Source organism: Kitasatospora sp. NPDC048722 (assembly GCF_040650235.1).
GTDB lineage: Bacteria > Actinomycetota > Actinomycetes > Streptomycetales > Streptomycetaceae > Kitasatospora.
In genome coordinates this window covers 36,113-92,165 of record NZ_JBEZGX010000011.1, presented here as the reverse complement: position 1 = coordinate 92,165, position 56,053 = coordinate 36,113, and the positions used below count along the sequence as shown (strand labels likewise).

The window sequence follows — 56,053 nt, the reverse complement described above, 5'->3', positions numbered from 1 at the left end:
GCTCGGCGGCCGCGGCGGCGGGGGCGGCGGCGAAGGCGGTGCCACCGGCCAGGGCGGCACCGGCGGCGGTGGCGGCGGACCGGGTGACGAAGTCACGGCGGTTCAGGGACATCGACGACTCTCCCGAGTGGGGGGACTTGCTGGCGAATGGACCGTCAACCGGGCCCGGTGTGGCGTGAAACCCCCGTGCAACTCCGTACAACCCCGTTTGACGCGCGTAGAAGGACGCGCGTAGAAGTGTGCCGTGCGCGGGGGCGGTTGGGTAGCCCTCCGACGTTTCCAACAGGTGAGATCTTGGCGACTCGTTCGTGACGTGGGGGCACGGGGCCCGCGAGTGGTAAAGACGGAAATCAGCCGAGTTGCGCGGCCATCAGGTCCACCTCGCGCGCGAGTTCGATCTCCGGATCCGGACCGTCCGCGCCCGCCCACGGCTGCCACGTGCGGGCCCGCAGGTAGCCGGCCACGGCGAGCGGCAGGCCGTCCCGCACGATCCGCCGCCCGGCCGCCGGGCCCGGCCCGGCGGCGCGCAGCGCTTCCAGCAGGCCGTCCACCCGGACGGCGGACGGCAGCGGGACGGTCCGCAGGTAGGCGACCAGGGCGTCCAGTTCGGGGTCGGGCGGCTCCACCGGCTGCTTCGGGGGAGCCAGCAGCGCGCCCGCCGCGTACAGGGCCGCCACCACCCCCGGCCACCACGCCCCGCCCAGGCCCGCGAAGTGCAGACCCAGCCCGATCGCGCCGCCCGCGCAGCCGACCAGGTTCCGGCCCGACTCCAGGTACTTCAGCGCCTGCCGGCCGGGCCCGTCACTGGTAGCCACGGATCTCCTCGAACACGCCGTCCAGCGAGCTCGTCCCGTCGAAGAGCTTGCCGCCGCTCTCGTCCGCGATCCCCTGCAGCTGGCTCACCGCCGCCTCGCCGAACTTGATCGGGAAGACCGGGATCGCCTTCGGCCCGGCCGCCAGCGCGTCGTGGAACTTCTTGAAGTCCCCGTCCGTGGCGCCCTCGTTGCTCTCCCCGTCCGTCATCAGCACGATCGAGGTGAACCGGTCGTCCCCGGCCGCCTTCTGCTGCCGGTCGATCACCCGGTACGCCTCCTCCAGCGCGTCGTACAGCGCCGTGCCGCCGTCGGCCGACAGCGACTGCACGTCCGCGTTGATCGACGCCAGCTCCGCCTCGGGCCCCGGCCGGCTGCCGGAGGCCGGCACCGCGTGCGTCTTCGTCCACTTCACCTTGGACGCGAAGGAGATCAGCGTCACCTCCTCGCGGTCCCGGAAGCGGCTCACCCCGCGGGTGTCGTCGGTGCCGGTCAGCCGGCCGAGCGCGGACTTCAGCGACGTGATCCGCGAGCCCTCCATCGAGCCGGAGGTGTCCAGCACGTACACCGTCCGGGACGGGCGGCGCAGCTCGTTCTGGTACGAGGACAGCAGCCCGTCCGCGACGGCCCGGGTGCCCGGGAACGGCAGCTCCCGGCGGCGGTCGGACGGCAGCGACGGCGCGGCCGCGGCCCCCGGGGTCACCGGGCGGCGCAGCGTCACCTCGGAGATGCGCTTCTGCACGTCCGGCGTGAGCAGGTACTGCGTGAGCCGCTGGAACGAGTCGCGCTCGCTCTGGGCGCCGGCGGACAGCAGCGACAGCGGGTAGTCCGCCGACACCACGCCGTCCACCGGGCGCACGACCGTCAGCTGCCGGTCCGCGGGCAGCGTCTTGTTCATCGACAGCAGCACCGACTCGTAGTTGACCAGCGCCCCCACCTTGCCCGGCTCCGCCCGGCTGTACGCCTGCGCCAGCCAGCCCGACGAGCCCGAGGTCAGCCTCTGGCCGGTGAAGAACTTCTTCAGCGACGGCGTCGCCTTCTGCACGTCCTCGTCGGTCAGCGCCGCCCCCGCCCCCGAGAACGCCGACGCCACCGCGACCAGCGTCGAGAAGCCCGAGTTCGACCGGGACGGATCGGACATCCCGTACGACAGCTTCCCGGCCGCCGCCGCGTCCCCGATCTGCGCCCAGGTGACCTTCGAACCGTCCCCCCAGCCCAGGTCGCCCAGGACGGACGAGCGCACGCCGACCGCCACCGGGGAGACCATGACCGGGGTCTCGGACAGGAGCTTCGAGCGTCCGTCGCCGTCCAGCCGCAGGTACTGGTTCGACGGGAACCACACCGCGTCGTACTTGCCGTCCGCCTTGCCCGAGGACACGGCGTCCGCGCCGTCGAGCGAGCCCGTCCACGCGAACTGGACCGTCACCCCGGTGGCCTTCTTCGCCTCCTCCAGGATCGGCGCCATGTCCTGCAGCTCGCTGCCCGCCAGGATGCGCAGGACGCCCGGGCGCGCGGTGGGCGCGGGCGCGTCCGTGGCGTTGGGGGACGGGTCGGGCTTCGGGGCCGAGGACGTGCAGGCCGTCGCCACGAGGAGCGCGACGGCGGAGGCGGCGAGGCGCCACGTCGTACGGACGGTACGGCTGTTCACTGAGCGTTCCCCTTCGCCGCGGCGACCAGTTTCTGCAGGACGTCCTGGGTCGGCACCTGCCACTGCTTCAACTTCGCCGACGAGAGGTCCGGCGCGAACGTCGGCTTCCGGCCGCTCACCTCCTTGGCGAACACGTCCTTGTCGGCCTGCGGTCGGAAGCCGAACTTCGCCTCCAGCCGCCGCAGTTCGGGATCGTCCTGGAGCAGGCCGGCCAGCTTCGCGCCCTTGTCGCCGCGGGCGACCACCGTGTGGTCCGAGTAGATCGTCGAGTCCGGGTACATCACCACCATGTCGCCGGTCGGCACGCCGCTCAGCACCAGCTGCGCGGCCTGCGACTCGTAGGCGAACACCAGCGGGTTGCCGACGCCCGCCAGGAAGTCCTTGAACGGCTCGTCGCTGCTGCTCTTCTGGCCGCCCTGCACGGAGGTCGCGGTGCGCAGGACGTCCTTCGAGGCGTCGATCCCCGCCTGGTCGGCCACCGGCTGGTGGTTGTTCAGGAGGTACGACAGCAGGGCGACGTACATCGCGCCCGACGACGAGCTCTGCGGGTCCGTCGTGGTCACGAAGATCCGGCCGGACAGCTCGGGGTGGGCGGCCGCGCCGTTGAGGTCCTGCCACTTCTTGCCGGACCTCAACGCCTCCAGGTACGCGTCCATCCGGAACGTCACGATGCCCTTGTCCTCGTCCGCGAGGCCGTTCGCCTCCAGCACGGCCGCGACGGCCTGGTGCGTCACGATCACCAGCGGCGAGTAGAACGGCACCAGCGGCGAGTCCTGGAGACCCCAGATCTTCTGGATGTCCTTCACCGGCGACGTGCTGGCCGGGAAGGCGAAGTCGATGCCCGCCTGCTTCGCCTGGTCGACCATCGTCCACGAACCGGTCGAGTCCGCGTGCACCTCCAGTCCCTGCTTCGCCAACTCGTCCTTGACCTCCTGGTTCTCGAAGAAGGCGCGCTTCTCCGAACCGATCAGGCCGTTCACCTTGACGAGCGGCCCGGGCCCCGGATGCGGATCCGGATCCGGGATCAGCGCGTACGTCACCCCGCCGAGCAGCACCAAGGCCGCCAGCACCCCCAACGCGCGTCTCATGCCGAACGCTTCCCCCTCGCCCGTTACGTCCGTTACGTCAACCGGGTGGTCCCCGGGTGACGAGCGTCCCGCCGGGCCGGGAGCGGCGGCCGAAGCGGCGGTGAACCGGGGGTGAACTCCCCTTCACGGAATCGCATCGGCCGGTCGGGCGGAGAGCAGCGCGACCGGGCCCGTCGCACACCGGTCCGAGGATGTGTCAGATTGTTCAACTCGCCTTCCGGCAAAGGTCATCCCGAGGTCCGGACCCACGTCGAGGTTACGCGCCGGTAATGCCTACGCTCAGCAGTATGCGCCGAGCAAAAATCGTCTGTACCCTCGGGCCCGCCACCGACTCGTACGACCAGATCAAGGCCCTGGTCGACGCCGGGATGGACATCGCCCGCTTCAACCTCAGCCACGGCTCCCACATCGAACACGAGGAGCGCTACCGCCGCGTCCGCAAGGCCGCCGACGAGACCGGCCGCAGCGTCGGCGTCCTCGTCGACCTCCAAGGTCCGAAGATCCGCCTCGACACCTTCGCCCACGGGCCCGTACTCCTCGAACGCGGCGACGAGTTCACGATCTCCACCGACGACGGCGTCGTGGGGGACAAGGACATCTGCGGCACCACCTACAAGGGCCTCGTCGGCGACGTCTCGCGCGGCGAGCGCATCCTCGTCGACGACGGCCGGGTCACCCTGGAGGTCGCCGAGGTCGACGGGCCGCACGTGCGGTGCACCGTCATCGAGGGCGGCCTCGTCTCCGACCACAAGGGCCTCAACCTCCCCGGCGTCGCCGTCTCCGTCCCCGCACTCAGCGACAAGGACGTCGCCGACCTGCGGTGGGGCCTGCGGACCGGCGCCGACCTCGTCGCGCTCTCCTTCGTCCGCAGCGGGCGCGACGTCCTCGACGTCCACCGGATCATGGCCGAGGAGGGGCGGTCCGTCCCGGTCATCGCCAAGATCGAGAAGCCGCAGGCGGTCGAGAACCTGGAGGACATCGTCGACGCCTTCGACGGCGTCATGGTGGCCCGCGGCGACCTGGGCGTGGAGATGCCCCTCGAACAGGTCCCGCTCGTCCAGAAGCGCGCCGTCAAGCTCGCCAAGCGCAACGCCAAGCCGGTCATCGTCGCCACCCAGATGCTCGACTCGATGATCAACGCCTCCCGGCCCACCCGCGCCGAGGCCTCCGACGTCGCCAACGCCGTCCTCGACGGGGCGGACGCGGTGATGCTCTCCGGCGAGACCTCGGTGGGCAAGTACCCCGTCGAGACCGTCAAGACCATGGGCCGCATCATCGAGGCCGCCGAGAACGACATCCTCGCCGCCGGCCTGCCCCCGCTCACCGCGGGCAGCAAGCCTCGCACCCAGGGCGGCGCCGTCGCCCGCGCGGCCGCCGAGATCGGCGACTTCCTGCACGCCAAGTACCTCATCGCCTTCACCCAGTCCGGTGACACCGCACGTCGGTTGACCCGCTACCGCTCGCCCATCCCCGTCCTCGCCTTCACCTACGAACCCGCCGTCCGCAGCCAACTCGCCCTCACCTGGGGCGTCGAGACCTTCCTCGGCCCCTTCGCCCCGACCACCGACCAGATGGTCGAACAGGTCGACGCCGCGCTGCTGTCCCTGGGCCGCTGCCAGAAGGGCGACATCGTCATCATCACCGCCGGCTCACCCCCCGGCCTCGCCGGCTCCACCAACCTCGTCCGCGTCCACCACGTGGGCACCCTGGACGTCTGAGCCCCACTTCGGTGCGGCCCTTCGTGCGGAAGGGCCGCGCCGTCGTCAGTACTTGGGGCCGATGTGGGCGTCCATGAGGGCGACGGACTCCTTGCGCGCGATGGAGACATCGGTCGCGCGTACTCGTAGCGCTTCTGGATGCCGCCCACGGTCCGGGTCGTCCAGTTGGTGATGCGGCAGCCGTCGGAGTGGATGAGGCCGCGCAGGAACTCCCAGGGGTGGTCGTCGACGATCTCCTGCTGCCAGGGCTCCAGGGATATGGTGCGCTCGTGCTTCTTGCCAGGGCCGTGCTGGGGGAAGTAGCAGGTCAGGTGCGTGGAGTGGAGCTTGACGTTGTGGCAGCCTGGGCGTTGCAGCCGGTAGGTGTCGTTCTTCGGAAACACCCTGCGGATGGCTTGCTCGACAGCATCCATGACCCCTGGCCACTTGTCGTCACACGTGACGAACAAGCTCTGCGTCCGGGACAACTTCGAGTGCGTGATGTGGCCGTCGCCCAGGTAGGCACCGAGCAGGTAGGCATAGGCCTGGCGGTTGAGCTCGTCGGAGTGGCAGCGGAAGCATGTGGCGCGCTCAGGGGCTGGGAAGTCACCATGCTTGGCGCGATCCTGCAGCTTCCACCACGAAACGGTGCCGGACGGAACTCCGAGTCGGCGCGAGACATCGCAGTTGCGGGCGCCCTGACGTAGCAGCAGGACGGCTTCTTCGCGGAGGGATCGAACTGCCATACGGGCGATCCTGCGACCCTGGCGTCGAACGCGCGGGCGAACTGAATTGTTACTACTCGAACGAATGAAGATCGCCAACCATTAGGTGGCCCTAAGTGGCTTTAGAATCGAAGGAAAAGTACCCCGGGTGGGATTCGAACCCACGCTGGCGGCGTTTTGAGTGCCGTGTCTCTTCCGCTGGACTACCGGGGCATCCACAGATTCGAAGGTTGCCCCCCGACCCTGTTGAACTCAAACATACCGTGTCTAGGTACCCTCGTGCATGCAGTACCCCGCCGGAACGAGGAGCCACGTGAGCGCCGCCGACGAGCAGGCACAGCCGCTTGAGACCGATATGCCCCAGATCACTCGGATTGTGATCGCCGAGGACGAGGCGTTGATCCGTCTTGATCTCAAGGAGATGCTCGAAGAGGAGGGTTACACCGTCGTCGGCGAGGCCGGGGACGGGGCCACGGCGGTGCGGCTGGTGGAGGAGCTGAAGCCGGATCTGGCGATCTTCGACGTGAAGATGCCGGTCCTGGACGGGCTCTCCGCCGCGGAGCAGATCCATGAGAAGCACCTGGCTCCCGTGCTGATGCTGACCGCGTTCTCGCAGCGGGAGCTGGTGGACCGGGCCCGCGATGCCGGGGCGATGGCGTACATCGTGAAGCCGTTCTCCAAGGCGGACCTGGTGCCGGCGATCGAGATGGCCGTTTCTCGGTACGCGGAGATGCGCACGCTGGAGCAGGAGATCGCGGACCTCTCGCAGCGCCTGGAGACCCGGAAGCTGGTGGACCGGGCGAAGAGCGTGCTGCAGACGAAGTTCGGGCTGAACGAGCCGGCTGCCTTCCGGTGGATCCAGAAGACGTCGATGGACCGGCGCATGACGATGGCCGCCGTCGCCGAGGCGGTCATCGAGGAGGGCGAGGCCCAGGACCGCAAGAAGGCGGACGAGGGCAAGCCCACCGAGTAGGACGGCATGGCGAAGGGCCCGGCAGATCGTTCTGCCGGGCCCTTCGGCGTGTGCGGGATCAGTCCTCGCCGAGGTACGCCTTCCGCACGGACTCGTCGTGCAGGAGGTCGGCCCCGGTGCCGCTGAGGACGATGCGGCCGGTCTCCATGACGTAGCCGCGGTCGGACAGCGAGAGCGCCGCCTGGGCGTTCTGTTCGACGAGGAGGATCGTCGTGCCGCTCGACTTCAGCTCGACGATCGTCGCCATGATCTTCTGCATCATCAGGGGCGACAGGCCCATCGACGGCTCGTCGAGCATCAGCAGCTTGGGCTGGGACATCAGCGCCCGGCCCATCGCGAGCATCTGCTGTTCGCCGCCGGACAGGGTGCCGGCGGCCTGCTTGCGGCGCTCGCCGAGGATGGGGAACAGGGTGTAGGCCCGTTCCACGTCGGCCTGGATGCCGGCGGTGTCGCTGCGCAGGAAGGCGCCGAGGAGGAGGTTCTCCTCGATGGTCATGCGCGGGAAGATGTGCCGTCCCTCGGGGGAGTGGGCGAGACCGAGGGCGACGATCTTGTGGGCGGGGACGGTCGCGAGGTCCCCGCCCTCGAAGGTGATCCGGCCGGCGGTGGGTCTGAGCAGGCCGGAGAGGGTGCGCAGGGTGGTGGTCTTGCCGGCGCCGTTGGTGCCGATGAGGGTGGTGACCTCGCCCTGGTTGACGGTGAAGCTGATGCCCTTGACGGCTTCGATCTTGCCGTAGGAGACGCGGAGGTCCTCGACCTCCAGGAGCGCGGTCACTTGGTGTCCTCCGGTGTTGCGGTGGTGCTGTCCTCCAGCGGGGCGCCGAGGTAGGCGGTGATGACGCGCTCGTCGTTCTGGACGGTCTCGCGGTCGCCCTCGACGATCTTCTGGCCCTGGACGAGCACGGCGGTGCGGTCGCAGAGGTTGAAGATGAACCGCATGTCGTGCTCGATGACGAGGATGGAGATGCCCTTGTCGCGGATGGCGAAGACGAGTTCCTCGGCGGCGCGGGTCTCCTGGGGGTTCATGCCGGCGGTGGGTTCGTCGAGCAGGAGGAGGCCGGGGTCGGAGGCGAGGGCGCGGGCGATCTCCAGCTTGCGCTGCTCGCCGTAGGGGAGGTTGCGCGCGAGGTGGTCGGCCTTCTCGGCGAGTCCGGTGAACGCGAGGAGTTCCATGGCCCGCTCGCGGCTCTCGGCTTCGGCGCGGTGGTAGCCGGGGCCGCGGAGGATGGCGGAGAAGATGCCTTCCTTGGTGCGGGTGTGGCGGCCGACGAGCACGTTCTCCAGGACGGTCATGTTGGCGAAGAGCCGGATGTTCTGGAAGGTGCGGGCGATGCCGGCCTGGGTGACGAGGTGGGGCTTGGGCGGCAGGACGGTGCCCCGGTAGCGGACCTGGCCCTCGGTGGGGACGTAGAGGCCCGTGAGGCAGTTGAAGAAGGTGGTCTTGCCGGCGCCGTTGGGGCCGATGAGGCCGATGATCTCGCCCTCGCCGACGGTGAGGGAGACGTTGTTGACGGCGGTGAGGCCGCCGAAGCGCATGGTGACGCCGGTGACGTCGAGGATGGGCTCGGTGGACCTGGGCGTGTCGGCGGGGGGCGTCTCGGTGGTGGTCATCGGGTCGGTCACGCCCCTGCCTTGGTGAGTGCGGTCGGCTCGCCGGTGGGCTGGGCCGGGATGGCGGCCTCGTGGAATTCGAGCTGCTGCCGCCGGTTGGGGATGAGGCCTTCGGGGCGGACGCGCATGAGGACGATGAGGGCGGCGCCGAAGGCGAGGAGCTGGTAGTCGGAGAGGAATTCGAGTTTCTTCGGGATGAGGAAGAGGAGGGTGGCGCCGGCGAGGGGCCCGCTGATGGTGCCCATGCCGCCGAGGATGACGGCGGCGAGGAGGAAGGCGGAGTTGGGCGGGAGGGCCTCGGCGAAGGTGTACTGGTCGGGGGTGACGGTGTAGCTGACGTGGGCCTGGACGGTGCCGGCGAGGCCGGCGAGGCAGGCGCCGAGGGCGAAGGCGAGGAGCTTGAGGCGGAAGCCGTTGATGCCCATGGCCTCGGCGGCGGTCTCGTCCTCGCGGATGGCGACCCACGCGCGCCCGATGCGGGAGTTGCCGACGCGCGCGAAGACGAGCACGACGAAGGCGGTGACGAGCAGCATCAGCAGGTAGTAGTTGGAGAACCGGCCGAGTTCGATGGCGCCGACGCTGTGGGACTCGCCGAGGTTGAAGCCGAAGATCTCCAGGTCGGGGATCCGCGGGATGCCGTTGGCACCGTTGGTGACCTTGGGGCCGGTGGTGCCGTTCAGGTTCTGCATGGTGATGCGGAAGATCTCGCCGAAGCCGAGGGTGACGATGGCGAGGTAGTCGCCGCGCAGCCGCAGGGTGGGGGCGCCGATGAGGACGCCGAAGATCATCGAGACGGCGGCGCCGGTGAGCATCGCGGCCCAGAACGGGAACTGGACGTGGATGGGCGAGGCGGGGGAGCCGGAGACGAGCGCGGCGGCGTAGGCGCCGACGCCGAGGAAGGCGACGTAGCCGAGGTCGAGCAGGCCGGCGAGGCCCACGACGATGTTGAGGCCGAGCGCGACGGTCGCGAAGATCAGGATGTTGGTGGCGACCGAGGTGTACTGGTCGCTGCTCTGGGTGAACGGGAAGCTGGCGGCGGCGGCGAAGGCGGCGCCGGTGGTGACGGGCCGGTGCTTGACGGTCAGCGCGCGCAGGCGGGCGACGAGTCCGGACCGGGTGAGGGCGGCGGCGACGAAGACGGTGAGGAGCAGGTAGCCGGTGAAGAGCTCGCCGTAGTCGGTGTCGACGCCGAAGGTGATGACGAACAGGCCGGCGCCGAAGGCCGCGACGATGATCAGGACCTCGACCCAGGAGGGGAGTTGGCGCGGCGCGGGCAGCGGCCGGTCGATCTTCCCCAGGCGCAGCCAGGTGTTGGCGAGGTGGCCGAGCTGGACGAGGAGGACGGCACCCGTGGCGATGGCGAGGCCGCCGGCGAGGGCGGTCATGACGGGGGCGACGGGCTTGTCGGCGGGGATGGCGTGGGCGCCGATCCAGGCGACGGGGGCGACGGGGACGAGGATGAAGAGCCGTCGGTCGAGGATCTTCAGCGGGACGGCGGTGCGGCGGTCGAGGGGGAGGCCGAGGGCGCCGGCGAGGCCGAGGATGCCGCCGGCGGCGAGGACCCAGCCGCCGGGTTCGAGGTTGGCGAGGCCGCCGAGGTCGACGGAGATGGCGGTGACGGAGAAGACGGCGACGGCGAGGGCGCCGGTGGCGGCGTACAGGACGGCGTTGTGGGTGCGGCCGGGGGCGGCCCAGCGGAGGCCGGGGGTGCCGTGGGTGGCGAGGAGGAGGACGAGGGTGAGGAGTCCGGCGACGAGGGCGAGCCACTGGAGGCCGGCGGGGGAGCCGTAGTAGGTGAGGTCGCCGGGGAAGTCGGAGGTCCACGTCCAGGACATGGCGGCGGAAGCGGCGGTGGCGAGGGCGCCGAGGCCGGTGAGGGCTGCGGCGGCGCGGGCCGGGAGGGGGATGACCGGGCTGGTTTCGGTTCTGGTGGTCATGGTGGTCACGCCCTGTCCGCGACGCGCTCGCCGAGCAGGCCCTGGGGCCGGACGAGGAGCACGAGGATGAGGAGTACGAAGGCCCAGACGTCCTTCCAGGCTCCGCCCCCGAAGAGGCTCATGCCGGGCAGGTGCTGGATGTAGCCGGTGGCGAGGCTTTCGGCGAGGCCGAGGGCGACGCCGCCGAGCATGGCGCCGTAGATGTTGCCGATGCCGCCGAGGACGGCGGCGGTGAAGGCCTTGAGGCCGAGGATGAAGCCCATGCGGAAGTCGACCTGGCCGCTGCGCAGTCCGTAGGCGACGGCGGCGACGGCGGCGAACGCGGCGCCGATGGCGAAGGCCATGACGATGATGCGGTCGGTGTCGATGCCCATGAGCTTGGCGGTGTCGGGGTCCTGGCTGGTGGCCTGCATGGCGCGGCCGGAGCGGGTGCGGGTGACGAACCAGCCGAGGGCGAGCATGCAGAGCGGGGCCGCGGCGATGAGGAAGAGGTCGCTGGGCTGGATGGTGACGGAGCCGAGGCTCAGGGGGTCGCCGGGGATCTTGGGGAAGACGCGGGCCTTCTTGGCGTCGGGGTAGAAGGAGAAGACGAGCTGCTGGAGGAGGATGGACAGCCCGATGGCGGTGATGAGGGGCGCGAGGCGGGGTGCGCTCCGCAGGGGCCGGTAGGCGAAGCGTTCGGCGGCGACGGCGGTGAGGGTGGAGACCAGGATGCCGGCGATCAGCATCAGCGGTAGGGCCAGCCACATGGTGGTGCCGCCGGGGAGGGCGAGGTAGGCGGTCAGGGCGCCGAAGCCGCCGACCATGACGATCTCGCCGTGGGCGAAGTTGATGAGCTGGACGATGCCGTAGACCATCGTGTAGCCGATCGCGACGAGCCCGTAGAGGGCTCCGAGGATCAGGCCGTTGGCCAGCTGCTGCGGTAGGTCGTGCACCGCTGGGCCTCCGTTGTGCGTTCGGGTGTCCGCGTGGGGTGGGTGGATGTGGGCGCGCGCGGGGGCACTCGTGGCGCCCCCGCGCGGTTGGTGCTGGTGAGGAAGGTGGCTCGGCTCCGGGGCCGTGGCTCGGCTCCGGGGCCGTGGCTCGGCCGTGGGGCCGTGGCTCGGGCGTCGGGCCGCTGGCTCAGCGGCTCGGTCGCCGGCTCAGCCGTTGAAGGTGCCGGACTTCTCCACGTCCCACTTGCCGTCCTTGACGGTGTAGACGGTGAGCTGCTTGTTGGTGGTGTCGCCGAACTCGTCGAAGGAGACCTTGCCGGTGACGCCGTCGAAGGAGATCTTCTGGACGGCGTCGACGACGGCGGCGCGGGCGTTCGAGGGGACCTTGCCGCCGTTGGCGTTCACGACGTTCTTGACGGCCTCGATGATGGCCCAGGCGCTGTCGTAGGAGTAGCCGCCGTAGGTCTCGAACGGGTCCTTGTAGCCGGCGGCCTGGTAGTCCTTGATGAAGGTGGCGGCGGTGGGGAGCTTCGCGACGTCGCCGCCGACGGCGGTGGCGAAGTCGCCGGTGCTCTTGGGGTTGAGCTTGATGTAGTCGGCGCTCTGCATGCCGTCGCCGCCCATGAGCGGGATGTTGAGGCCGGCCTCCTTCAGCTGGAGGGAGAGCGGGCCGGCGGCGGGGTACTCGCCGCCGTAGTAGACGGCTTCGGCGCCGGAGCTCTTGACCTTGGTGACGATGGCGGAGAAGTCGCGGTCGTCGGGGTTGACGTGCTCCTCGCCGGCGACGGTGCCGCCGAGCTTGGTGAACTCGCCCTTGAAGGTGGCGGCGAGGCCGGCGCCGTAGGTCTTCTGGTCGTCGATGATGAAGACCTTGGTCTTCTTCGAGTCGGTGTAGAGGAACTGGGCGGCGAACGGGCCCTGGACGGCGTCGGTGGTGGCGGTGCGGAAGTAGCTCTTGAAGGGGCGCTTCTTCTCGCCGGTGGCCCACTTCTCGCCCTGGGAGAGGGCGACGCCGGTGTTGGCGGGGGAGATCTCGACGAGGTTGGCGTCGTTGAAGATCTGCTGCATCGACTGCGCGACGCTGGAGTTGAGGGGGCCGACGACGCCGAGGACGGTGTTGTCGGCGACCAGCTGGGTGGCGTTCTGCTGGCCCGGGGCGGGCTTGGCGGTGTCGTCGAGGGCCTTGATCGCGAACTTGACGCCGGGGACCTCGTTCGTCTCGTTGGCCTTCTTGACCGCGAGATCGACCGAGTTCTTGATGCCGATGCCGATGGCGGAGAGGTCGCCGGTGAGCGGGGCGTCGACGCCGATGGTGACGGTGGTGCCGGAGCCGCCGGCGCCGCCGTCGGCGGACTTCTTGTCGCCGCGGGAGCCGCACGCGCTGAGGCTGAGGGCGGCGATCACGGAGATGCTCACGACAACTGCGGAACGATGACGCACGGGGGTCCCCTTCGGTACAGGAAGGCGCCGCGCCGTAGTGGCGGGAGCCGGGATGCGCGGTGGCCTGGCCCAATCAGGGTGGCGCGGTGACTGGCCGTGACTCTAGGCGCCATGGGGCGGCTCGGGCAGTGGTGCAGCGAGGCTGTGATTCTCTTGTTATGAGCACACGTAGCATTTGTCTCAGCATGTGGTCGTTCTGATTCGACCGACCCGGCGGCGGCGGGCGTTTACTTGCTGGTGGAGCGATGTAAGGGCCAGAAATGGGGGTTGCTGCTGGCTGTACCGATAATCGAACAACGCCGTCCGGTGTGCATGTTCCGGGCGTACTCGTCCGGATTTCGGACAAACGATGGCATGCGAAGGCGCTCCGGCTCCCTGTCGGGCTTCGGAGTGGCCGAATGCTCGGATTTCCTAGCTGTTACGCAGCGTTACGGATGGGGGATTTCCTGACGCGCGTCCGGATATGCCACCGCCCCCTTGTCTGGACCAACGCCTGCCCACGATGGCAGAAGGTCAAACAAGGGGGCGGACAAGGGATTTGACGAGGCATCTGCCCTGGCCGGACGCCGTCAAGGGCGCCCGACGGGCCGTCAGAGGTCGCGCAGCATGCAGGTCAGCCGGCAGCTGGTGACCCGGCGGCCGGTGTCGTCGGTGATCGCGATCTCGTACGTGGCGGCGGTGCGCCCCTTGAAGACGGCCGTCGCGACGCCGGTGACCAGCCCGGACGTCGCCGAGCGGTGGTGGGTGGCGTTGAGGTCGACGCCCACCGCGTACCGGCCGGGGCCCGCGTGCAGCATCGCGCCGATCGAGCCCAGCGTCTCCGCCAGCGCCGCCGACGCGCCGCCGTGCAGCAGTCCGTACGGCTGCTGGTTCCCCTCGACCGGCATCGTGCCGACCACCCGGTCGCCCGAGGCCTCGACGATCCGGATGCCGAGCTTCTCGCCGAGGTGGCCGCCGGAGAACGTCTCCGGGCTGACGCCGAGCTTGGCGAAGTGGTCCAGTACGTCCTGCGGGACCTTCAGGACGGGGGCGGTGCCGGGGGCCGCGTCGGTCATGGGGGAACTCCTGCCGCTCGGGGGTCACGGGTCGTGCTGGTGGTGCTGGCCGTGCTGACCGTGATCGTACGACCGTCCTACTCGACGGTAGTGACCGCGGCCCGCCGCTCCGCCCCGCGCGCCGCACCCGCGTCCGTGCGCGCCGCCTCCCACGGCCCGCGCGCGTCGTACTCCCGTCCGGCGCGCCCCGTTTTGTCGGCGCCGGGCCATAGGATCGGTGGCCGGTAGTGGAATCGGCAGGAACGGACGTTGACGTGGCTACGCAGAGTACGGACAAGGGCGCGACGGGTGGCGGTGGGGCCGGCCGGCGGCCCCGGCTGATGCTGCTCGACGGGCACTCGATGGCCTACCGGGCCTTCTACGCCCTGCCCGTGGAGAACTTCAACACCTCCACCGGCCAGCCCACCAACGCCGTCTACGGCTTCGCCTCGATGCTCGCCAACACCGTCCGTGACGAGCAGCCCACCCACCTCGCGGTCGCCTTCGACCTCTCCCGCCAGACGTTCCGCTCCGTCGAGTTCCCCGACTACAAGGCCAACCGCGCCAAGACGCCCGACGAGTTCCGCAGCCAGATCGGCCTGATCGGCGAACTGCTCGACGCGATGAACGTCCCGCGGCTGACGGTCGAGGGCTTCGAGGCCGACGACATCATCGCCACCCTGGCCACCGCCGCCGAGGCGGCCGGCTTCGACGTCGACATCGTCACCGGCGACCGGGACTCCCTCCAGCTGGTCACCGAGCACGTCACCGTCCTCTACCCGACCAAGGGCGTCTCCGAACTCACCCGCTACACCCCGGAGAAGGTCGCCGAGAAGTACGGCGTCACCCCGCGCCAGTACCCCGACCTCGCCGCCCTGCGCGGCGACCCGTCGGACAACCTGCCCGGCATCCCCGGCGTCGGCGAGAAGACCGCCGCCAAGTGGGTCAACCAGTTCGGCTCCTTCGACGAACTCGTCTCCCGCGCCGACGAGGTGAAGGGCAAGATCGGCGAGAAGCTGCGCGAGCACCTCGACTCCGTCAAGCGCAACCGCGTCCTCACCGAGCTCGTCCGCGACGTCGAACTCCCGCTCGGCGTACCCGACCTGGCCCGCGCCTCCTTCGACAAGGCCGCCGTCGGCACCCTGATGGAGTCGCTGGAGTTCCGCAACGCAAACTTCCGCGACCGCGTCTTCGGCATCGACCCGGCCGGCGGTTCGGAGACCGCCGAAGCCGAACTCGCCCCCGGCGTCGAGGTCGACGGCGAACTGCTCACCGACCCGGGCACGCTGGCCTCCTGGCTGCGCGAGCACGCCGCCGACGGCAAGACGCCGGTGGCGCTGGCCGCCGTCTACCAGTGGGCGCTCGGCTCCGGCGAGGTCACCGAAGTCGCCCTCGCCGTCGGGGAGACGGCCGCCTGGTTCGACCCGGCCCTGCTCGCCGAGGAGGACGAGCGGGCCTTCGCCGCCTGGCTCGCCGACGCAGCCGCCCCCAAGGCCCTGCACATCGCCAAGCAGGTCATGCGCGCCTTCGCCGAGCGCGGCTGGACGATCGAGGGCGTCGTCGCCGACACCGCCCTCGCCGCCTACCTGGAGAAGCCCGGCCGGCGCACCTTCACGCTGGAGGTCCTCGCCGAGGAGTACCTGGCCCGCTCGCTCACCCCCGCCGCCCCGGCGGCCGAGAGCGGCCAGCTCGCCTTCGACGCCCCCGAGGAGGACCCGGCCGCAGGCGCCCAGGCCCTCATGCTCCAGGCCCGCGCCGTCCTCGACCTCGCCGCCCTCTTCGACACCCGCCTCGCCGAGGTCGGCGCCGTCGAGCTCATGCGCGACATGGAACTGCCCATCGCCGCCCTGCTCGCCCGCATGGAGCGCTACGGCATCGCCGCCGACCGCGACTGGCTCACCACGCTGGAGACGCAGTTCGCCGCCGAGATCCAGCGCTGCGTCGAGGAGGCGCACGCCGCCGCCGGGCACGAGTTCAACCTCGGCTCGCCCAAGCAGCTCCAGGAGATCCTCTTCGGCGAGCTCGCCCTCCCCAAGACCAAGAAGATCAAGACCGGCTACACCACCGACGCCGACGCCCTCACCTGGCTCGCCACCCAGACCGACAACGAACTGCCGGTCATCCTGCTGCGCCACCGCGACCAGGCCAAGCTGCGCACCACCGTCGAGGGCCTGCTCAAGACGGTCTCGCCCAAGGGCCGCATCCACACCACCTTCAACCAGATGGTGGCCGCCACCGGCCGGCTCTCCTCGCAGGACCCCAACCTGCAGAACATCCCCGTCCGGACGGAGGAGGGGCGCGCCATCCGCCGCGCCTTCGTCGTCGGCGAGGGCTACGAGTCGCTGCTCACGGCCGACTACTCCCAGATCGAACTGCGCATCATGGCCCACCTGTCGGAGGACGAGGCCCTGATCGAGGCCTTCGCCTCCGGCGAGGACCTCCACACCACCGTCGCCTCCCAGGTCTTCGAGGTCCCGGGCGGCTCGGTGGACGCCGAGATGCGCCGCAAGATCAAGGCGATGTCCTACGGCCTGGCCTACGGGCTCTCCGCGTACGGGCTCTCGCAGCAGCTCGGCATCAAGCCGGCCGAGGCGCAGGGCCTGATGGACACCTACTTCGAGCGCTTCGGCGGCGTGCGCGACTACCTGCGCCGCGTCGTCGACGAGGCCCGGGCCACCGGCTACACCGAGACCCTCCTCGGCCGCCGCCGCTACCTGCCCGACCTCAACAGCGACAACCGCCAGCGCCGCGAGATGGCCGAGCGGATGGCCCTCAACGCCCCGATCCAGGGCTCGGCCGCCGACATCGTCAAGATCGCCATGCTGCGCGTCGACGACGCCCTGCGCGAGGCCGGCCTCACCTCCCGGATGCTGCTCCAGGTCCACGACGAAATCGTGCTGGAACTGGCCCCGGGCGAGCGCGAGCCGGTCGAGGCGATCGTGCGCGAGCAGATGGCCGGCGCCTACCCGCTGCGCGCCCCGCTCGACGTCTCCGTCGGCGTCGGCGCCAACTGGGAGGCCGCCGCGCACTGATGCCCTAGCGGCGGGCCCGGACGCGTCACGCGTCCGGGCCCGCCGCTATTCTCTGCGCGATCATCGTGCGAGGAGCGGGGGGAGCGGCAGTGGCCGATTCGGGGACGTGGTTGCGGAGACCGAGGGTGGTGATCCCGTCCGCGGGCGCGGCGGCACTGCTGCTCGTCGGCGGGTCGGTGTGGGCCCTGTCCGGCGCGGACGGCGTGACGCCGACGGCGGTGGCGACGGCGACCGCGAGCCCGACCGCGAGCCCGACCGCGAGCCCGACTGCGACGGCCACCGCCACGCCGACGCCGACGCCGACACCGACCGAAGCCTCGCCGTCACCGCAGCCGTCCGCGACGGAGACGCCGACCCCCGCAGCAGAACCCACGAGCGAGGCCCCGGCCCCCCTCACAAGGAAGCCGACGGGCCCCCCGGCGCGCCCCAGAACGGCCGACACCCCCACCCCGAAGCCGAAGCCCGCGGACCCGAAGCCCCCGACCGCCCAGGACCCCCACACCATCCCGCCCGTGCCCTGCACCGACTGCACGACGACCCCGCAGCAACCCGACCCGTACCGAACCTGCGCCCATGACCCGGCAGGCCGGGTCATCACGTGCAGCCCCACCCAGACCGGCATCCCGATCCCGCGCCCCCCGGCCCCGGCGTTCACCCCGGGCTCCGTGCACTGACCGGAGCCGGCGGGCCCGGACGTCGTCAGACGGTCTTGAGGGTGCCGCCGTCGATGACGTGGTCGGCGCCGTGGATGTTGGCGGCGCGGTCGGACAGCAGGAAGGCGACCAGGTTCGCCACCTCCTCGGGCTGGGTGAGGCGCCCCGAGGCGATGCCGAACTGCCCGGGCAGGCCCACGAGCAGGTCGCCGTGGCCCAGTCCGGACGCGGCGGCCACCTTGCCGCCGAAACCGTCCGGATCGGTCCACACCGGAGTGGCCGTGGGGCCCGGGGAGACGGTGTTCACGCGGACACCGCGTGGCGCCAGCTCCTCGCTGAGACGCTTCCCGAACTGGTTCAACGCCGCCTTGGCCTCCGCGTAGCCGATCGGCGCGCCGGTGGGCATGCGGGCGTTGATCGAGGAGATGTTCACGATCGCGCCCTTGCGTTCCAGGATGCTGGGCAGCGCCGCCTTGGTGGTCCACACCGCACTGAACAGGTTGAGGTCGAAGACCGTCCGCCACTGCTCGTCGTCGACGTCCAGGAACCCGGCCAGGGACAGGTTCCCCGTGTCGCCGCCCACGTTGTTGACGAGGAAGTCGATCCCACCGACCGCGGCGAGCGTCTGATCGACCATCGACCGTGCGCCGTCGCGGGCGCTCAGGTCGACGGACACGGCTGCGGCGGCGACCTTCTCCAGCTCGGGGGTGACGGTTCGGGCGGCACCCACCACGCGGACCCCCTCCGCGGTCAGGGTCCGAGCGATCGCGAGGCCGATGCCGCGACTCGCTCCGGTGACCAGAGCGGTCTTCCCGCTGATGTCGAGATCCATGATCTCTCCCCCGTTTCTCGTACGACGGATTCTTGAACTTGAGGTCTAAAATCAGGGCGCAAAAAAGCCGCCCCCGAGGCGCTGCGGCTCAGAGGCGTGCCAGGGCCGTGTCGATGATCTGGAGCAGGACCGGCCGGTCGAACGTCTTGGCCATGACCCGCAGTCCGGCGAGGGTGGTCTGGATGAACAGCGCCTGCGCCCTGGCGTCGACGTCCCGGTCGACGTCACCGTCCCGCTGCCCTCGCTCGATGCGGGCCGCGAACAGCTCGACCATGCGCTCCTCGATGCGGTGCACCGTGCGGGTGGCCTCCTCGTCCCGCCCGCCGAGCTCCTCGACCGTGTTCTGTGCGAGACACCCGCGACGGACCGGCCCGTCCAGGTCCATGTCCACGAGCAGCACGAGGTAGGCGTGAATGCGCTCCTTGGCGGTCCCCGGCCGTGAGAGGAACTCCTCGGTCACCTCCGAGCCCGTCCGCCCGTAGAGGTCCAGTGCCTTGGTGAACAACTCCCGCTTGGAGCCGAAGGAGTGGTACAGGCTGCCCTTGGCCACTCCGGTCGCCTCGGCGAGATCGGCGGGGGACGTGCCGGCGTAGCCCTTGGTCCAGAACGTCTCCATCGCCCGTGCGATGACCACGTCCGGTTCGAAGCTCTTCGGCCTGCCCATGCCGCTACCGTAGTGAATATTTGACCTGCGGGTCAAGTAATCGGACCGTGTGCCGGTCCTCGGCGCGGGCGGAGACGCGGTTTCCGACATAACGTCGGAAAGCAGGCGCGTTCGAGGCGGGTAGCATGCGCTCAACGTCCCTTCTGGTGCCAGGAGTTGGCATATGAGCACACTGATCGTGGGGTCGCGGGCCAGTCACCTGGCGCGGGCTCAGGTCAGGGAGTTCCTGGCGCCGCTGCGGGAGCGCTTTCCCGACGTGGCCTTCCGCCATCGGGTGATCACGGAGGTCGGTGACCAGGACCGCCGGTCGGCCCTCCGGGAGGTGTCGGAGCGCGGCGGCGGCTCCGCCTTCTCGGTGAACCAGGTGAACGCCCTGGTGTCCGGTCAGGTCGATGTGATCGTGCACTCGCTCAAGGACCTGCCGACCGCGAACCCGCCCGGCCTGGTCCTCCTGCCCCCGCCGCGCCGCGCGGACGTGCGCGACGCGCTGTGCGGTTCGAGGTTGGCCGACCTCCCCTACGGCGGCAGGGTCGGCACGTCCGCGTCGCGCCGGATTGCTCAATTGCTCCACGCCCGGCCGGACGTGGTGCCGGTGGAGATCCGGGGAAACGTTCCGACCAGGCTCGGCAAGCTCCGGACCCACCAACTGGACGCCGTGGTCCTGGCCGCTGCCGGTATCAAGCGGCTCGGCCGCGACGAGGAGATCAGCGAGATCCTGCCGATCGGGCTGTTCCCCCCGTCGCCGGGCCAGGGCGCGCTGGGCATCCAGATCCGCGAGGACAACGGGCTTGCCCGCGAGATCCTGGCCGGTTCCGGCGACCCGGCGACCGACGCGGAGGTACGGGCCGAGCGGGCGATGCTGGCCGAGCTGCACGGCGGGTGTTCCGTGCCGGTCGGCGCCTTCGGCAAGGCGGATGGAGACGCGCTGACCCTGCACGGGCAGGTCACTTCCGTGGACGGCGGGCGGCAGGTGGAGGCCTGGCTCTCCGGCCCGTTGAGCGAGCCGGAGAAGCTGGGCGTGCAGGTGGCCGGTCTCCTGCTGGACCGAGGCGCGGAGGACATTCTGGCGGAGGTCCGGGTCGCGGTCTGAGGTGGGCATCCGGGCCGGGAGGCGTCGGTGTGGGCGGTGAGGCGGCGGCCGGTATGGCACGGCCTGCCCAACGGCGCATCGCGGCAACGGGGTTCTGTGGAGATCCCGGGTCACGGTCGTAGAACGTGCCCGTCCCGGAGCGGGGGCCGGGCCGCTGCGCAGGAAGTCGGTGGGGGCGACTTCCTGTGGGTGGCGGCTTGGGTGCGGCAGTGGGTGAGGGCGGGTTTGAGGCGGGGGTCCGGGGTGGGGGTGGTGGTGAGGAGTTCGCCGGCGGTGACGAGGGTGGTCCAGTAGTGGGTGGGGTCGCCGGTGCCCGGGCGGGGGTTTGTGGCGGCGAGGGAGAGGTAGGCGGCTGTCAGGTTGCCGGTGGTGAACCAGCGGGCCAGGCCGTGTCGGTGGCCTGCGCGGATGCCGCCGAGGGCGTCGATCGCCGTGACGAAGAGGTCGATGATGGCGAGCTCGCGGGCGTCGTGTTCCTTGGGGATGTCGAACACGCCCAGGGCTTCGAGGAGTTCGCCGGTGTCGGCTTCGGAGTTCGGGCGGGGGTCGGCGAGCAGGGCGTCGAAGCAGTCGTCGAGCCGGAGTCGGGTGTCGGCGGACGGGACTCCGAGGGCGCCGCAGACTGCGCGGGCGGCGCGGAGGGGATCGCGGGTGCGGCGGGCGAGGGCGGCGTAGACCTCGGCGGGGGTGGAGCCGGCGTCGAACAGGTGCCGGGCGAGGGTGGAGAGGCGCATCAGGTGCCTTCAGGCGGTGAGGAGGACGGAAGCGGGGTAAGGGGCGATCAGCGCCCAGACGAACTTGCCGACCCCACCGGCTCGGGGGCAGCAACCCCACCTCTCGGCCAGCTCGTTGACGAGTAGCACCCCACGCCCGTGCTCGTCGTCGGGCGTGGGGGAGTGGAGCGACGGGCGGCGGGTGCCGGCATCGTGGACTTCGAGGCGCAGGCGGTCGCCGATGAGGGCGAAGCGGACCTCGACGAGGCGGTCGGCGGGCGCGTCGGAGTGCTGGACGGCGTTCGCGAAGAGTTCGCCGAGGAGCAGTTCGGCGATGTCGGAGTAGCGCTCGCCGAAAGGGAGGGCCGAGAGGTATGCGCGCAGCAACTGTCGTGCGACGGGCGTGGATTCGGCCCGGGAGTCCAGTCGGGCGGCGAACGTGCGGGGGCGGTGGGAGACGAGCATGGCGAAGTTCCTCAGGGGGCGGATGAGGGAGCGCGAGGGTAGTGCGCAATCACGCTGCGCATGCGGCGGTTGCACCACAGCGCCGTTTCGATGGGTAGTGATCCGGCTACCCAGTGCATCCACTCTCCTTTAGGCTTCCGAGCTGTTCAACTTGTCCAAGCTGATTGATTGGTAGGGCGAATCGCTGTGAACAAGAGGGAGCTTGACCCGCAGGCCTCCCCGGCGGCCGAGTTCGGGGCGCTCCTCCGCACGTTGCGCGAGCAGTGGGGGTGGACGCAGGAGCACCTTGCAGGGCTTGTCGGGTGCACGTCGTCGCACATCTCGGCCCTTGAAAATGGTCGGAGAAAAGCAACTCGTCGCATTGCAACTGAACTGGACAGGGCGTTCGGGCAGGGCGAGCAGCTTCTGGCGGAATGGGGCAAGTCGGGCCAGCGAATCCTGTTCGAGGGCTTCGAGGAGTATCTCCGCGAGGAGTCGAAGGCTGCGGCCATGCGGCTGTTCGAGATCAACATCATTCCGAGCCTCCTGCAGACCGCTGCGTACGTTCGGGCGTATCAGGGGGCGCTGGTCGGTCGGGGTGCCTCTTCGCAGCAGGGGGCCGACGAACGAACCGAACTGCTACTCCACAGGCAGCAGATTCTTGATCGCGACCCCGCGCCGCTCATCCACGCGGTCATCGACGAGGGGGCGCTACGGCGGTCCATCGGTGGCAGCGACGTCATGGTCGAGCAACTGCGGCACCTGGAGGTCCTTGCTGCTCGGCCCCGCGTCCTCCTTCAAGTCAGCCCGTTCTCACTGGGTGAACTCAGGCCGTTCGCGCATCCAATTACGTTGCTCACCATGCCGAACAGGGCCATGGTTGGCTATGGGGAGACGCAGAAGAGGGGCTTCCTCGAACGCGATCCGGAGACGTTGGCCGACTGGGCCAGTCAGTACGATCACCTCCAGGTCGAAGCGTTGTCCCGGGCGGCGAGCGTCGACTTCATTCGAGAAGTGCGGAAGGGTTTTGATCATGGATGACCTGCGCAGCGCCGTTTGGCGCAAGAGCTCGTACAGCGCTCAGCAGGGACAGTGCATCGAGGTGGCGATCGGGGGCCGTGGTGGTGTGCCGGTCCGTGACTCCAAGGACCCGCAGGGGCCGGTGCTCGTCTTTCCGGCCCCCGCTTGGGCGTCGTTCCTCTCGGGGCTTCAGGTCGGCGACTTCTCGGAGCGGTAGCTCCGTCACTTCCTCGCGTTGGTGCGGCGGGTGGGTTCCGCCGTGGTCGGGTCCTCCGGCCAGGGGTGGCGGGGGTAGCGGCCTCTGAGGTCTGCTCGGACGGCGTGGTAGCCGTTTTGCCAGAAGTTCGCCAGGTCCCCTGTCACTGCGGCGGGGCGGCCTGCGGGGGAGAGCAGGTGGATGGTCAGCGGGACGCGGCCGCCGGCCAGGGCGGGCGCAGCCGTCCAGCCGAAGAGTTCCTGCAACTTGACTGCCAGCACTGGGCGTTCGGTGGTGTAGTCGACTCGTATCTTCGAGCCGCTGGGGACGGTGATGCGCTCGGGGGCGAACTCGTCCAGGCGGCCTGCTTCTCCGGTGGCCCAGGGGAGTAGACGCTGGAGGGCAGACGTCGTGTCGATCCTCGCGAGGTCGGCGCGGCGGCGGGCGCGGGAGAGTTCGGGTTCCAGCCACTCCTCCGCGCGTTCGAGGAGGGCGTCGTCGCTCACGTCCGGCCAGGGGGTGCCGATCGCCGTGTGCAGGAAGGCGAGGCGTTCGCGTAGGCCGGGGGAGGGCCAGGTCAGGAGGGCGCTCACGCCCTCGCGGGTCAGGCCGTCCAGGAGGGCGGTGCGGACCAGCGCGGGGTCGGGGCGGTTCAGCGGCTTCTCGGAGAGTTCGATCGCGCCCAGGGATTCGACCCGGCGGGAGACCACCTCGCTCCGTCGGGTGTCCCAGTGGACCTCCTCCCGGGCCGTGAGCAGCGCCGTGCCTGCGAGGCGGGCGGTGTCCTCGTCCAGCGCCGCGCCGTGCAGGATGCGGGCGGAGTGTGAGCCCGCCGGGCGGTCGGCGACGGCTACGGCGAGCCAGGGGAGGGCGCCCAGCGTCGTGCCGGGGGCGAGTTCGGCGGCCGTTCCGGACGCCATCAGGTAGGGGCTGCGCTCGCCGGGGGCCGGCTTCTCGATCCGTGCGCGGGCGATTCGTTCGGGGAAGGCCAGGGCGACCACCAGGCCGGCGGCGGTCGCCTCGGGGAGGTCGGTGGCGGGCTCGTCGGAGGTGGCGCGCTGCAAGCGGCGGACTTCCTCGCGCCAGCGGCCCGCGTAGGGGTCGCCGGACGTACGGACCGTCCGCCATACCGCCCCCAGGTCGTCGCCCAGCGCGCGCGGCGGCTCCTCGGACAGCAGTGCGACCACCTCGGCCGCTCGCCGCGCACCGACCGCGGGGGCGCCGTCGACCAGTGCCCGGGCGAGCCGGGGGTGCAGCCCCGTCCGGGCCAGGCGGACGCCGCGCGCCGTCGCCCGGCCGTCGGCGTCCACCGCGCCCAGCGCCTGGAGCGTCTGCCGGGCGGCGGCCGTCGCGCCCGCCGGGGGCCGGTCGGGCAGGGCCAGGCCGCCGGCGTCGGGGTCGCCCCAGCAGGCGGCCTGCAGAGCGAACGGGGTGAGGTCGGCGAGGGCGATCTCGGGCGTGGGGAAGCGGGCGGCGAGCGCGTCCTCGGCCTCGGCCCAGCAGCGGTAGACCGTGCCCGGGGCCTCGCGACCCGCTCGCCCGGCCCGCTGCCGGGCGGCGGCGAGCGAGGCGCGGACGGTGACGAGGGCGGACAGGCCGCGGGCGTGGTCGGTGCGCGGTTCGCGGGCGAGTCCGGCGTCGACCACGACCCGGACGCCGGGCACGGTGAGCGAGGACTCGGCGACGGCGGTCGAGAGCACGACCCGCCGCGACGGGGACGGGGTGAGCGCGGCGTCCTGGACGGCCTGCGGGGCGCGGCCGTGCAGTTGGAGGACGTCTGCGGACAGGCCGCCCAACTGCCCCGCCACGCGCGCGATCTCGCCGACTCCGGGCAGGAAGCAGAGCACGTCCCCCTCCTGTTCGCTCAACGCCCGCCGCACCACCGCCGCGACGTGGTCCAGCAGTGCCGGGTCGACCCGCGTGCCGTGCGCCGGGCGGACGGCACGCGGCGGCGGTGCCCACACGACGTCGACCGGGTGGGAGACGCCGTGCGCCTCCACGACCGGTGCGCCGCCGAGGAGTTCGGCCCAGGCCTCGGTGTCGGAGGTGGCCGAGGCGCAGACCAGCCGCAGCTCCGGCCGCAGCGTCTCCCGGACGTCCAGCAGGAACGCGAGCGCGGTGTCGGCGTCCAGGTGCCGTTCGTGGCACTCGTCCAGGACGACGACGTCCACGCCCGGGAGCTCCTGGTCGCGCTGCAACCGTTGCAGCAGCACGCCGGTGGTGACGACCTCGACGACCGTCGAGGGTCCGACGCGACGCTCGCCGCGCACGGTGTGGCCGACCTCGCGGCCCACGGACGAGCCGAGCAGCCAGGCCATCCGCCGCGCGGCGGCCCGTACCGCGAGCCGGCGCGGCTCGGCGACCAGCACCCGTCGGACCGGCCCGCCGGAGAGCAGGCCGGCGAGCGCCAGCGGCACCAGCGTCGTCTTGCCGGTGCCGGGCGGCGCGGCGAGCACGGCGGTGCCGACGTCGTCCAGTGCGTGGTGCAGTGCCGGCAGCGCGGTGCGGACGGGGAGCTCGCGCCACGAGGGGTTCACCAAGGCGTCAGCCCCGCTCGGCCACGAAGATCGCGGTGCCCGGGATCAGCCGCCCGCGCAGCGGGGACCAGCCGCCCCACTCCTGCTCCAGGCCGGCCGGCCACTCCGGCTCGACCAGGTCGAGCAACCGGAATCCGGCGCCGACGAGTTCGCGGACCCGGTCGCCGATCGTGCGGTGGTGCTCGACGTAGCTGGCGCGCCCCTGTTCGTCCTCCTCGACGTACGGGGTGCGGTCGAAGTAGGAGGCGGACGCGGTGAGGCCCTCGACGCCGGGCTCGTCGGGGAAGGCCCAGCGGATCGGGTGGGTCACCGAGAACACCCAGCGCCCGCCGGGCCGCAGCACCCGGTGCACCTCGCGCATCAGGCGGGCGGTGTCGGCGCTGAACGGCACGGCGCCGTACGCGGAGCAGGCGAGGTCGAAGGAGCCGTCGGCGAAGGGCAGGACGGCGGCGTCGGCCTGGACCACCGGGACGGGGGTGCCGCCGCGGCCGAGGTCGATCCGGCGGGAGTGCTGGAGCTGGCGGAAGGAGATGTCCAGGGCGACCGGCCGGGCGCCCCGGCCGGCGAGCCAGCGCGAGCACTGGGCGGCGCCGGCGCCGAGCTCCAGGACGTCCTTTCCGGCCACCTCGCCGAGCAGCCGGGCATCGGCCTCGTCCAGGCCCTCCGGGCACCAGGTGAAGCGGTCGTCGCCGAGGAACTCGCCGTGCTCGTCCTGGTACTCGTCCGCGTTGCGGTCCCACCAGTGCCGGCTGGCGCGGCTGCTCTCACCGGCTCCGGCCTGGCGCCTTACCGCGTCGTCGCCGTCGTCGTCAAGATCGTGAAGCTCGGACTGGGGGGTGGTGGCCACGGTGATAATGCCCATCGCGTAGGGTGTGGTGTGCGGAAGCGCCGCTGCCGCGAGACGGCCCGAGAGGGTTCGGATCCAGGCGGTGGCATCCGGGGAGTAGGGCCCCTGCGGGCGCCGCCGTGAGGCGCGCAATCGGAGGATATGGCCTGATCCGTACCAGGCTCCACCGTCTTGCCGCTCTTGGCGTTGACCGTGCCTGGTCGTCCCCGTATGCTACAAGTTGCGCTGCGGGCCTGCGCGCCTCGGACGGAGCAGGTCGCGCTCGCATCTGTCGAAGACCCCACGGTCGCAAGACGGACGCCGGTTCTCGTTGTCTACGGGAAGCCCGGTGCGCCGTGTTCTTGGCTGTCCGGCTTTCGGTGGGAGCGATACGGGCCCTCCGCGTGGCATTACCTACGACTTTCATGTCCGTACCGGAGCCCTTTTCCTAATGACGAGCCCCACCGACTCCTCCCTCAGCACCACCCCGCAGGTCGCGGTCAACGACATCGGCGACGCGGAGGCCTTCCTCGCCGCCATCGACGAGACCATCAAGTACTTCAACGATGGCGACATCGTCGAGGGCGTCATCGTGAAGGTCGACCGTGACGAGGTCCTCCTCGACATCGGTTACAAGACCGAGGGCGTCATCCCGTCCCGCGAGCTCTCGATCAAGCACGACGTTGACCCGCACGAGGTCGTCGCCGTCGGTGACAACATCGAGGCCCTGGTTCTCCAGAAGGAGGACAAGGAGGGTCGTCTCATCCTGTCCAAGAAGCGCGCTCAGTACGAGCGTGCCTGGGGCACGATCGAGAAGATCAAGGAAGAGGACGGCATCGTCACCGGTACCGTCATCGAGGTCGTCAAGGGTGGTCTCATCCTCGACATCGGCCTCCGCGGCTTCCTCCCGGCCTCGCTCGTCGAGATGCGCCGCGTCCGCGACCTCCAGCCCTACGTGGGCAAGGAGCTCGAGGCCAAGATCATCGAGCTGGACAAGAACCGCAACAACGTGGTCCTGTCCCGCCGTGCCTGGCTGGAGCAGACCCAGAGCGAGGTCCGCCAGACCTTCCTCACCACCCTCCAGAAGGGCCAGGTGCGCTCCGGCGTCGTCTCCTCGATCGTCAACTTCGGTGCCTTCGTGGACCTGGGTGGCGTCGACGGCCTGGTGCACGTCTCCGAGCTGTCCTGGAAGCACATCGACCACCCGTCCGAGGTCGTCGAGGTCGGCCAGGAGGTCACCGTCGAGGTTCTCGACGTTGACATGGACCGCGAGCGCGTCTCCCTGTCGCTGAAGGCGACCCAGGAGGACCCGTGGCAGCAGTTCGCCCGCACGCACCAGATCGGTCAGGTCGTCCCGGGTAAGGTCACCAAGCTGGTTCCGTTCGGTGCGTTCGTCCGCGTGGACGAGGGCATCGAGGGTCTGGTCCACATCTCCGAGCTGGCCGAGCGCCACGTCGAGATCCCGGAGCAGGTCGTCCAGGTCGGCGACGAGATCTTCGTCAAGGTCATCGACATCGACCTCGAGCGTCGTCGCATCAGCCTCTCGCTGAAGCAGGCCAACGAGGCCCTGGGTGCCAACCCGGCCGAGGTCGAGTTCGACCCGACCCTGTACGGCATGGCCGCCTCCTACGACGACCAGGGCAACTACATCTACCCGGAGGGCTTCGACCCCGAGGCGAACGACTGGCTGCCCGGCTTCGAGAAGCAGCGTGAGGAGTGGGAGCGCCAGTACGCCGAGGCGCAGGCCCGCTTCGAGCAGCACCAGGCCCAGGTCATCAAGAGCCGCGAGGCCGACGCCGAGGCCGCTGCCGAGGGTGGCGACGCCGTCGCCGCTGCCGCCGGTGGCTCCTACTCGTCCAGCAGCGACGAGGGCTCCGGCGCTCTCGCCTCGGACGAGGCCCTGGCCGCCCTGCGCGAGAAGCTGGCCGGCGGCCAGAGCTGATCGCAGCCTGAGGGCTAGGTAGCAATACCGAAAGCGGGACCCCTGCTCGGATCACCGGGCGGGGGTTCCGCTTTTTGCCGTGCGGGACCCGGTGATCTTTCGAGTGCGCGATCTTAAGTGTGCTTTATGTGAAGGAAATTGTGAGATGGGGCTCATCGCCCGTCCCTAGGCCGGCGTCCCGGTTGCGCCTACATTGAGGAGAACTGCCCGAAAGGCTCTCCTTTATGCACAAGCCTTCCGCCGCTGCCGCCGACCTCCGGGTCCGCGGGCGGCTCGCCGCCCTCGGGCGGTTCTGCTTCCGGCACCGGCGCTGGGTCCTCGGCTTCTGGGCCGTCGTCCTGGTCGTCGGGGTCCTGATCGGGGGCCGGGTCTTCGAGGGGTCGGTCGCCGGGGCCTCCTCGGCCAGCTCCGAGGCCGACCGCGGCAGCGCGGTCGCCACCGCGGCCGATCCGGCCCGGGGAGTCGTCACCGCCGTCGTCGACGGGAGGCCGGTGGACGACGGGGCGGTACGCGCGGCCGTCGCCAAGGCCACCCAGGAGATCGCCGCCCTGCCCGGCGTCGCCTCCGCGAACGACGCCTACGGGCCGGGGCCGGCCGCCGCCGCGCTGCGTTCCGCCGACGGGAACGCGAGTCTGGTGACCGTCCGCATGGCCGACACGAGCACGGGCGCCCAGGCCGGCGCCGTCACGCAGCGGCTGGCGGCGCTGAACGGCACCGGCGGCGCGCACGTCACGGTGGGTGGTGACCTCGTGCTCCAGCAGGAGGTCAAGAAGCAGACCGAGCGGGACACCCGCTTCGGCGAGATCGTGACCCTGCCGCTCACCCTCGTCGTCATGGTGCTGGTCTTCGGCGGCCTCGCCGCGGCCAGTCTGCCGGTGATCGGCGCGGTCGCCTCGGTGGGCGGGGCGCTGCTGGCCATGTTCGGCTTCAGCCGGATCATGGACATCGACACCAGCGTGCTGCCGATCGCCACCGTGCTGGGGCTCGGGCTCTCGATCGACTACGCGCTGCTCATGGTGAACCGTTTCCGCGAGGAACGCGGGCTCGGCGCCGGCATCGCCGCCGCCGTCGAACGCACGGCCGCGACCGCCGGGCGCACCGTCGCGTTCTCCGGGCTGACCGTCGCCGTCGCGCTCTCCGGCCTCTTCGTCTTCACCAGCCCGGTGCTCGGGGCCGTCGCCGCCGCCGGCGTGAGCGTGGTCGTGATCGCCGTCGCCGCGGCGCTCACCCTGATCCCCGCGCTGCTCGGCTTCGCCGGCTCGCGGATCAAGGCGCCCGCCGCGCCGGTGCCCGACGAGGGCTTCTTCAGCCGGACCGTCCGACGGGTCCGCAAGCGGGCGGTGCCCGTCGCGCTCGCCTGCACGGCGCTGCTGATGGCGGCCGGGGCGCCGTTCCTGCACGCGGAGATGCGCAACTCCGGCGCGGCCGTGCTGCCCGCCTCCTCGGCCGGGCGGCAGGTCGCGGACGTGATCGACCAGCGCTTCCCGCAGGTCGCCGCCGCGCCGATCACGGTGGTGGTCGAGGGCGGGGCGCCGGTGGCGCAGGCGTACGCGGACGAGGTCGTCGCCAAGCTGCCCGGGGTGAGCGGGGTGCGGGCGGTCACGCCGGTGAGCGACTCCGTCTCGACGATCGACGTGCTCGTCCACGGGGACCCGCAGGGCGGGACGGCCAAGCAGGTCGTCGACGAGCTGCGGGCCGACCGCGGCGGGCTGAAGACCTACGTGACCGGCGGCGCCGCCTCGGTGGTCGACTTCTCGAACGAGCTGACCTCGCGCGGGCCCTGGGCGCTCGGGCTGGTCGCGCTCGGGACGCTGGTGCTGCTGTTCCTGATGACCGGCTCGGTGGTGATGCCGGTCAAGGCGCTGCTGATGAACCTGCTCTCGCTGGGCGCCTCGCTCGGCGCGCTCACGTTGATCTTCCAGGACGGCTACTTCAGCGGGCTGCTCGGGTTCAGTCCGACCGGCGGGCTGGAGACCTTCATCCCGGTGCTGGTCTTCGCGTTCGCGTTCGGGCTGTCCATGGACTACGAGGTGTTCCTGCTCGCCCGGATCAAGGAGCTGCACTCGCGCGGCTACAGCTGCGCGAAGGCCGTGGAGCTGGGCGTGCAGCGCAGCGGGCGGATCATCACCTCGGCGGCGCTGCTGATGGTGATCGTCTTCGCCGGGTTCGCGCTCGGGGACATGCTCATGGTCAAGCAGATGGGCATCGCGCTGGCGGTCGCCGTCGCGGTGGACGCCACGCTGGTGCGCTGCCTGCTGGTGCCGGCTGCGATGAGCCTGTTCGGCGAGTTCAACTGGTGGGCGCCGGCGCCGCTGCGGCGGCTGCACCGACGCTTCGGGCTGAGTGAGCACGTCGAGCTGCCGCCGATCGCGCCAGCGGTGATCCCGGCGCAGCGTCCGGAGCTCGTGGGCTCGGGGACGGGCCCGGCGCCGGCGGCGCAGTAACGGGCCCGGCGTGGCCGGCCCGGTGCCGGGGTCTCAGCGCAGCCGGCTCAGCAGGGCGACGCTCGCGCGCAGGGTCTGCCGCTCCTCGGGGGTGAGGCGGTCCTCGATGGCGGCGGCGATCTGCGCCTCGCGGCGGGCGCGCTGTTCGAGGAGGGCGTCGCGGCCGGCCCCGGTGGCGGTGACGAGCAGCTTGCGGCCGTCGGTGGGGTGCGGGCCCTGGGTGACCAGGCCGGCCTCGGTGAGCAGGGCGACGGTGCGGGCCATCGACTGGTGGCGCACGCGTTGGTGCTCGGCGAGCTCGGCGACGGTGTAGGCGCGTTCGTCGCGGACGAGGAGGCCGAGGACGGCGGCCTGGTTCTGGGGCAGCTCGTCGTTGTCGCGCAGGGAGCGGACCAGGCTGCCGAGGGCGGCGCGCAGGTCGGCGGCGAGTTCGAGGGTCTCGGGGGCCGGACTGTTCATGGCACAAGCCTACCGGGAATCTGTGCAGCAAAACTGTGTAGCCGTGCTGTGTAGTTTCGCTGTATTGTTTTTCCATGCGAATCACCAAGTTCGGACACGCCTGCGTACGCCTGGAGCACGACGGCACCACCGTCGTCATCGACCCCGGAATGTTCACCGACCCCGGCGCCCTCGCCGGGGCCGACGCCGTCCTGATCACCCACGAGCACATGGACCACTTCGAGGAGTCCCGGCTGCGCGCCGCCCTGGAGGCCGACCCCGCCCTGCGGGTGTGGACCAACGGCGCGGTGGCCGCCCAGCTCGACGGCGTGGCGCAGCGCGTCGGCGTGGTCGGCGAGGGCGACGCGTTCGAGCTCGGCGGGCTGGAGGTGTCCGTGCACGGCGAGTGGCACGCGGAGATCCACCGGGACGTCCCGCTCGTGAAGAACATCGGCTTCCTGTTCGGCGGCCGCCTCTTCCACCCCGGCGACGCGCTCACCGTGCCGCCGCACGCCGTCGAGACGCTGCTGCTGCCGATCGGCGCGCCCTGGAGCAAGGTGGGCGAACTGGTCGACTACGTCCGCGAGGCCGCCCCGCGCGTGGCGGTGCCCGTGCACGACGCGGTGCTCAGCCCGATCGGGCTCGCCGTGCACACCCGCCTGGTCGGCGAGGACGGGCCGGGCGGTGCCCGGCTGCGAGCGCTGGGCGAGGGCGAGAGCCTCGACCTCGGCTGACCGCCGGGAGCATGGCGCCGGTAGCCTGGCGCCATGCTGAAGATCGGACTGACGGGTGGCATCGGCGCCGGCAAGAGCGAGGTGTCCCGGCTGCTCGCCGCCCACGGCGCGGTGATCGTGGACTCCGACGTGATCGCCCGCGAGGTGGTCGCGCCCGGGACGGCCGGACTCGCCGCCGTGGTGGCCGAGTTCGGCTCCGCGGTGCTGCGGCCGGACGGTTCGCTGGACCGCCCGGCCCTCGGTGCGATCGTGTTCGGCGCCCCGGACCGGCTCCAGGCGTTGAACGCGATCGTCCACCCGCTGGTGCGGGCCCGCTCGGCCGAGCTGGAGGCCGCCGCCGCGCCGGACGCCGTCGTCGTGCACGACGTGCCGCTGCTCGCGGAGAACGGGCTCGGCCCGCTGTACGACCTGGTCGTCGTGGTCGACGCGGCGGACGACGTGCGGGTCGCGCGGCTGGTGGAGCTGCGAGGCATGACCGAGGACGAGGCCCGGGCCCGGATGGCCGCGCAGGCCACCCGGGAGGAGCGGCTCGCGATCGCGGACATCGTGATCGACAACAGCGGCCCGCTGGAGGACCTGGCGCCCCGCGTCGCCGAGGTGTGGTCGCGGCTGCGGCCCCGCGGCTGATCAGACGGCTCCGGTGATCAGACGGCCTCGGCCGGCACGTCGGCGGTGAGCGGCAGACGGGCCCGGACGGCGAAGCCGCCCTCCGGGGTGGGGCCCGCCTCCAGGGTGCCGCCGAGGTCGTCCGCGCGGGTGCGCATGCCGTCCAGACCGTGCCCGCCGGAGGGCAGACGGGGGTCCTCGGCGCCGTCGCCGGGGGAGTTGACGACGGACAGGCGCAGCCCGTCCGCGCGGATCCCGACCGTGACGGCGACGGTGGCGGCGGGGGCGTGCTTGTGCACGTTGGTCAGTGCCTCCTGGACGATCCGGTAGGCGGCGTACTGGACGGCGGGGCTCGGTTCGGGCCCGCCGTCCGCCGGGCCGTCGACGTTCAGCCGTACGGACAGGCCGGCCCGGCGGGACTCCCCGACGAGCGCGGGCAGTCCGCCCAGGGACGGGCCCTCGTCGGACGCGGGCGTCAGCACGCCCAGCAGTCCGCGCAGTTCGGTGAGGGCCTGCAGGCCGAGGGCGCGGATCAGCCCGAGGGTCTCCCTGACGACGGCCGGATCGTTCGGCGCGGCGACCTGGCAGGCGCCGGCGTGCAGGGTGATCAGCGAGACCCGGTTGGACACGACGTCGTGCATCTCCCGGGCGAGCCTGGCCCGTTCGGCGGCGGCGGCGCGTTCCTCGGCGTGCTGCCGGGCGGCCTCCAGGAGGCGGTTGCGGTCCGCGAGCAGGTCGACGGCGCGGGCGCGCTGGTGGGCGGTGAGGCCGAGGGCGAGCGGCACGGCGCCGTAGACGAGGGGGTCCTCGATGATGTTGGCGAAGTCGTTCAGCGTGCCGAGGTCGCCGAGGTCGAACGGGATGAGCAGGCGGATCTCGGCGAGGACGGCGATCACGAGGAGCGCGTGGGTCCGGCCGCGCCGGGCGGAGAACCCGTAGAGCGCGACGGCGAGGGGGAGCTGGCCGCCCAGCAGGGTGAGCGCGGTGACCGTGGCCGGGGCGCGCCAGCGGAAGGCGAGGGCGAGCGCGCCGATCGCCAGCAGGCCGGCGTTGAGCCCGGGGGAGGAGGTCGGCCCGACCTCCGGGTCGCCCGCGGCGAGCGGGACCAGGATCAGCAGGGCGAGGACGGTCGGGGCGAGCGCGACGACCGGGGCGGGCAGCCGGACCGGCAGGCTCACCAGCATGGTGGAGCGGTGGGCGGCCCGCAGGCCGGGAACCGGGTGGTCCCCGGGCTGCTGGTCGGTGGGCTGGCGCATGGGGGCATGCTTCCACACCGGGGTTCCGGCGGGCCCTGGATTGCGTTCGCCCCGGAAGCGACCATGGGGGGATGACTGATCATCTTCCCTCCGGGAGCCCCGCCGCGCCGGTCGAGGTCGTACGGCTGCCGCAGTACACCCGCGCCGACCAGGACGAGATCCTCGGGCCCGGCGACGACCCCTACGGCGTGGCGCACACCGGGCTGACGTTCCTGCCCAAGGAGATCCACTTCGGCGTCCGGTCCGCCGGGGGCCGGCTCGTCGCGCACACCGGCCTGCTGCCGCTGCCCCTCACGATCGGGAGCGCGGACGTGCCGGCCGTCGGCGTCGGGGGCGTCGCCGTCGCCGCCGACCGGCGCGGCGGCGGCCTCGCGCGCGCCGTGGTCGGGGCCGCCCTCGACCACGCCCGCACGCTCGGCCCCGCGTACGCCCTGCTGTTCTGCCGCCCGCCGCTCGTCGGCCTCTACGGGCGGCTGGGCTTCCGGGAGGTGCCCGGCGAGGTGACGGTCGAGCAGCCCGGCGGGCGGCTCGCCGTGATGCCGCTGCGCACGATGTGGGCGCCGCTGCGGGCGGGTGCCGCCTGGCCGGAGGGGGCGGTGCGGCTGCGGTCGCTGCCGATGTGACGGGCCGGCGCCGGGTGGGCGGGCGTCAGGCCCCGGCCCCGGCGCGCTCGGCCGCGGCGGCCCGCTCGACCGCGGCGGCGGCCAGGGCGCGGATCATCGCGTGCGGGCGGGTGCCGTCGCCGGACAGCTCCGGCTGGAACAGCGAGGCCAGGAAGAAGGGGTGGTCCGTCAGCTCCAGGATGCGCACCGAGCCCGCGTCGTCCGTGCCGCTGAACCGCAGCCCGTGCTCGCGCAGCCGGTCCAGGTAGTCGGCGTTGAGCCCGTACGCGCAGTGGTAGCGCTCCAGCGTGCGGGTGGTGCCGAGGACGCGCTCGGCGAGCGTGCCGGGGGTGACGGTGACCGCGCCCTCGTGGCCGACCAGCGAGCACGCGAGCGGCGCGATGACCTGCTCGTCCCGGTCCGGGTCCTGCTCGGCGTGGACGGCGTCGCCGATGCCGCAGACGTGGCGGGCGAACTCCAGCACCGCGTGCTGGAATCCGGCGCAGGTGCCGAGGAACGGGATGCCGAGTTCGCGGGCGGTCCGGACGGCGGCCAGGGCGCCGTCCTCGCTGCGGTAGGGGCTGCCGGGGAGCAGCCAGATCGCGTCGAAGCCGTCGAGGGCGCCGGGCGCCCCGGCGTCCTCGGTGGGGATCCAGTAGGCGTCCAGGTCGAGCTGGTCGCGGGTGGCGAGGGCGTCGAGCAGACCGGGGATGCGGGCGTGCGAGCGAACGGCGGGGGAGCGGTCGCCGACCAGGGCGATGCGCGGGGTCTGGTAGGTCATGCGGCTATCCTGGCCCGGCACCCGAGATCAGCGCCAACGATGATTTCTTACCTCTCGATCAGATCGGCTGATGAGACTGTGGATCCCCAGCAGCTGCGCACCTTCGTCACCGTCGTCCGCCTCGGCTCGTTCTCCGAGGCGGCGCGCGAGCTCGGCTACACGCAGTCCGCCGTCTCGCAGCAGATCGCCGCGCTGGAGGCGGACCTCGGGGCACCGCTGCTCGTCCGCCGCCCGGTCGGGCCGACCGAGGCGGGCGGGCGACTGCTGGAGCACGCCGCGCCGCTGCTCGTGCGGCTGGAGGCGGCGCGCGCCGACGTCGCGCGCCTGGCCGGTGCCGCGAGTGCCCGGCTGGTGATCGGCGCCACCCCGCTGGCGCTCGACACCGCGGTCGGGCGCGCGCTCGGTGAGGTGCGCCGGACGTACCCGCGCGCGGAGGTGGACGTGCGGGTGCTCGCCCAGGACGCGCTGCCCGCGCTGGTCGCCACCGGGGACGTCGACCTCGCCCTCGTCGACGGGCTCGCCGCGCCCAGCGACCCGCTGCCGCTGCCCGACGTCGGCCCGCTCGGCACCGTCGCCGTGGCCGAGCAGCCGGTCGTCGTGGCGCTCCCCGCCGGGCACCCGCTGGCCGGCCGGCCCGGGGTCGCGCTCGCCGACCTGTCCGCCGCCCGCTGGCTCGACGCCCCCGACCTCACCCCGCCGCCCGCCCGCCTGCGGGCGGCCACCGGCACCGACGGCTTCCGCCCCGCCGCCCGCTACCGCGGCACGGACGTGCACGCCCTGCTCGCGCTCGTGGCCACCGGCCACGGCCTGGTGCTGCTGCCGCCGTCCGCCCTCGCCGCCGCCCCCGGTGTCGTCGGGGTGCCGGTCACGGCGCCGCGCCTGGTGCACCGCACCGAACTCGTGCACGGCAGCCTGCCGGAGGGCCCGGCGGCACTGCTGGCCCGCGAGTTGACGAGCCGGCAAACTCTTACCGAGTAGTTCACGTCCTGGGGCTGACGGTGTTCGTGGTGGCGCTGCTGTCATGGGCACAGTCGCCCGGCAGCCGGCCGGGCCGGCCCCAGGAGAGAGCCTCCATGATCATTCGTCAGCGCCTGACCGTGGTCGCCGCGGCCACCGCCCTCGCCGCGGCCGGGATCGCCGCCGGGACCGGGACCGCGCAGGCCGCTTCGCACCCGTCCGCGCACGAGTCCGGTGCCCGTGCGGCCGGTTGCTCGCGCGCCTACCTGCCGCTGCCCGACCCGTCCTGCACGCCGGGCGCGTACAACCCGGCCGTCACCCAGGCGACCATCCAGAAGACGATCTGCGTCTCCGGCTGGACCGCCACCGTGCGCCCGCCGGCGAGCTACACCAACGCCCTGAAGGTGCAGCAGATCGCGCAGTACGGCTTCTCGGACACCGATCCGGCCGACTACGAGGAGGACCACTTCGTCCCCCTGGAGCTCGGCGGCGCCCCGCGCGACCCGCGGAACCTGTGGCCCGAGCCGCGGTACGGCAACGAGCCGGCGCAGAGCAAGGACACCGTCGAGAACCGGCTGAAGAAGGCGGTGTGCGGCGGGCAGGTCACGCTCGACGCCGCGCGCAGAGCGATCGCCTCCGACTGGACGACCGCGCTGAGCCGCCTCGGTCTCTGACGGCCGGCCGCACGTGGTGACGGGCCGGCCCGTCCGGTCCCCTGTGCCGGACGGGCCGACCCGTCGTGCCCCGGGATCGCGCCCGGGGCGGTCTTCGTGGGCTGCTCAGCAGCCCGGGAGGGCCTCGCAGAGCGGGGCCGTCATGCCGGTGGCGACGTACTTGTCGTCGGGGGCCGTCCAGGCCTCCTTCGGCTGGGCGCCGGCCTTGGCGGTGGCCCAGACCGACAGCTCGCTCACCGTGCCGCCGGCCACCACGACGTACTCGTGCAGCGTGACGACGGTGCCGTCGGGCTGCGGGACCGTCACGGCCGCGGCGAAGTACGGGACGTCGGCCCCGCCCGGGGCGGTCACCTTCACGGTGGCGTTCGGAGCGGTCTTGGCGCAGTCCTTGACGGCCGCGGTGAGGTGCTCCTCGGCCAGGTTGGTGAGCTGCTTGGTGCCGCTGCTGTGGGTCGGGTCGCCCTCGAAGAGCAGGGTCTGCTGGGCCGTCCAGTGCTCGCCGCCGAAGCCGACCGTGGCCTTGGCGGCCGCCGAGCCGGTGAACGTCGACGTGTCGTCCTTGGCGACCTGGGCGTGGCACAGCTCCATGCCCTTGAACACGACCGGACGCGGGACGGGGCTGGCGTTCGCGGCGAGCGGGGCCCAGTGGAGGGTGTCGTCCAGCGGGACGCTCCTGGCGTCCATCCAGGCCTTGGCCGGGATCCGGTTGCCCGTCGACGTTCCCGTGGCACCGTCGGCGGGAGTCGCGGCGGTGGTGCTCCCGGTCGCCGGAGCGGCGGTGGAGGCCGGGGCCGGGGCGGTCGTCTTGGCCGCGTCCTGGCCGCCGTTGTCGGGACCGCAGGCACTGAGGGCGCCGAGGCAGAGCAGGGCCGTGAAGGCGGCGGTGGCCGTGCGGGTGGTGCGCAACTGACGGTCCTCACGTGTCCGGTGTACTGGATCGGGGTCGGGCACCCGGTGGCTCCCGGCCCTGGCGGGCACGCGGCACGGCTGGTCCTTCCCCCGGACGTCCTGCCGGACGGCACCGTGCCCGACCGAGGACTGAGGGGTGCTCAGCTCGGGGGCGGCGCCGACGGCGGTCGAAACTTAGTGCTATCCAGCCATCCCTTGCAAAGTGGGGTACCGGCTGGTAGCCGGGCCTGCCCGGCAGTTGCACCCGCCCGGTGCCGAACGTGTGTGCGCCCGCGGAAGAAGCCATGGCGGGCCGGCGATGGGCACCGCCGTCCGGCGGCCCGTCACGGCCGGGCGGGCCTTCTACCGCCTGGTGACGGGCCGTTGCGGGGAGGGGAGGGCGGGGTCGGGGGTGTCAAGGGTTTCCCCGGCGAAGTTCGTGTGGGGACCAGCTGCCCGGGCGGGCGCCGCTACGCCCGGGTGCCCGGGACGCCGAGCTGGGCGGCGAGCCAGGGCAGGGCCCGGACGAAGGTCGCGGCGCCGGTCTGCCAGGTGTGCTTGCCGGAGCCGACGGCCGTCGTCGTGCGGATGCCGTCCTTCTTCGCCGCGTCGTTCAGCACCTTGGCCGACTCGATCTGGCCGTGCTCCTCGTCGCCCTGGCCGAAGTAGCCGGACACCCCCTGGTACTTGGGGTGGTGGGCGAGGACCGTCACCGGGTCGTGCGCGGACCACGCGGCGGCGTCACCGCCGTAGAGCTCCTGGACGGTGTGGTCCTTGTCGCCGATGTACGGGCCCTTGTCGCCCGAGAAGTCGCCGAAGTGGGTGAAGACCGTGGGGTGTTCGACGGTGAGGTCGAAGGCGCAGGTGCCGCCCATCGACCAGCCGGCCACGCCCCACTTGTGCGGGTCGGTGGCGGCGTTGAAGGTCTTCTGGACGAACGGCGGCACGTCCTTGACCAGATGGCTCTCGGAGTTGCCGTGCGGGCCGTCCACGCACTCGGTGTCCACCCGGAAGCCGCCGGTCGCGTCCACGAAGACGAGGATCGGCGCGAAGCCGTTGTGCTTGGCGGCGAACGCGTCAGCCGTCTTCACCGCGTCGCCGGAGCGGATCCAGTTGTCCGGCGCCGAGAACTCGCCGCCGATCATCTCCAGCACCGGCAGCTTGGGCCGGCTCTGGCTGCGGAACCACGCGGGCGGCAGGTAGACCAGCTCCTGTCGGTGTGCGAAGCCGCTGGCGGTGTCCGGGATGTCGACCTGGACGATGCGGCCGGTCTTCGTCTTCCCGTGCATCGAGCCGAGCTGGGCGAGCGTGATCTGGTCCGGCAGCGGGTCGCCGCTCAGCTCGCCGACCGCGTCGCCGATGGTCGGGTAGTAACCGGTGGCCACGTTGAGGGTGTCGGCCGCCGCGAACAGCGCGAGGACGGCGGCGAGCGGCGCCAGCGCCCGCCGCCACCAGCGGGCGCTGCGCCAGCCGAAGCCGAGCACGCTGAACGCCGCGACCGCCACGCCGCTCCACAGCCAGACGCCGAACGGGATCGGGTCGGTGATGCCGGACAGGGTCAGCACCCCGACCGCCGCGAGCGCGGTCAGCGCCGCCGCCGTCCCGAGTGCGATCGGGCCCCACGTGACGCGCCAGGTCCGGTCCCGCCAGCCGACGGCGGTGACGAACAGGACGACGGCGACGGCCTGCACGGTCCACGGGAACCAGCCGCCGAGCAGCGAGACGTTCATGCGGCGGAGGCTAGGGCGGCGACATGAGAGGGCGCTTAAAGGCTGGTGATCGTCTGATTGCCGGCTGGGAGGTGGCTGGGAGCCCGTCGGGTCCTCAGGGGCGGCGGAACAGCGCGGTGAGCAGGAACGGCACGCCGAAGAGCGGCGAGTCCGCAGCGTGCTCGGCCATCGGACGGATCTCCACCGGCTCGAAGTCCGCGAACAGGGCGCGCAGTTCCTCGGGGGCGTAGGCGAGGCCGCCCTCCAGGCCGCCGACGCGGTAGAGGTCCTCGTCGGGCCGCTCGGAGCCCATCGCGCCGGCGGCGAACGTGCTGAGGACGAAGTGGCCGCCGGGCGCGAGGACCCGGTCGAGCAGGGCGAGGTAGCCGACCCTGCGGTGCGGCGGCAGGTGGTGGAGGCAGCCGGAGTCGAGCACGAGGTCGTACCGGGCGTGCGGGAGCTCGACGTCGAAGATGTTCCCGCGGTGGAAGCGCGGGGCGAGCCCGGCCTCCGCCGCCCGCTCCTCGGCCCACGCGACGGCGGCGGGCGAGAGGTCGACGGCGTCGACGTCGAAGCCGAGCGAGGCCAGGTGCAGGGCGTTGCGCCCCGGACCGCAGCCGAGGTCGAGCGCCCGGCCGCCGGTGGCGACCAGGCCGCGGTCGAGGTAGGAGACGAGGTGCTCGTCCGGCTTCGGGACGAAGAACGGGCGCCCGGCGCTCCGGTCGGCGTAGAAGCCGTCCCACCAGGCGGAGGCGTCGGAGGTCCAGCGGTCGGCGGCCGGGGGGAAGAGGCGGTCGAGGAGGGCGAGGACGTCTTCGGTGGTGCGGATCGTGCGGTTCATGGGGTGGAGCCTAGGCCGCCGCGAGAGGCTTTGACAGAATCAACTCCCCTGGCGGGAAGGGGCGTAGAGGCTCCTGGTGGCGGACTGCCGAGGGGGGTGGTCGGGACGTGCCGGGCGAGGGGCGTGCGGGTGGCGGTGCGGGCGCCAGGGGGCGGGGAGGGCCGCTTCCGGGCGGGGTCGGGAGGTGCCCGGGAACGGCCCCGGATAACGCTTTCGCGACGGACCGCGTCAGCCCGCGAAGCGCTCGCGCAGGGCGCCGAGGCCGGCCGTGAAGACGCCGTGCACCAGGGCCGTCGACGCCTCGCGGTGCTCCTGCTCGACGTCGTACGTCGCGCTCCACTCGACGAACGCGGCGTCGGACTCGGTGACCGGCACGACCCGCAGGGTCGCCCGGTAGGTGCTCAGCTGGAAGGTGCCGTCGGCGAAGGTGTACGTGTAGCTGCGGGCCTCGTCGTCGTAGGCGAGCAGCGTCTCGCCGAGCTCGGTGTCGCCGAGCTCGAAGAGGCGGACGGCGCCGACGGCCGTGCCGCCGAGGTCGTTGCCGCGCCGGCTCGGGGGCAGATCCGGGTGCCACGCACCGAGGGCGTGGAAGTCCCCGATCAGCTCCCACACCTTGCCGGCCGGAGCCTCCACCACCGTGCTGACCGTGGTCCCCGCCATGGCTGTTCCCTTCGTCGCCGGTCCTCGTGCGTTCTCGACCATCTTCGCGCCCACGGAAACGATATGAGGAACGGTCAGGGACATCCGTGCGTTCGGACGGGCGTGGACGATGAACCGGTGACCCTGCGCCCGATCGACGAAGCGGACCTGCCGGTCCTCCGCGCGATGACGAACGACCCCGACGCGCTCGGCGAGTTCCAGTGGTACGGCTGGCGTGACTTCGGGCCCGTCCGCCGGCAGTTCGCCGAGGACGGGCTGCTCGCGGACCACCGCTCGGTGCTCGCGGTGGAGTGCGGGGGCTCGTTCGCGGGCTTCGTCTCCTGGCGGCAGGCGAGCCCGCGGGCGGCGTCGGCGTACTGGAACATCGGCGTGCAGCTGCGCCCGGAGGCGCGCGGCCGGGGCGTCGGCACGGAGGCCCAGCGGCAGCTCGTGGCCTACCTGTTCGCGCACACCCCGGTGATGCGGCTGGAGGCGGACACCGAGGACACCAACGTCGCCGAGCAACGCGCGCTGGAGAAGTGCGGCTTCACGCGGGAGGGCGTCCAGCGGGCCCTGACCTTCCGCGACGGCGCCTGGCGCGACGTCGTGCGCTACAGCATCCTGCGGACGGATCCGCGACCCTAGGGCGCTCCGACCGGCTCCGGGCCGGTGCCGGGGTCGCGGGTGAGCAGGTAGCGGGCGCCGGGGCCGGACGCGGCGGCGCGGTCGGCGGCGTTGTAGAGCGCGCAGCGGGAGAGCGAGAGGCAGCCGCAGCCGATGCAGCCGGTGAGCTTGGCCTTGAGGCGCTCCAGCTCGGCGATCTGCTCGTCGATCCGGCTCTGCCAGGAGGTGGCGACGGCGTCCCACTCGGTGCCGGTGGGGACGCGGTGCTCGGGGAGGCGGTCGAGGGCGACGCGGGCCTCGTCCAGGGAGAGGCCGACGCGCTGGGCGGCGCGGACGAAGGCGACGCGGCGCAGCGTGGCGCGGGTGTAGCGGCGCTGGCCGCCGGCGGTGCGGGTGGCGTGGATGAGGCCGAGGCTCTCGTAGTAGCGCAGGGCGGAGGTGGCGAGGCCGCTGCGTTCGGCGAGCTGGCCGATCGTGAGGAGGTCGTGGCGGGTGGGGCCGTGGCCGGGCGCTGCGGTCATGCGGCCCACTCTATCCGTGGACTTCAAGCGGACTTCAAGGGGCTCCGGAGGGCTCCAAGGGGCTTCGGCGGGCTGCGGGCGGCTTCGGAGGCCCGGTCAGTCGGTGCCGAACCACTCCTCGGCGAGGTCGTCGAGCGTGCGGCTCGCGGGCGCCAGCTCCCTCAGGTACCAGGGCAGGTGGCTGTAGACGTGGAGCAGCGTGTACGCCATCAGCAGGCGGGGCTCGAAGGACCGCCCGTAGGCGGCCGAGAGCCGGCGCAGGAGGGCGCGGTCGCCGCGGGTGGTGAACAGGCCGACGGCGACGAAGTCGTAGGCCGGGTCCCCGATCATCGCGGGTTCGAAGTCGAGCAGGCCGGTGAGGCGCCAGCCGGCCGCCGGGTCGACGAGGAGGTGCTCGCGCATGAACTCGGTGTGGAGCAGGGAGCGTTGCGGTCCGGACGGGAGCCGGGTGGCGGCGAGGAAGTCCGGGATCTGCTCCAGCCAGGCCCCGGACAGGCCGCGTTCGCGCTGGCGGGCCACCGCGCCGGCCCGCTGCCGGTCGAGGAGGGCGGGCCAGTCGGTGGGCCCGAGGGCGTCGGCGAGCGGTGCGGCGTCGAGGGCGTGCAGGGCGGCCAGGGCCTCGCCGCACTCGGCGGCGATGCCGGCGCGGCGGGCCCGCGGCACGCGCGGCCAGGCCGGGGCGAGGCCCTCGCCGCGCAGCCGGGACATCAGCACGTACCGCCAGCCGTTGACGTACTGCCCGGTGGCCCGCAGGTCGGGCGTGGGGATCGGCAGGCGGCCCTGGAGGTGGCGCAGGACGCGGCTCTCGGTGACGCCGTCCTCCGCGCTCGCGGCGGGGAACAGCTTGAGCACGTGCTCGCGGCCCACCGCGTAGACGGGGACGGAGCCCTCGGGGAACCGTTCGAGCGGGAGGCCGCCGAAGCCGAGCCGGTCACAGAGCGCAGCGGCGCCCGGCCGCATCACCGATTCGTCGGGCACGACCGCGTCCCACTGCTCGTCCGTTTCCACCACAGGCAGCACGACAGGACGCTAGGCGTGCGAACGGCCTTGCGGCAAGTGGTTTTCCGGCCGCGGCCGCGGACACCGCCGGCGATCGCTTGACTTCAAGCTGGCTTTAAGTTGCACCATCATCGTCATGACGACGCAGACGACGCAGACGACGAACGAGACCCGGACCGGCGCCCGCTTCGAGGACCTCCCGGCCCTCATGGCGCTGATGACCGGCGACGAGAAGCACGGCCCCGCCGCCACCTCCACGCTGGACGCGCTCTGGGTGCTCTACGACCGGATCCTGCGGGTGACCCCGGAGACGGCCGAGGACCAGGACCGCGACCGCTTCCTGCTCTCCAAGGGCCACGGCCCGATGGCGTACTACGCCGTACTCGCCGCCAAGGGGTTCATCGACCCGGAGGTGCTGCCGAGCTTCGGCGCGTACGACTCCCCGCTCGGTCACCACCCCGACCGCATGCTGGTCCCGGGCGTCGAGATCGCCTCCGGCTCGCTCGGCCACGGCCTGCCGCTGGCCGTCGGCACGGCGCTCGGACTGCGCGCCCAGGGGCTGGCCGATCCTGCGGTGTGGGTGCTGCTCGGGGACGCGGAGTTCGACGAGGGCTCCAACCACGAGGCGGTGGCCTTCGCCGGCGCGTACGGGCTGGACCGGCTGCACGCCGTGGTCATCGACAACTCCTCGGCCACGCACGGCTGGCAGGGCGGCATCGCGGCCCGGTTCGCGGCCGAGGGCTGGTCGGCGGAGACCGTCGACGGCCGCGACCACGAGGCGCTGCACGCCGCCTACACGGCTGCGCACCCGGGCCGTCCGCGGGTCGTGGTGGCCCGCGTCGAGCCCAAGGACTCCTGAGCACTCCCGAGCACACGCGAGCACTCCGAGCACACCCGAGCACGCCGAGCGCCACCGCCGTCACGCACAACCTGCCGACACACAAGGGGACTTCACCGATGGAAACCATGCGCGAGCGCTTCTTCGACGTCACGACCGACCTCCTCGACCAGGACCCGCGCGTCGCCCTCGTCCTCGCCGACATCAGCGCGGCCTCCTTCGCCCCGGCGGCCGGGCGCCACCCGGACCGCGTGATCAACGTCGGCATCCGCGAGCAGCTGCTGATCGGCGCGGCGGGCGGCCTGGCGCTGACCGGGATGCGCCCGATCGCCCACACCTTCGCCAGCTTCCTCGTCGAGCGGCCCTTCGAGCAGGTCAAGCTGGACCTGGTCCACCAGGGCGTCGGCGCGGTCCTGGTGAGCGCGGCCGGCTCGTACGACTGGCCGGCCGGCGGCCGCACCCACATGTCGCCGGGCGACGTCGCCCTGCTGGACACCCTGCCGGACTGGACCGTCCACGTGCCGGGGCACCCGGACGAGGCCGAGACGCTGCTGCGCCACGCCGTCGCGGACGGCGACCGCAACGTGTACGTCCGCCTGTCCGCGCACCGGAACGAGGCGCCGGTGGCCGTCGAGCCGGGCCGGTTCACCGCCGTGCGCGAGGGCTCGGGCGGGGTCGTCGTCGCGGTGGGCCCGATGCTGGACGCGGTGCTGGAGGCCACCGAGGGCCTGGACGTGACCGTGCTGTACGCCGCCACCGTCCGCCCGTTCGACGCGGCCGGGCTGCGCGCGGCGCTGGGCGACCGGCCGGACGTCGTGCTGGTCGAGCCGTACCTGGCCGGGACGTCGGCGAACGAGGCCCACGCGGCGCTGGCCGACCGCCCGCACCGGGTGCTGGGCCTCGGCGTGCCGCGCGAGGAGCACCGGCACTACGGCTCGATCCCCGAGCACCTGGCGGCCTACGGCCTGGACGCGGCCTCGCTGCGGGAGCGGATCGCCACCTTCCTGTGGTAGCCGCAGCCGGTGACTCCGGCGCGTCACACCGCGACGATCGCCACCGCGTCCGCCCCCAGTCGCACCGCCGGGCCCTCCGGCACGGCGGGCCCGAACGCGGCCACCACCTCCCGCCCCTCGCCGCCCAGCGGCAGCACGGCCTCGCCGGGCCCGAGGTTGACCGCCACCCGGTACGGCCCCCGATGGACGACCAGCCACCGCGCCGCCTCGTCGAATCGGACCCGCACCGCGCCCAGGTCCGGATCGGACAGCGCGGGCCGCTCCCGCCGAAGCCGGATCAATCGCCGGTGCCAGTCGAGGAGTTCGGCGTGCGGCCGGCGCCTCGGCTCGGTCCAGTCGAGCACCGAGCGCAGCATGGTGGCCGGCTCCTGCGGATCCGGGACGGCCTCCGCGCTCCAGCCGTGCTCGGCGAACTCCCGGCGCCGGCCGCGCCGGACGGCCTCGGCGAGGTTGGGGTCGGTGTGGTCGGTGAAGTACTGCCAGGGCGTGGCGGCGCCCCACTCCTCGCCCATGAACAGCATCGGCGTGAACGGCGAGGTGAGCACCAGTGCGGCGCCGGCGGCGAGCCGCCCGGGGGTGAGCGCGGCGGAGATCCGGTCGCCGAGTGCCCGGTTGCCGACCTGGTCGTGGGTCTGCAGGTAGCCGAGCAGCCGGTGTCCGGCGCCGGCCGGCGCGAACGGGCGCCCGTGGCTGCGCCCGCGGAAGCCGGACCAGGTGCCGTCGTGGAAGTACCCCCGGGTGAGCGTCCTGGCGACGGAGGCGAGCGGCGCCCGCGCGAAGTCGCCGTAGTAGCCCTGGGATTCGCCGGTCAGGGCGGCGTGCAGGGCGTGGTGGAAGTCGTCGCTCCACTGCGCGTCGAGACCCTGGCCGCCGGCCTCGCGGGGGGTGGTGGTGTGCGGGGTGTTGAGGTCGGACTCGGCGATCAGGAACAGCGGACGGTTGGTGGCCACCGCCAGCTTCTCGACCTCGCCGGACAGTTCCTCCAGGAAGTGCACCGCCCGGTCGTCCACGAGGGCGTGCACGGCGTCCAGGCGCAGTCCGTCGATGCGGTAGTCGCGCAGCCAGGAGAGCGCGCTGCCGATCAGGTAGCCGCGCACCTCGTCGGAGCCGGGGGCGTCGAGGTTCACCGCGGAGCCCCACGGGGTGTGGTGCCGGTCGGTGAAGTAGGGGCCGTACGCGGGGAGGTAGTTGCCGGACGGGCCGAGGTGGTTGTGGACGACGTCGAGGATCACCCCGAGGCCCGCGCGGTGTGCCGCGTCGACGAAGCGCTTCAGGCCCTCGGGCCCGCCGTAGGGCTCGTGGACGGCCCACGGGGAGACGCCGTCGTAGCCCCAGCCGTGCTTGCCGGGGAACGGGCAGACGGGCATCAGCTCGACGAAGTCGACGCCCAGCTCGACGAGGTGGTCGAGGTGCTCGGCGGCGCCGTCGAAGGTGCCGCGGGCGGTGAAGGTGCCGACGTGCAGCTCGTAGACCACGGACCCGGGCAGCGGGCGTCCGCGCCAGCCGGTGCGCGACCAGCGGAACGCGGCGTGGTCGACGGCCCGGCTGGGTCCGTCCGGGCCGTGCGGCTGCCGGGCCGAGCGCGGGTCGGGCATGGGGCGGCCGCCGTCGAGGCGGAACGCGTAGTCGCCCTCCGGCGCCTCGCCGCCCCACCAGCCGTCCCGGTCGGGAAGCCGGTCCAACGGGTGGGGGACGCCGTCGACTTCGACCTCGACCCGGTGGGCGGCGAACGGCGCCCACACCTCGTACGGCCTCACGCCGGACTCCTCCTCGTCAGCAGTGCCACGGGGTACGTCGCCAGCAGGTCCGCGGCCGGCACCGGTCCCGCCGGGTGCGTCCGGTGGGTCAGCTCGTCGGTCCACGGTCCGCCCGCGGGCAGGTCGAGGAAGGTGTCCCGCCAGCCGCCGGCGCGTTCCAGGCCGTACGGGAGGCGGGTGACCGCGGTGATCACGTCGTCGCCGCGGGCGAAGGCCAGCAGGTGGTCGGCGGCGAGGCCGGCGGCGGGCAGCGGCCGGTAGGGGCCGAGCGGGCGGGAGCGCCGCAGGTGCAGGGCGGTCGCGGTGAGGTGGAGCTTCTCGCGGGCGAGGTCGCCGGGGCGCGGGGCGGCGGCGTCGGTGAGCCGGACCGCGAGGGCGCCGAGGTCGACGACGCCCCGGTTGTCGGGGTCGACGAGGGTGTACAGCGGCTCCTCGCTGCCCTGGTAGAGGTCGGGCACGCCGGGCACCGTGAGGTGCAGCAGCGCGGCGGAGAGCGTGTTGGAGCGGGCGTACGGCGCGAGCGCGTGCACCTGGCCCTCGACGCGGGGGAGCAGCCCGGGGTTGTCGTACACGGCGCGGGCGCGGTCTTCCAGGGCGCGTTCGAAGCGGGCGTCGGGGGTGGTCCACGAGGTGTGCAGCTTTGCCTCGCGGGCGGCCTTGAGGAGGGCCGCGACGAGGCGGTCCGGGTCGACGGGCCAGGCGGCGACGAGGGTGTGCCACAGCAGCCAGTCACTGTCCCGGTCGCCGCCGGGCCCGGCCGCGGCCGACCACGCGGCGGCCTCGGCGGCCCACGCCTCGGGCTGCTCGGCGAGCACGGCGAGGCGGGCGCGGGCGTCGGCGCTGCGCTTGGTGTCGTGGGTGGAGAGCACGGTCATGCTGTGCGGCCAGGCGCGTTCCAGGTACCGGCACCAGTCGTGGAAGCCGGCGGGGTGCAGTCCGGGGCGCGCGGGTTCGCCGCCGACCTCGTTGAGGCCGGGCAGGGCGTTCCACCGGTAGAAGGCGGTGTCCTCGACGCCCTTGGCGGCCACGGCGGCGGCGGTCTGGGCGAATCGGGCGCAGAACTCGTCCTTCTCCGCCCCGCGCCCGAGCCCGCCGAGGGCGAGGGCGGCGACGAGGGAATCGGTGGGGTCCGCCGTGCCGTCGAGCAGCTCGCGCAGGTACCCGTCGTCGGCGGTCTCGCCGGGCCGCACGTACGGCCGGTAGACCGGGTAGCCGGTGAGGAGCCGCTCCAGCGAGGCGCGCAGCTGCCAGGGCGCGTGGTCGGCGTGCTCGGGCTCGGCGGCCCCGATCCGCAGCGCGAGCCGGACCAGCCGGTCGACCTCGGCCGCGAGCTCGCCGCGCGGTCCGGTCATCTCGGCCCGGCCGCGCAGGGCCGCGGCGACCGCCGGATGGGGGTCCCGGCAGAGGTCGGCGGGGGTGGCGGGCCCGTGCAGGAACGCCTCGTAGGCCGCGGCCAGCCGGCCCGCGCCCGCGTGGTCGGTGAGCACTCCGTCGATGCGGCGCAGAGCGTCGTACCCGGTGGTGCCGGCGCACGGCCAGTCGGTGGGCAGCCGCTCGTCCCCGGTGAGGATCTTCTCGACGACGGTGTAGGCGCCGCCGGTGGCCGCGGCGAGGCGGGCCAGGTAGCCGCGCGGGTCGGCGAGCCCGTCGGGGTGGTCGATCCGGAAGCCGTCGAGGACGCCGTCGGCGTGCAGCCGCAGCAGCACGGCGTGGGTGGCGTCGAAGACCTCGGGTTCCTCGACCCGCACGGCGATCAGCTCGTTGACGGTGAAGAAGCGCCGGTAGTTGAGCTCGGTGCGGGCCAGGCGCCACCAGGCGAGGCGGTACCACTGGCGGGCGAGGAGTTCGCCGAGCGGCAGGTGCGCGGTGCCGGGGCGCAGCGGCAGGACGTGCTCGTGGTAGCGCAGCACGTCGCCGTCGACGCCGATCCGGCCGAGCTCGTCGCCGAGCCGCCCGCCGAGCAGCGGCAGCAGCACCCGGCCGCGTCCGGGGGCGTCGGCGGGGCCGGGCTGGGCGGCCCAGTCGATGTCGAACCAGCGCGCGTACGGGGAGTCGGGCCCGTCGCGCAGGACCTCCCACAACTGCCGGTTGAGCCGCTCGGGGACGGGCACGGCCATGTGGTTGGGCACGACGTCGGCGAGCAGTCGCAGGCCGTGCCGGTGCGCGGCGGCGGCCAGCTCGCGCAGGGCGGGCTCGCCGCCGAGCTGTTCGCTGATCCGGCCGTGGTCGACGGTGTCGTAGCCGTGGGTGGAGCCGGGGGCGGCCTCCAGCAGCGGGGAGAGGTGGAGGTGGGAGACGCCGAGGGCGGCGAGGTAGGGGACGGCGGCGGTGGCGTCGCGGAGGGTGAAGCCGGGCTGGAGCTGGAGGCGGTAGCTGGCGGTCGGCGCCCAGGACGGCGGGACACTGGCGGCCGGGCGGGTCTGCGCGGGCTCGGCGGCGGAGGTCATAGCTCCATGAGTACCCGGGGGAGCCCGCCGCCAAGACCCGCTGCTGACCCGAACAGGTGACCGCCTGTGGGTTCACGCCGGGCGCTGGAGGACCATGAGCGACCGGTCGGTGAGCCAGAGCGCGTCCCCGGCCTTGACCCGGGGGCCGGTGCCGGGGGCGGGCAGCCGGGGCTGCGCGGTGTCCACGACGACCTGCCACTCCTGCCCGTGGCCGGCGGGGACGGTGAACTCCAGCGGTTCGAAGTGAGCGTTGAACATGAGGAGGAACGAGTCGTCGACGATCCGCCCGCCGCGCCGGTCGGGCTCGGAGATCGCGTAGCCGTTGAGGAAGACGGTGAGCGATTTGGCGTAGCTGGCGCCCCAGTTGCGCTTGGTCATCTCCTCCCCGCTCGGGGTGAACCAGGCGATGTCGGTGAGGTCGTCGTAGCCGCCGGCCTCCGCCGCCGCGCGGCCGGCGGCCGGCCGCCCGGAGACCGGCCGCCCGTGGAAGAAGCGGCGGCGGCGGAACACCGGGTGGTCGCGGCGCAGCCAGATCATCCTCTGGGTGAACTCCAGCAGCCGTGCCTGCGGCCCGTCCTCCTGCGGCCAGTGCACCCAGGTGAGCTCGTTGTCCTGGCAGTAGGCGTTGTTGTTGCCGTGCTGGGTGCGGCCGAGCTCGTCGCCGTGGGAGAGCATCGGCACGCCCTGGGAGAGCATCAGGGTGGCGATGAGGTTGCGCTGCTGGCGGGCTCTGAGCTCCTCGACGGCCGGGTCGTCGGTCGGACCCTCGACGCCGCAGTTCCAGGAACGGTTGAAGGACTCGCCGTCCCGGTTGTCCTCGCCGTTGGCCGCGTTGTGCTTCTCGTTGTAGGAGACGAGGTCGCGCAGGGTGAAGCCGTCGTGGCAGGTGACGAAGTTGATGGAGGCGATGGGCCGGCGGCCGTCGTCCTGGTAGAGGTCGGAGGAGCCGGTGAGGCGGGAGCCGAACTCGGCGAGCGCGGCGGTCTCGCCGCGCCACAGGTCGCGCACGGTGTCCCGGTACATGCCGTTCCACTCGGTCCACAGCGGCGGGAAGTTGCCGACCTGGTAGCCGCCCTCGCCGAGGTCCCAGGGCTCGGCGATCAGCTTGGCCTGGGAGACGACCGGGTCCTGCTGGACGAGGTCGAAGAAGGAGGAGAGCCGGTCGACCTCGTGGAACTGCCGGGCCAGGGTGGCGGCGAGGTCGAAGCGGAAGCCGTCGACGTGCATCTCGGTGACCCAGTAGCGCAGCGAGTCCATGATCAGCTGGAGCACGTGCGGACTGCGCATCAGCAGGCTGTTGCCGGTGCCGGTGGTGTCCTCGTAGAACCGCTGGTCCTGGGCGAGCCGGTAGTAGGAGACGTTGTCCAGGCCGCGCAGGGAGAGCGTCGGCCCGAGGTGGTTGCCCTCGGCGGTGTGGTTGTAGACGACGTCCAGGATCACCTCGATCCCGGCCGCGTGCAGCGCCTTGACCATCGACTTGAACTCCTGCACCTGCTGGCCGCGGTCGCCGGTGGAGGAGTAGGAGGAGTGCGGGGCGAAGAAGCCGATCGTGTTGTAGCCCCAGTAGTTGGCGAGGCCGAGGTCGCGCAGCCGGTGGTCGCGGACGAACTGGTGCACCGGCATCAGCTCGATCGCGGTGACGCCGAGCTTGGCGAGGTGCTCGATCACCGCCGGGTGGGCGAGGCCCGCGTAGGTGCCGCGGATCTCCTCGGGGATGCCGGGGTGCAGCCGGGTGAGGCCCTTGACGTGCGCCTCGTAGATGACGGTCCGGTGGTAGTCGGTGCGCGGCGGGTGGTCGGTGCCCCAGTCGAAGTAGGGGTTGATGACCACCGAGTGCATCGTGTGCGGGGCGGAGTCGAGGTCGTTGCGGCGCTCGGGGGCGCCGAAGTGGTAGCCGTAGACGGACTCGTCCCAGTCGATGTGCCCGCTCATCGCCTTGGCGTACGGGTCCAGGAGCAGCTTGGCGCTGTTGTGCCGCTGGCCGAGCCCGGGGTTGTACGGGCCGTGGACGCGGAAGCCGTAGCGCTGGCCGGGCTGGACGCCCGGGAGGTAGGCGTGGCGCACGAAGGCGTCCGTCTCGCGCAGCTCGACGGCGCTCTCCGAGCCGTCCTCGTCGATCAGGCACAGCTCGATCCGGTCGGCGCTCTCGGAGAACACCGCGAAGTTGGTGCCGGCCCCGTCGTAGGTGGCACCGAGGGGGTAGGGCTTGCCGGGCCAGACCTGCATGGAGTCCTCAACTTCCTGGTCAAACAAGTTAACTGACGTCAAGTCCAAGAATCAGCGGCTGTCTTCCCGGCCGTGCGGCCGGGCATGTGCGGCGTTCGCGCGCCGTGACGCACGGCACAGTCCGCATACTCCACGACCCGTCCCCCGGTCGCCGGGACCCGTGCCCTGCGTTAGCCCGAACGGGCGTCCGGGCGGTATTCCTCCGATTAAGCGCGGCGCTGTGACGGGTGGGTCCACTGGTGCGTCCGAGCCCCCTCGGGCAACCGGCTGCGGACGGCTCTCGGCGGGCAGTACCCTTGATCGTCGGGCCGCCCCGGCGCTCGTGGTGGACCGTCAGCCGGCCGGTCGGTGACGCGGGCGGTGGTGCGGGCGGGGTCGCGGCGGGACCGTAGCCCCCGCGGGGTCCCGGCAGGACCGAAGGCAGTACGCGGAAACAACCAGATGAGGTGGCGCATGGTGTTCCCCGCCGGCGGCCGTGGCGCAGGGCCCGACGGCCCCGATCGGGGCGGCGCCCGCAGCGAGGCGCCCACGGTGGTCATGCGCCCCACCCTGACCGGCCGCTCCCTGGTGCCCGCCCAGAGCGGCCCGGTGGAGATCCCCGCCCTCGCCTGGTCCGGCGCCGAGTGGGAGGACGCCTACCAGCGCGTGCGCCTGTCCGGGCGCGCCTACGTCTGGCTCAACCTGGTCGAGCAGCGGCTGCGCTCCCTCGTCGACGAGGTCCTGCACCCCATCTACGCCCCCGCCCACGGCGAGGACTGGGTCACCGCCGCCGCCGGCCCGGCGGGCGAGGAGTGGGCGCACCGCGCCGGTGCCGTCCGGGAGGTCAGCCGCCGCAAGGGCTACCTGCTCGACCCCGCCGACGACGACCCGCTGGTCTTCCTCACCCTGCCCCAGTTGCGCGAGCTCATGGTCCAGCACTGGCCGTGCTTCGAGCCCTACCTCGCCGACCGGCGCGAGATCGAACTCGCCCTGGACGAGCTGGAGGTGGCCCGGCACGTGGTCTCCCGCAACCGCGTCCTCACCCAGACCGTCCTCGCCCAGACCGAACGGGCCGCCGCCCGCCTGCTCGCCCTGCTCGACGGCGGAGCCGGCGGGGTGCCGGCCGACGTCGTCGAGTCGCTGGTCGCCGGCCGGTACGCGGACGTCGTCGCGGTGCACGCCGACCGGGTCCGCCTCCAGCGCGACCTGCCCGTCGAGGACCTCCTGGACGGCGCCCGGCGGCTGGACGCGCTCGGCATCGGCCTCGGCATGCTCTGCCAGAACTACACCGGCAAGCGCCTGGTGCGCCTGGCCGGCGAAGGCTGCCGGATGCGGCTGCTGTTCCTCAACCCGGCGAGCAGCGCCGTGCGTCGGCGCGAGCGCGAACTCGGTCTCGGGCGCGGCGAGTTGTCCCGCTCGATCGAGATGAACATCATGCACGTGCGCCGGGTGCGGGCCCGGCTGCGCGACCCGGGCGGCTTCGAGATCCGGGTCTTCGACGAGACCCCGCGCTTCACCGCCTACCTCGTCGAGGGTCCGCGCCCGGAGGGCCGCGGCGGCCGCCGGGCCGGCCGCGACCTCGGCGTCGTCCAGCCCTACCTGCGCCGCGCCCGCGGCATGGAGTCCCCCGCGCTCGTGCTGCGCGGCGGCGCCGGCCAGCAGCCGGGCGGCACGGAGGCGGGCCTGCTGGAGGTCTACCGCGAGGAGTTCGAAGGGGTCTGGGGGGACTCCCGGCCCGTATCGTGAGACCACCGCTGGTGGAGCGGCTGCGAGCGCTGCGAGACTGCGCGCCGTGAACGATCAGCCCGACTGGAGCCTGCGTCCCGCCACCCCCGCCGACGTCGGACCCGTCGCCGAGCTCAGGGCCCGCGTCCTGCGCGCCGACCTCGAACGCCTCGGCCGCTACGACGAGCACCGGGTCCGCCAGCGGCTGCGCGACGGCTTCCCCGCGGGGCACATGGCGATCGTGCTGGTCGGCGGTGCGTTCGCCGGATCCGTCACCGTCCGCCCCGCCGAGGGCGGCGGCCGCCGGCTGGAGCACTTCTACCTCGCCCCCGAGCACCAGGGCCGCGGCCTCGGCAGCGCCGTCCTGCGCCGAGTCCTCGCCGAGGCGGACGCGGCCGGCGAGCCGGTGCGCCTGGACGTCCTGCGGGGCAGTGCCGCGCGGCGCCTGTACGAGCGCCACGGTTTCGTCCTCGAACGCGAGGACCCGGTCGACGTCCTCCTCGTCCGTGAACCCCGGATGCAGCAGAATCGTTTCGCTACTTGAGATGGCCTCAGCAGCTCCGCGCGTGGTAGGCATAGCCCCCGTGATGATCACGGGGGATGAGGCCGTCCTGCGCCTCGAACAACTGCACCGCACCTACGGAACCGGCCCGGAGGCCGTCCACGCGCTCAGGGGGGTGGACGTCGAGTTCGCGCGCGGCACCTTCACCGCCGTCATGGGCCCCTCAGGCTCCGGCAAGAGCACCCTGCTCCAGTGCGCCGCCGGCCTCGACCGGCCCGACACCGGCCGCGTCACCCTCGACGGCACCGACCTCGCCACACTGACCGAGACCCGGCTCACCGTGCTGCGCCGCGAGAAGCTCGGCTTCGTCTTCCAGGCCTTCAACCTCGTCGGCTCGCTCACCGCCGAACAGAACGTCGGCCTGCCCCTGCGCCTCGCCGGGCGCCGCCCCGACCGCGAGCAGGTCCACCGCGCCCTCGACCAGGTCGGCCTCGGTCAGCGCACCGGCCACCTGCCCTCGCAGCTCTCCGGCGGCCAGCAGCAGCGCGTCGCGATCGCCCGCGCCCTCATCGCCCGCCCGCAGGTCCTGTTCGCCGACGAGCCCACCGGCGCCCTCGACAGTGCCAGCAGCCGCGACGTCCTCGCCCTCCTGCGCGACCTCGTCGACCGCGAGGGCCAGAGCACCGTCATGGTCACCCACGACCCGGTCGCCGCCTCCTACGCCGACCGCGTGCTCTTCCTCGCCGACGGCCGCCTCGCCGACGACCTGGCCCGCCCCAGCGCCCAGCAGGTCGCCGAGCGGATGACGGCCCTGGAGACGGCGGCATGACCATGGCCACGCTCCTGCCCGTCGCCACCGCGAGCCTGCGCCGCCGCAAGGCCGCCTTCGCCGGTTCCTACGTCGCGCTCACCCTCGGCGTCACCCTCGTCGCCACCACCGGCACCCTCCTCGACGACACCGCCGGCGACGACTCCCCGCTCGGCGCGCCCTCCCTGCACAAGGTGCTCACCTTCACCGCCGGCATGGCCGCCTTCGTCGCCGTCTTCGTCGTCGCCGGCACCTTCGCCTTCGCCGTCGCCCAGCGCCGCCAGGAGATCGCGATGCTGCGCGCCGTCGGCGCGACGCCCCGCCAGGTCGTGCTGCTGATCACCGGCGAGGCCGCCGCCGTCGCCCTCGCCGCCGCCGTCTCCGGCTGCCTCCTCTCCCTGCCCGCCGCACCCGCGCTCGCCGCCTGGCTGGTCGCCCGCGGCGCCGCCCAGGCGGGCTTCACCTCCCACCCCGCGCTCACCCCGATGCTCGTCGCGGCCGGGGTGGGCCTGCTCGTCGCCCTGCTCGGCGCCGTCAGCGCCGCCCTGCGGGCCGGGCGCGTCCGCGCCGTCGAGGCCCTCGGCGACGCCGCCGTCGACCGCAAGGTCATGACGCCGCTGCGCTGGGCCTGCGCCGTCGCCCAACTCCTCGCCCTGGCAGGTGCGGTGGGCTACTACCTCGCCGCCCCGGGCATGCCCCCCGCCCCCGGCGACCAGCCCGACGACCCGCAGCTCGCCTCCCAGTGGGTCATGGCCGCCGACCTCATGACGATCGCCGCGCTCGCCCTGTTCGCGCCGCTGCTCGTCCCGCTGCTCGTCCGCGCCTTCAGCGCCCCGCTGCGCTGGACCGTCGCCGCCGCACCCCTGCTCGCCCGGCAGAACGCGCTCACCGCCGTCCGCCGCACCGTCTCCACCGCCACCCCGGCCTTCCTCACCATCGCGCTCACCGGTACCGCCGTCGGCGCCACCGCCGCCTTCGCCGACGCCATGACCGCCCAGGGCCGGGCCACCGCCGCCGCCCGCTACGTGCTGCGCCCCGGCGCCGTCCCGCTGCCCGTCGACACCCTCGCCCGGCTCACCGCCGACCGGCCCGGCCTGCGCGCCACCGCCACCACCCCCACCGTGATCACCGGCCTCGGCGCCGACACCGCGTCCTTCGCCGACCACAGTGAGGACTCGGCCGCCTCCGCGCCGTCCGCCGCGACCGTCGTCACCGGGGACCTCACCACCGCCTGGACCCTGCCCGCCGTCGAGGGCGGCGCCGCCGACCTGCACGGCGCCACCCTCGCCGCCTCCGTCCACCAGGTGCGCGGCCACGGCTGGAAGCTCGGCGACCAGGTCAACCTGCGGCTCGCCGACGGCACCGTCACCAGCCTGCGGCTCGCCCTGGTCTTCCGCACCCAGCTCGGCCTCGACGAGGTGCTGCTCAGCGGCGACGCCGTCTCCGCGCACCTGGACGGCGCCCGCCCCGGTGCCGTCCACCTCTCCGAAGCCCCGGCCGCGACCTTCGGCGGCACGCTCACCGACGCCCGCACGCCCGGCCCCGACCCCGGCGCCCACTACGCGTGGATCGCCACCAGCACGATCCTCGGCCCGGCCCTGCTCTACGCGCTCATCGCCATCGTCAACACCATGGTGATGTCGGCCGCCGACCGCCGCCGCGACTTCGCCGTCCTTCGCCTCGCCGGGACGGTGCGCCGGCAGGTGCTGTCGATGGTCGCCCTGGAGGCCGTCCTGGTCGTCGCCACCGCGGCCCTCCTCGCCCTCGCCGTCACCGTGCTCACCCAGTGGGGCGCGACGGCGCTGATCGACCACCGCATCCTGGCCGGCCAGACCGAGATCGCCTTCCGCCTCCCCTGGACCCCGCTCGCCGGATCGGCTGTCGTCTGCCTGGTCCTCGCCGTCCTGTCCAGCACCATCCCCAGCCGCCTCGCCCTCACCCACGCGGCCCGGTAACCGCCCCGCCCGGCCAGGCGGACCGCCGGACCGGCCCCCTGGGCGGCCGGGTTGTCGGTGGGGCGGGTGATGATAGGGGCTGTTTCGCACAGCAGGACGGAAGGACGCACCCCATGAGCGAGCGGAGTGAGCGAGTCGTTGAGAGGCGCGCGTGGGCGAGTGGCCCTGTGGAGCGAGGCGGGGCGGGCGCATGAGCGAGCGGAGTGAGCGAGTCGTTGAGGGGCGCGCGTGGGCGAGTGGC

General features: G+C 72.7%; 49 protein-coding genes, 1 tRNA gene and 1 pseudogene (1 of these 51 only partly in view). 20 read left to right on the top strand and 31 right to left on the bottom strand.

Translation table 11 applies throughout. The features are described from left to right. From AB0C76_RS11250 to AB0C76_RS11235, 4 genes are all read right to left on the bottom strand, one after another. A protein-coding gene (locus AB0C76_RS11250) for a 5'-nucleotidase C-terminal domain-containing protein (protein WP_359963021.1) crosses the window boundary here: on the bottom strand, positions 1–112 show its 5' portion. 1,730 nt of this gene lie to the left of the window's left edge; 112 of the gene's 1,842 nt are visible here — the first part of the coding sequence; the start codon lies at positions 110–112; its stop codon lies beyond the left edge, outside the window. A gap of 238 nt (positions 113–350) precedes the next feature. Continuing rightward, complete coding sequence (locus tag AB0C76_RS11245; protein ID WP_359963018.1) at positions 351–815, bottom strand: hypothetical protein; 465 nt, start codon at positions 813–815, stop codon at positions 351–353. After that, positions 802–2,460 (bottom strand): extracellular solute-binding protein, encoded by a 1,659-nt coding sequence (locus AB0C76_RS11240; protein ID WP_359963015.1) that lies wholly within the window; start codon positions 2,458–2,460, stop codon positions 802–804. The genes AB0C76_RS11245 and AB0C76_RS11240 overlap by 14 nt, the downstream gene beginning before the upstream one ends. Next, entirely contained in the window at positions 2,457–3,548 is a 1,092-nt protein-coding gene (locus tag AB0C76_RS11235) for a hypothetical protein (protein WP_359963012.1), read from the bottom strand. Before AB0C76_RS11235 ends, AB0C76_RS11240 begins: the two co-directional genes overlap by 4 nt. A 287-nt stretch (positions 3,549–3,835) precedes the next feature. Here AB0C76_RS11235 and pyk point away from each other — a divergent pair, with 287 nt between their 5' ends. Continuing rightward, positions 3,836–5,266: a pyruvate kinase gene (pyk, locus tag AB0C76_RS11230; protein ID WP_359963009.1), complete on the top strand. Its 1,431-nt coding sequence runs from the start codon at positions 3,836–3,838 to the stop codon at positions 5,264–5,266. Positions 5,267–5,311: 45 nt separating this feature from the next. Here pyk and AB0C76_RS11225 read toward each other — a convergent pair. Both AB0C76_RS11225 and AB0C76_RS11220 read right to left on the bottom strand, forming a co-directional pair. Continuing rightward, positions 5,312–5,991 (bottom strand): annotated as a pseudogene (locus AB0C76_RS11225) (helix-turn-helix domain-containing protein). A gap of 119 nt (positions 5,992–6,110) precedes the next feature. Next, positions 6,111–6,183, bottom strand: a tRNA-Leu gene (locus tag AB0C76_RS11220). A gap of 142 nt (positions 6,184–6,325) precedes the next feature. Here AB0C76_RS11220 and AB0C76_RS11215 point away from each other — a divergent pair. Next, the gene (locus AB0C76_RS11215; protein WP_359963187.1) at positions 6,326–6,943 is read left to right on the top strand and encodes a response regulator; all 618 of its coding nucleotides are present in this window, start codon (positions 6,326–6,328) and stop codon (positions 6,941–6,943) included. A 58-nt stretch (positions 6,944–7,001) separates the two neighbouring features. Here AB0C76_RS11215 and AB0C76_RS11210 read toward each other — a convergent pair whose 3' ends face one another. From AB0C76_RS11210 to AB0C76_RS11185, 6 genes are all read right to left on the bottom strand, one after another. Continuing rightward, positions 7,002–7,718, bottom strand: coding sequence for an ABC transporter ATP-binding protein (locus AB0C76_RS11210; RefSeq protein ID WP_359963007.1), 717 nt, complete (start codon positions 7,716–7,718; stop codon positions 7,002–7,004). Then, positions 7,715–8,554 (bottom strand): ABC transporter ATP-binding protein, encoded by an 840-nt coding sequence (locus AB0C76_RS11205; protein WP_359963184.1) that lies wholly within the window; start codon positions 8,552–8,554, stop codon positions 7,715–7,717. Before AB0C76_RS11205 ends, AB0C76_RS11210 begins: the two co-directional genes overlap by 4 nt. 8 nt (positions 8,555–8,562) lie before the next feature. Beyond that, on the bottom strand, positions 8,563–10,491 hold the full coding sequence (locus AB0C76_RS11200) for a branched-chain amino acid ABC transporter permease (protein ID WP_359963004.1): 1,929 nt from the start codon (positions 10,489–10,491) through the stop codon (positions 8,563–8,565). Positions 10,492–10,496: 5 nt separating this feature from the next. Then, entirely contained in the window at positions 10,497–11,426 is a 930-nt protein-coding gene (locus AB0C76_RS11195) for a branched-chain amino acid ABC transporter permease (protein WP_359963001.1), read from the bottom strand. A 207-nt stretch (positions 11,427–11,633) separates the two neighbouring features. Beyond that, complete coding sequence (locus AB0C76_RS11190; protein ID WP_359962998.1) at positions 11,634–12,866, bottom strand: branched-chain amino acid ABC transporter substrate-binding protein; 1,233 nt, start codon at positions 12,864–12,866, stop codon at positions 11,634–11,636. A gap of 590 nt (positions 12,867–13,456) precedes the next feature. Further along, positions 13,457–13,921, bottom strand: a complete 465-nt coding sequence (locus AB0C76_RS11185; RefSeq protein WP_359962995.1) for a hotdog fold thioesterase — start codon at positions 13,919–13,921, stop codon at positions 13,457–13,459. 320 nt (positions 13,922–14,241) lie between these two features. Here AB0C76_RS11185 and polA point away from each other — a divergent pair, with 320 nt between their 5' ends. Beyond that, a complete protein-coding gene (gene polA / locus AB0C76_RS11180; protein ID WP_359963182.1) occupies positions 14,242–16,932 on the top strand; it encodes a DNA polymerase I in 2,691 nt (896 codons plus the stop codon). A 25-nt stretch (positions 16,933–16,957) separates the two neighbouring features. Here polA and AB0C76_RS11175 read toward each other — a convergent pair whose 3' ends face one another. The 3 genes from AB0C76_RS11175 to AB0C76_RS11165 form a co-directional block, all read right to left on the bottom strand. Continuing rightward, entirely contained in the window at positions 16,958–17,305 is a 348-nt protein-coding gene (locus tag AB0C76_RS11175) for a hypothetical protein (RefSeq protein WP_359962992.1), read from the bottom strand. A 326-nt stretch (positions 17,306–17,631) separates the two neighbouring features. After that, entirely contained in the window at positions 17,632–18,417 is a 786-nt protein-coding gene (locus AB0C76_RS11170) for an SDR family oxidoreductase (RefSeq protein ID WP_359962989.1), read from the bottom strand. Positions 18,418–18,505: 88 nt separating this feature from the next. Then, the gene (locus AB0C76_RS11165) at positions 18,506–19,081 is read right to left on the bottom strand and encodes a TetR/AcrR family transcriptional regulator (protein ID WP_359962987.1); all 576 of its coding nucleotides are present in this window, start codon (positions 19,079–19,081) and stop codon (positions 18,506–18,508) included. Positions 19,082–19,244: 163 nt separating this feature from the next. Here AB0C76_RS11165 and hemC point away from each other — a divergent pair, with 163 nt between their 5' ends. Further along, a complete protein-coding gene (gene hemC, locus AB0C76_RS11160) occupies positions 19,245–20,171 on the top strand; it encodes a hydroxymethylbilane synthase (protein WP_359962984.1) in 927 nt (308 codons plus the stop codon). Positions 20,172–20,281: 110 nt separating this feature from the next. Here the strand turns inward: hemC and AB0C76_RS11155 are convergent, their stop codons facing one another. Both AB0C76_RS11155 and AB0C76_RS11150 read right to left on the bottom strand, forming a co-directional pair. Further along, positions 20,282–20,905 (bottom strand): hypothetical protein, encoded by a 624-nt coding sequence (locus tag AB0C76_RS11155; RefSeq protein WP_359962981.1) that lies wholly within the window; start codon positions 20,903–20,905, stop codon positions 20,282–20,284. A 9-nt stretch (positions 20,906–20,914) separates the two neighbouring features. After that, positions 20,915–21,349: an ATP-binding protein gene (locus AB0C76_RS11150; protein ID WP_359962979.1), complete on the bottom strand. Its 435-nt coding sequence runs from the start codon at positions 21,347–21,349 to the stop codon at positions 20,915–20,917. Positions 21,350–21,535: 186 nt separating this feature from the next. On the opposite strand from AB0C76_RS11150, the gene AB0C76_RS11145 reads away from it, so the two are divergent. Together AB0C76_RS11145 and AB0C76_RS11140 are read left to right on the top strand one after the other, a co-directional pair. Next, on the top strand, positions 21,536–22,369 hold the full coding sequence (locus AB0C76_RS11145; RefSeq protein ID WP_359962976.1) for a helix-turn-helix transcriptional regulator: 834 nt from the start codon (positions 21,536–21,538) through the stop codon (positions 22,367–22,369). After that, positions 22,362–22,565: a DUF397 domain-containing protein gene (locus AB0C76_RS11140; RefSeq protein WP_359962973.1), complete on the top strand. Its 204-nt coding sequence runs from the start codon at positions 22,362–22,364 to the stop codon at positions 22,563–22,565. The genes AB0C76_RS11145 and AB0C76_RS11140 overlap by 8 nt, the downstream gene beginning before the upstream one ends. A gap of 5 nt (positions 22,566–22,570) precedes the next feature. Here the strand turns inward: AB0C76_RS11140 and hrpB are convergent, their stop codons facing one another. Together hrpB and AB0C76_RS11130 are read right to left on the bottom strand one after the other, a co-directional pair. Next, positions 22,571–25,081, bottom strand: a complete 2,511-nt coding sequence (gene hrpB / locus AB0C76_RS11135; protein ID WP_359963179.1) for an ATP-dependent helicase HrpB — start codon at positions 25,079–25,081, stop codon at positions 22,571–22,573. Positions 25,082–25,088: 7 nt separating this feature from the next. Then, entirely contained in the window at positions 25,089–25,943 is an 855-nt protein-coding gene (locus AB0C76_RS11130; RefSeq protein ID WP_359962970.1) for a class I SAM-dependent methyltransferase, read from the bottom strand. Positions 25,944–26,358: 415 nt separating this feature from the next. Here AB0C76_RS11130 and rpsA point away from each other — a divergent pair, with 415 nt between their 5' ends. Together rpsA and AB0C76_RS11120 are read left to right on the top strand one after the other, a co-directional pair. Continuing rightward, on the top strand, positions 26,359–27,849 hold the full coding sequence (rpsA, locus tag AB0C76_RS11125) for a 30S ribosomal protein S1 (RefSeq protein WP_218202410.1): 1,491 nt from the start codon (positions 26,359–26,361) through the stop codon (positions 27,847–27,849). Positions 27,850–28,073: 224 nt separating this feature from the next. After that, positions 28,074–30,293, top strand: coding sequence for an MMPL family transporter (locus AB0C76_RS11120; RefSeq protein ID WP_359962967.1), 2,220 nt, complete (start codon positions 28,074–28,076; stop codon positions 30,291–30,293). A 33-nt stretch (positions 30,294–30,326) separates the two neighbouring features. Here AB0C76_RS11120 and AB0C76_RS11115 read toward each other — a convergent pair whose 3' ends face one another. After that, positions 30,327–30,752, bottom strand: a complete 426-nt coding sequence (locus tag AB0C76_RS11115; RefSeq protein WP_359962964.1) for a MarR family transcriptional regulator — start codon at positions 30,750–30,752, stop codon at positions 30,327–30,329. 74 nt (positions 30,753–30,826) lie between these two features. Here AB0C76_RS11115 and AB0C76_RS11110 point away from each other — a divergent pair, with 74 nt between their 5' ends. Both AB0C76_RS11110 and coaE read left to right on the top strand, forming a co-directional pair. After that, positions 30,827–31,465: an MBL fold metallo-hydrolase gene (locus AB0C76_RS11110; protein WP_359962962.1), complete on the top strand. Its 639-nt coding sequence runs from the start codon at positions 30,827–30,829 to the stop codon at positions 31,463–31,465. 33 nt (positions 31,466–31,498) lie between these two features. After that, positions 31,499–32,092: a dephospho-CoA kinase gene (coaE, locus tag AB0C76_RS11105; protein ID WP_359962959.1), complete on the top strand. Its 594-nt coding sequence runs from the start codon at positions 31,499–31,501 to the stop codon at positions 32,090–32,092. 17 nt (positions 32,093–32,109) lie between these two features. On the opposite strand, the gene AB0C76_RS11100 is transcribed toward coaE, so the two are convergent. Continuing rightward, positions 32,110–33,327, bottom strand: coding sequence for a histidine kinase (locus tag AB0C76_RS11100; RefSeq protein ID WP_359962956.1), 1,218 nt, complete (start codon positions 33,325–33,327; stop codon positions 32,110–32,112). A gap of 71 nt (positions 33,328–33,398) precedes the next feature. On the opposite strand from AB0C76_RS11100, the gene AB0C76_RS11095 reads away from it, so the two are divergent. Further along, positions 33,399–33,950 carry a GNAT family N-acetyltransferase gene (locus tag AB0C76_RS11095; RefSeq protein WP_359962954.1) on the top strand — a complete coding sequence of 184 codons (552 nt, stop codon included), beginning with the start codon at positions 33,399–33,401 and terminating at the stop codon, positions 33,948–33,950. A gap of 25 nt (positions 33,951–33,975) precedes the next feature. Here AB0C76_RS11095 and AB0C76_RS11090 read toward each other — a convergent pair whose 3' ends face one another. Next, on the bottom strand, positions 33,976–34,710 hold the full coding sequence (locus tag AB0C76_RS11090) for a hypothetical protein (protein WP_359962951.1): 735 nt from the start codon (positions 34,708–34,710) through the stop codon (positions 33,976–33,978). Between the two features lie 78 nt (positions 34,711–34,788). Here AB0C76_RS11090 and AB0C76_RS11085 point away from each other — a divergent pair, with 78 nt between their 5' ends. Both AB0C76_RS11085 and AB0C76_RS11080 read left to right on the top strand, forming a co-directional pair. After that, positions 34,789–35,688, top strand: coding sequence for a LysR family transcriptional regulator (locus tag AB0C76_RS11085; protein ID WP_359962949.1), 900 nt, complete (start codon positions 34,789–34,791; stop codon positions 35,686–35,688). Positions 35,689–35,783: 95 nt separating this feature from the next. Then, positions 35,784–36,341, top strand: coding sequence for a hypothetical protein (locus AB0C76_RS11080; RefSeq protein ID WP_359962946.1), 558 nt, complete (start codon positions 35,784–35,786; stop codon positions 36,339–36,341). Positions 36,342–36,446: 105 nt separating this feature from the next. On the opposite strand, the gene AB0C76_RS11075 is transcribed toward AB0C76_RS11080, so the two are convergent. From AB0C76_RS11075 to AB0C76_RS11060, 4 genes are all read right to left on the bottom strand, one after another. After that, positions 36,447–37,247, bottom strand: a complete 801-nt coding sequence (locus AB0C76_RS11075; protein WP_359962943.1) for a hypothetical protein — start codon at positions 37,245–37,247, stop codon at positions 36,447–36,449. Between the two features lie 452 nt (positions 37,248–37,699). Beyond that, a complete protein-coding gene (locus tag AB0C76_RS11070; protein WP_359962940.1) occupies positions 37,700–38,959 on the bottom strand; it encodes an alpha/beta hydrolase-fold protein in 1,260 nt (419 codons plus the stop codon). 94 nt (positions 38,960–39,053) lie between these two features. Continuing rightward, complete coding sequence (locus tag AB0C76_RS11065; protein WP_359962937.1) at positions 39,054–39,779, bottom strand: class I SAM-dependent methyltransferase; 726 nt, start codon at positions 39,777–39,779, stop codon at positions 39,054–39,056. Positions 39,780–40,007: 228 nt separating this feature from the next. Then, a complete protein-coding gene (locus AB0C76_RS11060; protein ID WP_359962934.1) occupies positions 40,008–40,439 on the bottom strand; it encodes an SRPBCC family protein in 432 nt (143 codons plus the stop codon). Between the two features lie 117 nt (positions 40,440–40,556). Between AB0C76_RS11060 and AB0C76_RS11055 the strand changes: the two genes are divergently transcribed. Further along, entirely contained in the window at positions 40,557–41,063 is a 507-nt protein-coding gene (locus AB0C76_RS11055) for a GNAT family protein (RefSeq protein WP_359962931.1), read from the top strand. On the opposite strand, the gene soxR is transcribed toward AB0C76_RS11055, so the two are convergent. Both soxR and AB0C76_RS11045 read right to left on the bottom strand, forming a co-directional pair. Then, positions 41,060–41,563, bottom strand: coding sequence for a redox-sensitive transcriptional activator SoxR (gene soxR / locus AB0C76_RS11050; protein WP_359962928.1), 504 nt, complete (start codon positions 41,561–41,563; stop codon positions 41,060–41,062). The two genes, AB0C76_RS11055 and soxR, sit on opposite strands and share 4 nt — an antisense overlap. Positions 41,564–41,659: 96 nt before the next feature. Next, on the bottom strand, positions 41,660–42,583 hold the full coding sequence (locus tag AB0C76_RS11045; protein ID WP_359962925.1) for an aminoglycoside 3'-phosphotransferase/choline kinase family protein: 924 nt from the start codon (positions 42,581–42,583) through the stop codon (positions 41,660–41,662). 115 nt (positions 42,584–42,698) lie between these two features. On the opposite strand from AB0C76_RS11045, the gene AB0C76_RS11040 reads away from it, so the two are divergent. Both AB0C76_RS11040 and AB0C76_RS11035 read left to right on the top strand, forming a co-directional pair. Further along, the gene (locus AB0C76_RS11040) at positions 42,699–43,421 is read left to right on the top strand and encodes a transketolase (protein ID WP_359962922.1); all 723 of its coding nucleotides are present in this window, start codon (positions 42,699–42,701) and stop codon (positions 43,419–43,421) included. A 98-nt stretch (positions 43,422–43,519) separates the two neighbouring features. Then, positions 43,520–44,413: a transketolase C-terminal domain-containing protein gene (locus tag AB0C76_RS11035; protein ID WP_359962919.1), complete on the top strand. Its 894-nt coding sequence runs from the start codon at positions 43,520–43,522 to the stop codon at positions 44,411–44,413. A gap of 23 nt (positions 44,414–44,436) precedes the next feature. On the opposite strand, the gene treZ is transcribed toward AB0C76_RS11035, so the two are convergent. The 3 genes from treZ to glgX all read right to left on the bottom strand — a co-directional run bounded on the left by treZ (position 44,437) and on the right by glgX (position 50,843). After that, on the bottom strand, positions 44,437–46,170 hold the full coding sequence (treZ, locus tag AB0C76_RS11030) for a malto-oligosyltrehalose trehalohydrolase (protein WP_359962916.1): 1,734 nt from the start codon (positions 46,168–46,170) through the stop codon (positions 44,437–44,439). Further along, the gene (gene treY / locus AB0C76_RS11025; RefSeq protein WP_359962913.1) at positions 46,167–48,617 is read right to left on the bottom strand and encodes a malto-oligosyltrehalose synthase; all 2,451 of its coding nucleotides are present in this window, start codon (positions 48,615–48,617) and stop codon (positions 46,167–46,169) included. The genes treZ and treY overlap by 4 nt, the downstream gene beginning before the upstream one ends. 72 nt (positions 48,618–48,689) lie before the next feature. Beyond that, complete coding sequence (gene glgX / locus AB0C76_RS11020) at positions 48,690–50,843, bottom strand: glycogen debranching protein GlgX (protein ID WP_359962910.1); 2,154 nt, start codon at positions 50,841–50,843, stop codon at positions 48,690–48,692. 537 nt (positions 50,844–51,380) lie between these two features. Here glgX and AB0C76_RS11015 point away from each other — a divergent pair. The 4 genes from AB0C76_RS11015 to AB0C76_RS11000 are packed head-to-tail and all read left to right on the top strand — an operon-like array spanning position 51,381 to position 55,812. Beyond that, positions 51,381–52,568, top strand: coding sequence for an SAV2148 family HEPN domain-containing protein (locus AB0C76_RS11015; protein ID WP_359963176.1), 1,188 nt, complete (start codon positions 51,381–51,383; stop codon positions 52,566–52,568). A 46-nt stretch (positions 52,569–52,614) separates the two neighbouring features. After that, the gene (locus AB0C76_RS11010; RefSeq protein ID WP_359962907.1) at positions 52,615–53,091 is read left to right on the top strand and encodes a GNAT family N-acetyltransferase; all 477 of its coding nucleotides are present in this window, start codon (positions 52,615–52,617) and stop codon (positions 53,089–53,091) included. Positions 53,092–53,134: 43 nt separating this feature from the next. Beyond that, positions 53,135–53,878, top strand: a complete 744-nt coding sequence (locus tag AB0C76_RS11005) for an ABC transporter ATP-binding protein (protein WP_359962904.1) — start codon at positions 53,135–53,137, stop codon at positions 53,876–53,878. Next, complete coding sequence (locus AB0C76_RS11000; RefSeq protein WP_359962901.1) at positions 53,875–55,812, top strand: ABC transporter permease; 1,938 nt, start codon at positions 53,875–53,877, stop codon at positions 55,810–55,812. The genes AB0C76_RS11005 and AB0C76_RS11000 overlap by 4 nt, the downstream gene beginning before the upstream one ends. Positions 55,813–56,053 lie beyond the last annotated feature (241 nt).

Bases quoted from the DNA above. Each gene is read 5' to 3' on its own strand.
- AB0C76_RS11140 (WP_359962973.1), top strand. From the start codon at position 22,362: ATGGATGACCTGCGCAGCGCCGTTTGGCGCAAGAGCTCGTACAGCGCT.
- AB0C76_RS11095 (WP_359962954.1), top strand. From the start codon at position 33,399: ATGACTGATCATCTTCCCTCCGGGAGCCCCGCCGCGCCGGTCGAGGTC.
- AB0C76_RS11165 (WP_359962987.1), bottom strand. From the start codon at position 19,081: ATGGGCAGGCCGAAGAGCTTCGAACCGGACGTGGTCATCGCACGGGCG.
- AB0C76_RS11000 (WP_359962901.1), top strand. From the start codon at position 53,875: ATGACCATGGCCACGCTCCTGCCCGTCGCCACCGCGAGCCTGCGCCGC.
- AB0C76_RS11150 (WP_359962979.1), bottom strand. From the start codon at position 21,349: ATGCTCGTCTCCCACCGCCCCCGCACGTTCGCCGCCCGACTGGACTCC.
- AB0C76_RS11110 (WP_359962962.1), top strand. From the start codon at position 30,827: ATGCGAATCACCAAGTTCGGACACGCCTGCGTACGCCTGGAGCACGAC.
- AB0C76_RS11205 (WP_359963184.1), bottom strand. From the start codon at position 8,554: ATGACCACCACCGAGACGCCCCCCGCCGACACGCCCAGGTCCACCGAG.
- AB0C76_RS11185 (WP_359962995.1), bottom strand. From the start codon at position 13,921: ATGACCGACGCGGCCCCCGGCACCGCCCCCGTCCTGAAGGTCCCGCAG.
- AB0C76_RS11040 (WP_359962922.1), top strand. From the start codon at position 42,699: ATGACGACGCAGACGACGCAGACGACGAACGAGACCCGGACCGGCGCC.
- AB0C76_RS11090 (WP_359962951.1), bottom strand. From the start codon at position 34,710: ATGACCTACCAGACCCCGCGCATCGCCCTGGTCGGCGACCGCTCCCCC.
- AB0C76_RS11070 (WP_359962940.1), bottom strand. From the start codon at position 38,959: ATGAACGTCTCGCTGCTCGGCGGCTGGTTCCCGTGGACCGTGCAGGCC.
- AB0C76_RS11060 (WP_359962934.1), bottom strand. From the start codon at position 40,439: ATGGCGGGGACCACGGTCAGCACGGTGGTGGAGGCTCCGGCCGGCAAG.
- AB0C76_RS11155 (WP_359962981.1), bottom strand. From the start codon at position 20,905: ATGCGCCTCTCCACCCTCGCCCGGCACCTGTTCGACGCCGGCTCCACC.
- AB0C76_RS11170 (WP_359962989.1), bottom strand. From the start codon at position 18,417: ATGGATCTCGACATCAGCGGGAAGACCGCTCTGGTCACCGGAGCGAGT.
- AB0C76_RS11235 (WP_359963012.1), bottom strand. From the start codon at position 3,548: ATGAGACGCGCGTTGGGGGTGCTGGCGGCCTTGGTGCTGCTCGGCGGG.
- polA (WP_359963182.1), top strand. From the start codon at position 14,242: ATGCTGCTCGACGGGCACTCGATGGCCTACCGGGCCTTCTACGCCCTG.
- AB0C76_RS11215 (WP_359963187.1), top strand. From the start codon at position 6,326: ATGCCCCAGATCACTCGGATTGTGATCGCCGAGGACGAGGCGTTGATC.
- AB0C76_RS11130 (WP_359962970.1), bottom strand. From the start codon at position 25,943: ATGGGCATTATCACCGTGGCCACCACCCCCCAGTCCGAGCTTCACGAT.
- AB0C76_RS11100 (WP_359962956.1), bottom strand. From the start codon at position 33,327: ATGCGCCAGCCCACCGACCAGCAGCCCGGGGACCACCCGGTTCCCGGC.
- AB0C76_RS11065 (WP_359962937.1), bottom strand. From the start codon at position 39,779: ATGAACCGCACGATCCGCACCACCGAAGACGTCCTCGCCCTCCTCGAC.
- AB0C76_RS11080 (WP_359962946.1), top strand. From the start codon at position 35,784: ATGATCATTCGTCAGCGCCTGACCGTGGTCGCCGCGGCCACCGCCCTC.
- treY (WP_359962913.1), bottom strand. From the start codon at position 48,617: ATGACCTCCGCCGCCGAGCCCGCGCAGACCCGCCCGGCCGCCAGTGTC.
- AB0C76_RS11200 (WP_359963004.1), bottom strand. From the start codon at position 10,491: ATGACCACCAGAACCGAAACCAGCCCGGTCATCCCCCTCCCGGCCCGC.
- glgX (WP_359962910.1), bottom strand. From the start codon at position 50,843: ATGCAGGTCTGGCCCGGCAAGCCCTACCCCCTCGGTGCCACCTACGAC.
- rpsA (WP_218202410.1), top strand. From the start codon at position 26,359: ATGACGAGCCCCACCGACTCCTCCCTCAGCACCACCCCGCAGGTCGCG.
- hemC (WP_359962984.1), top strand. From the start codon at position 19,245: ATGAGCACACTGATCGTGGGGTCGCGGGCCAGTCACCTGGCGCGGGCT.
- AB0C76_RS11035 (WP_359962919.1), top strand. From the start codon at position 43,520: ATGGAAACCATGCGCGAGCGCTTCTTCGACGTCACGACCGACCTCCTC.
- AB0C76_RS11115 (WP_359962964.1), bottom strand. From the start codon at position 30,752: ATGAACAGTCCGGCCCCCGAGACCCTCGAACTCGCCGCCGACCTGCGC.
- AB0C76_RS11005 (WP_359962904.1), top strand. From the start codon at position 53,135: ATGATCACGGGGGATGAGGCCGTCCTGCGCCTCGAACAACTGCACCGC.
- AB0C76_RS11015 (WP_359963176.1), top strand. From the start codon at position 51,381: ATGCGCCCCACCCTGACCGGCCGCTCCCTGGTGCCCGCCCAGAGCGGC.
- coaE (WP_359962959.1), top strand. From the start codon at position 31,499: ATGCTGAAGATCGGACTGACGGGTGGCATCGGCGCCGGCAAGAGCGAG.
- AB0C76_RS11120 (WP_359962967.1), top strand. From the start codon at position 28,074: ATGCACAAGCCTTCCGCCGCTGCCGCCGACCTCCGGGTCCGCGGGCGG.
- soxR (WP_359962928.1), bottom strand. From the start codon at position 41,563: ATGACCGCAGCGCCCGGCCACGGCCCCACCCGCCACGACCTCCTCACG.
- pyk (WP_359963009.1), top strand. From the start codon at position 3,836: ATGCGCCGAGCAAAAATCGTCTGTACCCTCGGGCCCGCCACCGACTCG.